Raw genomic sequence first — 56,256 nt, 5'->3', positions numbered from 1 at the left:
TGCGCAACAGTGTGGGGCAAAGGTCACCACTGGTGTTCACCGATGTCCTGGACATCACCGCGCGGGTGGAGAACCTTCGCGGCCACCGTGCGGGGACACAAGTGGACGTCGTGGCGGAAGTGCGGCGTGCAGGCTCCGGCGATGTGCACTGGTGCGGGGTGTCCACATACTTGGCCAAGGGAGTGTTCCTGCCGGGGATCGACAAGCCCTCAGTTTTTCCGCCGAGGGCTGACTTTACTGCACCTGATCCAACAGCCCTGTGGCACCTGGGGGTGGATACCGGCCGCGCTTACGCAGCAGTCTCGGGGGACTTCAACCCCATCCACCTCAGCGTGCTTTCGGCGAAGGCCCTGGGCATGCGCCGATCGATAGCCCACGGAATGTACCTGGCGTCCCGCGCGCTCGCTGATGTGGGCCCGGCCCGGGGTGACTCCTTCAGGTGGGATGTGGAGTTCGAGGCCCCTGTCTTCCTGCCCTCCCGGGTTGCCTTGGAGATCGGGACTGAGCAGAGCGGTTCGGGGGCCTGGAAGCACTCCAGTTTTGTTGCCTGGTCCCCGCGCTCCGGGCGGCGCCATTTCAGTGGAACCGTCTCGGCCCTGTAGCTCCGGGCCAGTAAATTCCATCCAGGGGGTCAGCCTAGTCCGACGGACGGACTGCCCGCAGGATCCGGTGAAGGCTGAGGAGGACCGATTCCGACGCAGGAACTGTTCCCTGATCTGCCGGCCTGGCGGCGGTGGCAGCCAGGCAGGCTTCTACCGCCGCCTTGGCGGCGTCATAACGGTCCTTCCGGTCCTGATCGTCGCCGTCGGTGCCCGCGGACACCAGTTCTCCGGTAGCGGTAATGGCGTCTGCCAGGGGCTCGCTGTCCTGCAACGGAATGGCATACGGCACGTCGTCTTCCCAGATCACATCGGACAGCACATCCGTCATGTCCTGGATATGGAACGTGACGCGCTCCAGGTCCTGCAGGTCGCGAAAGTCCTGGTCCATGTCACGCGGGTGCAACTTCCGGCGGGGGTTGGCCCGGCGGCTCGCATCGGCCTCTTTAACCAAATGGCGTACTGATCGTGCGGCCGCGGCGAGTTCGTCCGACCTGCGCGACCAGTCTTCGTGCTCAGGGGGCCACTTTTCCTTCAAGGCGGCGCCCATATCCAGCAACTGCTTGCCCAGCGCAACCCTGAGGTCGGCCAGGCTGGACGCCGCAGCGTTGAGGTGCAGGGGTGGAAAGATCAGGAAATTCACTGCGATGCCCACCGCCACTCCTGCTGCCATCTGCACAAGGTAGCCGTAGGAGAAATCTTCGGCGTTACTGCCGCCGACCAGCAGAACCAGCAGGGCCGCCGTCGGAATCCAATCACTGCCTGAACCGATGCCCGGCAAGCCGCCCAGCAGGACGCCCACCCCCATAAACAGGGCGACTGTCAGGGGTGAGGGCTCGCTGATGCTTACCAGGACGAAGGCGAGGCCGATTCCCATCGCCAGCCCTGCCAGGGCCTGCGCCCCCTGCTTCATGGACCCGGCGACATTGTGATACATGGCCACCAGGGCGCCCAGCGGCGCGTAGTACGCGTAGTGGGAGGCGGCGCCGGGCATGAGGGGTGCGATGGCGAAGGCCAGCCCCGCGGCTATGGCCGCTTTCCCTGCCAGTTGCAACCGCTGCGCCGCGAAGGCAGCAGAAAGTCCCGCCACTGATTGTCTAAGAAGTTGGGTCCCCCGAGCCCACCGTGCATCCGGCCGTGCCTGAGTATTGCCCATCCGGACAACAGTAGGGCCGGGGGTGCGTCAGGACAAACCAGCTGCTGCATGCCGCACGGCAGCGGCCAGGCGGTGGGCCCGTCCCGGAGTGCGCCCCTCTTCCGCCCGCCGGGGGATGTAGCCGAAGCCCAGGCCATAGGACGGGTCGGCAAAACCGAGGGCCGCGTTGGCCCCCTCATGGCCAAAGGCGCGGTGGCTGCCGAAGTTCCGCGATGGGTGGGGCTTCATGAAGACGACGGCGAAGGCGTTGTCCAGGCCGGAGGACCGGTCCAGGCCCCACACCTGCTCCCGGGTCATTGCCGTGAGGGTCCCTGCTGTGAGGAAGGGGTCACTGCCTTCGACGCCGGTGGTAGCTGCCGCGTACAGCCGGGCCAGCCCATCGGCGGACCCCACACCGGCGGCGGCGGACATGCCCGCGGCACGCACGGAGCGGATGTTGGGCAGTTCCATGATGGTGCTGACGGGGGCGTTGCTGTTCATGCCATCGAGGCTGAGGGGGTCGATCCACGCCTGATCTGGGTCTGTCTCGTAGAGGACATCCCGGTACCTGCCTTCCAGGTCCTCCGGCAGCCCCAGGAAGAAGTCCACATCCTGCGGCTTCCGGATCCTCTGGTCGTAGGTGTCCTGCAAGGCCCCACCCGTGGTCCGTCGGCACAGTTCCTCCATGAGGATTCCAATGGTGAGCGCGTGATATCCGAACTGGCGGCCGGGCTCCCAGGAGGGTGGGGAAGCGGCAAGTCTGGCAGCGGCCTGGGGGGTGGTGAACTCGTCCAGGGCAAAGCCGCCCTCAACCCCCATCAGCCCCGCCTGGTGCGACAGTGCCTCCCTGACCAGGAGTCTGTCCTTTCCGTGCACGGCAAACTCAGGCCAGTAGTGCGCCACAGTCTTGTCCAGGTCAAGAACGCCGTCCTGGACCAGCAGGGCGATGACCATGGCGGCAACGCCTTTGGAGCAGGAATAGGCGCCGGTCAGCGTATCCGGAGCCACGTCCGGGCCACCCGTCAGGCGGATCACCGGTTGCCCGGAGTGGTAGACGGCCAGCTGTGCGCTGTAAAGGGAGTCCTCCGCGAGGAAGGACTCAAACAGTGCCAGGACGTTTTCGTACCCCGGCGCCACGGAACCCAGAGGAGTCTGCATGCCCTCCAGTGTAGAAGGAAAGCGGTTTCCTCGGGGGATTCAGGTTAGAGAGCTGCTCCGTGTCCCGGCGTAACTTCCTCGCCCGGCCGGACCGGCCCCGGCGGCGTGCCCTCTCCGAATGGGCGCCCGCCCAGCGACTCCCGGCCGTGGTCCGTCAACCATCCGGCCAGGTCCGGGCCGGCAGGAACGATGCCGGTGGGGTTGATGTCCTCATGCACGATGTAGTAGTGCTGCTTGATCTGCACGAAGTCGATGGTGTCTCCGAAGCCCGGAGTCTGGAACAGGTCCCGTGCGTATCCCCACAGGTTGGGCATTTCGCTGAGCTTTTGCCGGTTGCACTTGAAGTGTCCGTGGTAGACGGGATCGAACCGGGCAAGGGTGGTGAAGAGCCGTACGTCTGCTTCGGTAATGGTGTCGCCCACCAGGTAGCGCTGCTGCGAGAGGCGGTCCTCAAGCCAGTCCAGCGCGGTCCACAACCGTTCGTAGGCTGAATCATAGGCCTCCTGCGACCCGGCGAAGCCGCAGCGGTAGACGCCGTTGTTGACCTCGGTGAAAACCCGCTTGTTCACTTGGTCGATTTCGGCGCGGAGGTGCGCGGGGTAGAGCTGGGGGGCATCCGGCCGGTGGAACTCTGTCCACTCCGTCGAGAAGTCAAGGGTGATCTGCGGGAAGTTGTTGGTCACCACTTCGCCGCTGCGAACGTCGATGATGGCGGGCACGGTGATTCCCCTCGGGTACCCCGGGAAACGTTTGAAGTAGGCATCCTGCAGGCGCTCTATGCCCAGGACCGGGTCCACTCCGCCCGGATCCAGGTCGAAGGTCCAGGAACGCGCGTCGTGGGTCGGGCCGGGCTGGCCGAGCGAAATTGCGTCTTCAAGACCCAGCAGCCGGCGGACAATGACCGTCCGGTTTGCCCACGGGCAGGCCCTCGCGGCAATCAGGCGGTAGCGCCCTGCTTCCACCGGCCACCCCGGCTCGCCGTTGCTGCCGGGAGCGGCATCCCTGGTGATGCGGTCCTCTATGTAGTTGGTGTCCCGGGTGAATTCGGAGCCGCCTGTCACGTAGGCACCGCGGGTGCTGTGTTCTTTGGTGGGGCCGGTCGCTGCGGGGGTGCTGTCCGTTTCCTGGGTCATGCCACAAGCCTATGCGCCACCGCGACGCTCTAAGAGCCCTGCTGCAGGATTATCGAGACGGGCTGCCAGGCAACCAGCCATGCCGCGGCCACCAGGAGCGTGAACAAGGCAATCCAGATTCCGGATGGAACCGAGGTGGCCCGGAACAGGAGGTATGCGTCGGAGCTGCTGAGTCGGTCCCGACGGCGGAGGTGCACGTGGGTGAGTTTGAGGAGGTCCCGGACAGCGGCGACGAGGAGTGCAAGGCCGAAGATGACGGCGACGTGGCCCACGATGGAAGACGGTGCAAGGAAGATAAGTGCGGCTGCACCGCCGATTGCGGCACCGGTGATCACGAATGCGGCCAGGTTGCGGAGGAAGAGGAGCGAAGCGGCCAGCACCAGCACACTGACGGCCATGGCTGCCGATGCCCACCCGTTCAGCCCGCACCAGACAAACGCGGCACCTGCCAAGGCGGGAACCGGATATCCCCAGAAGCAGGACCACGCCGCGGCAAGCCTGCTCCTGCCGTAGGTTGTGGTGGTTCCTGAATGGTCAAGGCGCAGGCGGATGCCGGACAGCCGCTGCCCGGAGGTCAGGGCAGCGAACGCGTGGCCGAGTTCGTGCGTCGCCGTGGCGAGGAGGCCGAAGTAGCGCCAGCTGCGCCGGGGGATGGACAGCCCGACGGCGGCCGCCAGGGACAGCATCATCTCAACCCAGCTGATGGTGGGTACGTCTGTTTGGGTGAACGCCGAGGTGAAGGTTTCCCATAAGCTGGCAGGGCTGTCCAATGTGCCTCCTGGCTGCCGTGTCGCCGTCGTAAGTGTCGCCGTCGTAAGTCCTGCACCCAACGCTACGCAGGTGAGCTGGATGAAGGCATAAAACAAAATCCAAGAATGAAGCGGGTCAATGGCTTAAAGCCGAAAGGCACGCCTGGTGCGGCGTGCCTTTCGGGCGGGACCGTGCGTACCTGCCCCTCGGAAAGCTTCTTGACTAGCCTTCGCACTCGGTGCAGTAGCTGTGGCCGTCTTTTTGCCGGGCGATCTGGGACCGGTGGCGGACCAGGAAGCAGGAGTAGCAGGTGAATTCGTCCTCGGCCTGCGGGATGACCTGGACTACGAGCTCCTCAGCGACGAATTCGCCGCCAGGGACCCCGGCGCCGTCCAGCCCGTCAGCCTCGTCCAACTCCTGCACAACACTGCGGGCGTCGGGAGCATTCGCTGACTGGAGCTGCTCGAGTGAGTTGTCCTGCGATTCCTTGACGTCGGAACGCAGTTCATCGTAATCGGTTGCCACTTTGGGTGCTTCTCTTTTCTTTGATTGGCTGTCGGGTATGAAACGTACAGCATCAAGCCGGTATTCCCCAACAGGGAGCGTAGATCCGGCGCCGGTTGGGTAATGGTTCAGAGGAGCGGCCGCAGGTTTTGAACCGCAGTGCGGCCGCGTGGGCAGTGGAGGGACGGCCGGTGCCGTGCCCACCACGCGACGGAAGGGGCAGTTTATGGAGCAACTCACGGCAGAGTTTGGCGGCGCCGAACAGGTGGGTATGGGCGTCGGCCCCGTGCTGGAGAAGTTTGATGCTGTGTCCAGGGTCGTCGTCCTGCGCGGGGGCGGACTGGGGGACCTCGTCTTCGCGGTACCGGCAATGGCTGCGTTAAAGGCGGCCTATCCCGCAGCGACCATCACCCTGTTGGGCACGCCGATCCACAAGGCGCTGCTCGGAGCGGTGGAAGGCCCGGTGGATGAGGTGGTTGTCCTGCCGTTCGCGGAAGGCGTACGGCCTGGGGAAGAAGATGCCGGCGAACTGGAGGGTTTCTTTGCTGACATGCGCGGGCGCCACTTCGATGTGGCCGTCCAGCTCCACGGCGGCGGACGATACTCGAACCCCTTCCTGCTGCGCCTGGGCGCGCGCCACACAGTAGGGACCCGGACGGCCGACGCCGCAAGCCTTGAGCGTACTGTTCCTTACCTCTACTACCAGCACGAACCCCTCCGGGCTTTGGAGGTGGCCGGGTTCGCGGGCGCTTTCCCCATAGACCTTGAGGCACGGCTTGCACCCGCCCGTGCGGAAGCAACCTCCGAAGCCGGCAGCGGCGATGGCGCCCAGCCGCTCGTGGTGATCCATCCCGGCGCCACCGACCCCCGCCGTCGTTGGCCCGCAGCCAAGTTCGCGGAACTTGCTGCTGCCTGCGCGGCTGATGGCTCGCGGGTGGTGATTATCGGGGATGCCAGTGAACAGGATCTGGCCGAGGGGATTGCCGCCCGCGCAGCCTCGACAGCAGTTCAGTCCGCGGCCGGTGCCCTTGATATGGCAGGCCTCGTGTCGCTGCTGGCGGCGGCTGGCGTTGTGGTGGCGAATGACAGCGGACCGAGGCATCTGGCGCAGGCGCTCGGTGTGCCGACGGTCGGCATCTTCTGGGCAGGCAACGTGATCAACGCCGGGGCGCTCGGGCGGAGCCTTCACCGCGTCCACGCCTCGTGGGTCACGGCCTGCCCCACCTGCGGCATCGACGTCACCCAGGTTGGCTGGACAGCTCCGCGCTGCGTCCATGACGACTCGGTGGTGGCTGATATCGGCGTCAACGAAGTCTACGAGGACGTCCGCAGCCTGACAGCCACCACGTTCGCGAAGCAGGACGCATGACCGGCACGGTAACCGGAGTAGAGGCAGGTACCGCGATACCGGCGGACGATAAACCTGAGCTCCTGGTACTGCGCGCCTTGAAGCTGGGGGACCTGCTGGTGGCCGTACCGGCCTTGAAAGGGATCCAGCGTGCGTTCCCCGGGCACCGGCTGCGTTACGCCGCCCAGGGATGGCTGTCGGAGGCCCTGGGGCTGGTGGGCGGTTATGAGCTGCTGCCCACGCACGGCCTTGACGAGCCGCTGGCGTTGGACCCGGGTGTGGTGGACGTGGCCGTCAACCTGCACGGAAGCGGACCGGAGAGCCAGGGACGGATCGAGGCGCTGAAGGCCCGCCAGACCCTGGGGCACCGAAGCGCGCACCGGGACGGGCCGCCGTGGCGTCCGGAACTGCATGAGCGCGAGCGCTGGGTGAGGCTCCTTGAATGGCATGGAATAGAAGCAGATCCGCTTGACGTGCAGTTGAACACGCCCCACGTCCCCAGCCCCGTCCCCGGCGCAACAGTCCTGCATGTGGGTGCCGCCTACGGCAGCAGGCTGTGGCCCGCGGAACGGTTTGCGGCGGTGGCAGGGGCACTGACGGATGCCGGTCACCAGGTGGTGTTCACCGGGGGTAAGTCCGAAAGGGACCGGGCGGAGGAAGTGTGCCGCCTTGCAGGGCTCCCTGGCACCACGGTGCTGGCCGGCGTGCTGGGGCTGGGGGAGTTTGCTGCCACGATTGCCGCTGCGCGGCTGGTGGTCTCGGCAGATACCGGGGCTGCCCACCTGGCATCCGCGTACGGCACTCCCTCCGTGGTGCTTTTTGGCCCGGCCCCACCCGAGATCTGGGGTCCCCCGCCCGGACCCCACGTTGTCCTGACGCGGGCCGAACTGCGGCGCGGGGACACCTTCGCGACCCAGCCGGATCCTGCCCTGCTCGCCGTCGGGGTTGCCGATGTCATGGCAGCTGTCAGGGGACTGGGGCTGCTCTGAACACATTGGGCCAGCGACTGATTGCTGTGGGTTCCCACAGGGGTCGGATCCTGCTCCCCGGGACTAAAATTGGGTCCATGAGCACTGAGCTGGAGATCGCTTTGGTGTTGGGGACGGCGTTCCTGTGGGTTACCGTGACGCTGACCATCCTGTCCGCCATCGACCGGCCGGAAAGGAAGGCGCGGCGGCAGGAACGGCGCGACATCCGAACGGAAAAGCGGCGGATTGAGTACCGTCCGGTGGCTGCGGGTTCCCATGCCCAGGGACGGAACCACCCGCGGGGCCGGACGCTGCACCCGCACTGACGACGGCGGGACTTTCGCGGGTGCCTCGGTGTGGGGCACACGCCCAAGCCAGTTGCGCGAGGCGGGCGCTCGCCCTCGTGCGCCCATGGCAGGCGGCGCTGCACGCCCTGGTTCCCCGTTAGTCAAGTCTTGACGGTGTCACCCTCGTCCCCGATGCTTCTCCGATGGGAGTAAGCGAAGAGTTGCGGGCGCTGGGCGACGTGGTGGACCGGCTTGCGGCGAAGTTTCCCGCCCTGTCCAGGGAGCACATCGAAGCCGTGGTACAGCAGGAACACAGCCTCCTGGATGCGGGCAGGGTCCGCGCGTTCATACCGGTCCTGGTGGAACATGCAGCCAGGGACCGCCTTTCACGGTAACGGGGTTAGGGTGCCGGCGCGACGTCGATGAGCACCTTTCCGACTGTCTCCTGTTCCACAGCATCATGGGCTGCGGCGGCCTGTTCCAGGGCGAATCGTGTCAGTGGCAGTCCATGTTCTTCGCCTACGCGGACCGCGCCCGCGGCCAGTGCTTCAGCGACGGCGGCCACGGCATGCTGCTTCTGCGCGTTCGTGACCGTGTAGGTCAGGATGAACTGGTAGCGGACGTTCTTGCTCATGCTGTCGCGGATGGGAACAGTGAGCGGCTCTCCGGGGTTCGCCGCGTAAATGGATATGGTTCCCCCGGGCTTGAGGATGTCCAGGTCCGTTTCGATGTTCGCCGGCGCGTTGACGTCCACAATGATGTCGACGCCGTCTGCGGCGACCTGGTGGACGGCACTCACAACGTCGTCCGTCCGGTAGTTGATGACCGTGCCGGCGCCGGCACGGCGGGAGAGTTCAGCTTTGCGGTCCCCACTGACAGTTGTGATGACGGCAGCCCCGGCCCATCGTGCGAGCTGGATAGCGGCATGGCCTACGGCTCCGGCACCTCCGGTGACCAGGACGCTGCGACCCGCCAGGGCACCGGGGGAGAGCCGGGCCGGCCCGTCCTCGTTCGAGGTCAGGGCCCGGTGCGCCGTGAGGGCCGGGATCCCCAACGAGGCGCCGGTGTCGAAGGACTCGGCGTCGGGAAGGGCCACGGCTTTGTGGCTGGGCACCACCACGTATTCCTGCGCCGTACCTTCGGTGCCGCCCCAGGCGACGTCCCACAGCCAGACGCGGTCGCCCACGGTGAAACCGGTGACCCCGGAGCCGAGGTGGTCGATGACTCCGGCTCCGTCCTGGTCTGGAACCTTGGGTGCGTCCAGCTGCTTGCTTCCGCCTCCGGAACGTGACTTCCAGTCGGTGGGGTTGACCCCGGACACCACCATCCGGACGCGGACCTCGCCCGGCCCCGGCTCCGCCAATGGCCGGTCCTGGAGCTTCAGCACGGATGAGGGCCCTGTTGCTTCGTACACGATTGCTTTCATGTCTTCTCCATGTCCGGTTGCTGATGCCCTTACCTTTCCAACCTACCGAACGCACCGAGGGGCGGTTTTCCCCCCCTGGTCTCAGACCACCACGCTCCGGACGGGTTTCCGAACGGCGTTCCACATGGCGGCGGCCAGGTCCACCGGCTGGAAGTCGCTGCTCCGCACTCCGGCAGAGGGCACGAAAAAAGCGCACCCCGTTCGCTGGGTGCGCTTCTTCCGTGACTGACTGTCAGTGCTTGAAGGCGTCCTTGACCTTTTCGCCGGCCTGCTTCAGGTCGCCTTTTGCCTGGTCCGCCTGGCCTTCGGCCCGCAGGCTCTCATCGCCGCTGGCTGCGCCGGCAGCTTCCTTGGCCTTGCCGCCCGCCTTCTCGGCAGCGTTGTCAATCTTGTCGCCCAGTCCCATGGTGTTTCCTCCTCTGGTTCAGCAGCCGTTCGCATCGGCTGCTTCCATCATAAGCATGCTTATGATTAAGTTTTCAAGTCCGGATTTGCGCGACCGCCTAGAACCGGGATGTCCCACGAAGGGGGCGCGGCCGGCCATCCGGGTCCACAATGAACCGGTAGATGGGATCGGCCCACAGGCGGTGGAACGGTGGCAGGGGTTGGGGTATATGGTGACGCACCTGCCCAGCCGGGCGGGGTGTGGAACTGCCGGTTCTGTGCCATTCGTCCAGGGCATCCGCCGCGCTGTTCCACAGCTCCAGTTCGCCGCCGTCGGCATGGAGCCGGGGGTCTTCCTGGTCCAGGCCCAGATGCTCGGCCCAGAGCTGGAGCCGGAGCTTCCTCGCAAGGGGGCGGGGCCGGCCCGGGTTATCACCGGGCGATGTATCGATCACTGCACAGGTGAGCTCGCTGTCGGTTGTCCAGGACCGGCGGTTGAAGTTGTCTGATCCACAGGTGAACCAGGTGTCGTCGATGATGCAGATCTTGGCGTGGACGTAGATCGGCGTCCCCTCGCTGTTCTCCAGATCGAACACCCCCACCCGGTCGGGTGCGGCCCGCCGGAGCATGCTGATGGCACGTAGCTGGCCCAAGCGCCTGGGCGGTCCACCAAGGAAGCCGTCAGAGTCCGGGTACCTGGGCACCACGATGACCACGTTCAGCCTGGGGTTGCCTTTTAGTGCGTCTGCAATGCCGGCGGCGACTTCTGTTGACCACAGGTACTGGTCCTCGATGTAGATGAGCGAGCGGGCGTGGGCGAAGGCCTTTGCGTACGCCCTGGCTATGCTTCGTTCTCCGTTGGGGGCGAACGGGAATGGCGGATGCTTCACGCCATAGGTGCGCAACAGCTGGACGGCGTGCGGGCCGGCCGGTGGCGGGGGCGGAGCGGCCTCCGGCAAGGGTTTGGGGTGCCGGGGCATGCGGGCCAGGCGCTGCAACAACATCCGGTAGGGAGTCCGCCGGTCCAGCGGGTGGCGGTCGTTCCATCGTTCCGCGAACACGGCCAGCACATCTGCCACCACCGGTCCGCGGAGTTCGAGGGCAGCATCGTGCCACGGCGGCCGCTGCCCGTAGCGCGAATCCATCTTCACTGCTTGCGGGTCTCCTGCGTGGCCGGCGTTATCCCGGCGGCTGTGCGAGAGGTCGATTCCTCCCACGAAGGCGACGTCCAGGGACGGGTCGTCGCGACGACGGATGACCACCAGTTTCTGGTGGTGGGAACCGAAGATACGGACCCGCTGGTCCAGCAGCGCCTCGCCGCCCGCGTCGTTGATCTGGCGGCTGAGGAGCTCATTGGAGCGTCCGCTGATGGGGGCCGAGATCCGTTCACCGTGGGACCTCCAGACAAGGCCCCGCACTTCCACGCCAGATCGGGCAAGTTCCGCCAGCAATCCGCCAATCGTCGTACCGCCGGCCTCCAACTGCTCATCACCGTCGCCGCGCCAGTCGGTGAACCACACCCGGTCTCCGGCCTTCAGGGCCGAGAGTTCGGCATGCAGTCTGGAAAAGTAGGCCTCCCCATGAATCAGGGGCTTCACCAGGTTGCCTTCCGACCATGACGGAGAACCTGGACCGCCCGCGTGGATGTCGGTGGCGGGGTTTCCCCGTTCAGCCCGACTCAGGAACCACTTGCCAACCGTGCTGTCCACTCGGTGCTCCTTTCGGGGCCCGGGGGACCAGGCCGCTGCGGATTCCAAACTAGCCTACGGCCGGGCACAGCTGTCTTTTTCCAAAGGAAGGGGGCTGAAGGCCAAGAGGCGGCAGCGGTCGTCGCGGCTGCGCAATAGGCTTGGTCTCAAGCCGCTTCCAACCCATGAAGAATTGAGGCAGAACATGTCATTGAAGGAAAAGTTGAAGGGCGACGTCGTCCCCCACATGAAGGCCGGCAACAAGGTTGCCCTCACCACGGTACGCAACGTCCTCGGTGAAATCGAAACGCGGGAGAAATCAGGAAAGACCCCGGTTGAGCTCGATGACCTCCAGGTCACGGCGTTGCTGCAGAAAGAGGCCGCCAAGCGCCGTGACACCGCCGCCACCTATTCCGCCGCCGGGCACGACGACCGGGCACAGGCCGAGATTGCCGAAGCTGAGGTCATTGAGGCCTATCTGCCGAAGGCCCTGACGCGGGCAGAAGCTGAAGCAATCGTCGACGGGGTCATCGCGGAAATGGGAGCCGAGGGCACCGCGCTGACCATGCGTTCCATGGGCGCTGTCATGAAATCCGTCACCCCTAAGATCGGCGGCCGCTTCGACGGCAAAACGGTCAGCGAGATCGTGAAGGCACGCCTGGCCTGACGATAGGGCGACGACGCAGTCCGGGCACGATGTATTTCCCGCGACCCTGCGCATACTTAGGTCATGGGGTTCCGGGCTCACCGAGCCGATAAGTCGCGGAAAAGCGTGGCAGTGATGGCCACGGCCCTTGTGCTTGTGTCGTGTCTTTCGTCCGCCTGCAACGGCTCGCGGCAAGGTGAGCCGCCCTGTTTCCCGCCAAATTACGCCGTGAACCCGACCGTCGCGAAGCCGGGTGACGCCATCACAGTGCACGCGGCCGACGCTGGCTGCAACCCCCGCTACGGACAGAACGCCCGGATTCAGATCATCGTCACCGACGCCGCCGGCCACGTCGCCATCAGCACGACTGCACCGATGAACGATGCCGGCGGGTTTTCGTACCAGTTTGACGTGCCGCTGCAGACAGCGCCGGGGGAGGCCAGCGTTGAGGCCTACCCTTTCGGCGTGGATTGGTGTGACGATACCGGGACGAACAACCGCGTTCCCCATGCTGAAGGTTTCAGCCGGGCCTCGTGCGCAGCCAGGACAAAGCCGCTGGCCATCAGCCCGTAGGTCACCCAATCCGCGCCTACGATGCCCTCACCGCGAGTCTTCCCAAGGTTCAGCTTCTGGGACGGACGATCAGGGTGACGAGCTGGGGCTCCCGCGGGTCGGGGCTCGTGACAGTGACGAGGTAGTCGTACTCACCGTCCGTGCCGCTGGAGCTGCAAATTGTGATGGTGCCGCTGCCATTCGTCGGTCGCCTGCAACGTTGATCCGCCGCCATCGTAAGCACCGTCAGTGCTTGCACCGATCTCCGGCCAGTATCCAAAGATTTCCCCAAGGTTCAGTGGACTGGCTCAACCGCAAGGACCACGCGCTCAGGCGCTCCCGGGGCAGGACTGAAGACGGTGAACAGATACTCGAACTCGCCGTCAGCCCCTCGTGAGATGCAGATGGGGGAGTCGCCGATGATGTTGGATGATCGGTTGCACGGTCCATCCGCCTTCATCTCGAAGCCAAGCCCCGAGAATACTGCGGCCACGTGGTCGTCCGTCAGTTCTTTTCCGGTGTCCCAGCGGCGGGTGAGACTGGGACATGGGTTCGTGCTGATACACATGAACCGCTCGGGCCGGACGGTTTCGTCGGTCATCTTCCAGTCGGCGGGAATAGAGAGCCGGCCGGCGCGGGAAAGCATGTCAGCAGTCACCATGTCCTCGGCGGAGCGAACAACAAGGAATGCACCAAGACCTACAACAAATACCGCTGCAAGGACGATCAGGACGATCCGCTTCACTGTGTTCCCCCAAAGCCATCAGTGCGCACTGATTCCAAGAAGGCCACCCTCAGTGCTGAATCGCATCGTACCTGCATGGGACACCCGTGTCAGCGCCGACCTGAAACAGGCAGTCCCCCTCTCCAGATTGAGCGGGGTCACCCGGCGCCAGCGCGCTTTGTGCGAGGTCGGAACCATTGACTCTCACCGCTGACAGTGCATCTTGGCGTGGTCGGCGACACAAAAAAGCCCCGGAACATCGTTGACGTTCCGGGGCTTCCTCTTGTGCGCGGAGGGGGACTTGAACCCCCACCCCCTTTCGAGGACTAGCACCTCAAGCTAGCGCGTCTGCCATTCCGCCACCCGCGCAGGTGGTATTCGCAGAAGCCGTCCCGCCTTTCAGCGTTTCGCGTCTCTCCGAAGCAGCGAGAAAAACTCTAACACGACTTTTCGTAGAACAACGAATCGGGCCGAGTAGGTAGGCTGAGGGCAGCGATTCAGCTCGTGCCACCCAGTCATTCCCTATCAAGGAGCCACCAATGCCTGACGTCCTGCCCGAGGATGAAGTTGTCCGGATCTGCCAGGAACTCATCCGGATCGACACCTCCAACTATGGGGACGGGTCGGGGCCGGGGGAGCGGGCGGCGGCAGAGTATGCCGCGGGCCTCATCGAGGAAGTGGGGCTGGACGCCGAGATCTTCGAGTCCGCACCGGGCCGCGCCAACGTTGTCACCAGGATGGCAGGGGAAGACCCCTCCGCCAGCGCCCTGGTGGTCCACGGGCACCTGGACGTGGTCCCCGCGCTGCGGGACCAGTGGTCCGTGGACCCGTTTGGCGCAGAACTGAAGGACGGGCTCATCTGGGGACGCGGCGCCGTCGACATGAAGGACATGGACGCCATGATCCTTTCGGTCCTTCGGAGCTTCGCCAGGGAGGGAAGGAAGCCCAAGCGGGACATCATCTTTGCGTTCTTTGCGGACGAGGAGGCCGGCGGCGTTTACGGCGCGCGCTACGCCGTGGACAACCGGCCCGAACTCTTCGAGGGCGCCACCGAGGCCATTTCCGAGGTGGGGGGCTTTTCTGCCACCATTGGCGGGCAGCGGACTTACCTGCTGCAGACGGCGGAGAAGGGCATCTCCTGGCTCCGCCTGGTAGCGCATGGAAGGGCCGGCCACGGTTCGCAGATCAACACCGATAATGCAGTGACCCGGCTCGCTGCTGCCGTGACGAGGATCGGCGAATACAAGTGGCCCATCGAGCTCACCCCCACCACCCGGCAGTTCCTTGACGGGGTAACGGAACTCACCGGCGTGGAGTTCGACGCCGACAATCCGGACCTCCTGCTCAACCAGCTTGGTACCGTGGCCAGGTTCGTCGGCGCCACCTTGCAGAACACCACGAACCCCACCCTCCTCAAGGGCGGCTACAAGCACAACGTCATCCCCGAGTCCGCCGAAGCCCTGATTGACTGCCGCACCCTCCCGGGCCAGGAGCAGCAGGTCCTTGAGACTGTGCGCGAACTCGCCGGCAACGGCGTGGACGTCAGCTACGTCCACAACGATGTCTCACTCGAGGTCCCGTTCGCCGGCAACCTGGTGGACTCCATGATCGATGCCCTCCACAAGGAGGACCCCGGTGCCAAGGTGCTGCCCTACACGCTCTCGGGCGGCACGGACAACAAGTCGCTCAGCCGGCTGGGCATCACCGGCTACGGGTTCGCGCCCCTGATGCTTCCTGATGAGCTGGACTTCACCGGCATGTTCCACGGCGTGGACGAGCGCGTGCCTGCGGACTCCCTCAAATTCGGCGCCCGCGTTCTGAACACGCTGCTCACCAACTACTGACGGGAGCTGGCCGTGAGCCCAGAGGAACTGCTGCCCGACGAACTCCTGGAGCGCATCCGTGGCCGCGCAGCCGCGTATGACCGTGACAACGCCTTCTTCCACGAGGACCTGAAGGAGTTGGCGGCAGCGGGGTACCTGAAGCTTTTCGTACCAACGTCCGACGGCGGCGCGGGGCTTGGGCTCGAAGCTGCGGCGCAGTGCCAGCGCAGGCTGGCAACAGCTGCACCGGCCACCGCACTGGCTATCAACATGCACCTGGTCTGGACCGGCGTCGCCCACGTCCTGGCGGCCCGGGGCGACCATTCGCTGGCGTTCGTCCTCGAGGAAGCCGCGCAGGGAGAAGTCTTCGCGTTCGGCAACTCGGAAGCCGGGAACGACTCCGTCCTCTTCGACTCACGGACCACTGCCGTGCCGGAACAGGACGGGGGCTATACGTTCAGCGGTACCAAGATCTTCACCAGCCTCTCGCCGGCCTGGACCCGCCTGGGCATCTTCGGCAAGGACCCGGACGCCCGGGCCGGTGCCGGGGAACTCGTCCACGGGTTTATTGCGCGGGATACTCCCGGCTACCGGATCCTGGACGACTGGGACACCCTGGGCATGCGCGCCAGCCAGTCTGCCACCACGGTCCTGGAAGGCGTGAAGGCTCCTGCCGGACGCATCTTCCGCAAGCTGCCGGTCGGCCCCAACGCCGACCCCCTGATCTTCGCAATCTTCGCCTGCTTCGAAAGCCTCCTGGCCGCCGTTTACACGGGTATCGGCGAACGCGCCCTGGCCGTCGGCGTGGAGACCGTGAAGCGGCGCACCTCATTCAAGAACGGCGAACGCAGCTACGCGCAGGACCCGGACATCCGCTGGAAGGTGGCCGATGCGGCGATGGCCATGGACAACCTGTACCCCCAGCTCAGGTCGGTGACCGCCGACGTCGACGCCCTGGCCGACCACGGAACCCAGTGGTTCCCCAAACTGGTGGGACTGAAAGTGAATGCCACCGAAACTGCGCGCCGGGTTGTCGACCTGGCCATCCGCGTCAGCGGGGGATCGAGCTATTTCCGGGGCTCAGAACTGGAACGGCTCTACCGGGACGTGCTGGCCGGGATGTTCCACCCTTCCGACGACGAATCAGCCCACAACACCGTAGCCAACGCGTGGCTGGGGCCGCTGGAGGACTAGACGGTCCTCTGGACCCCACACTCCTAAACGGTCCTCTGGACCTGCATCACCCGGCGCCGCAGCCAGAAGCGCCTGCCGCCGCCCATGTAGAGCTTGCTGCGTTCCAGCTCCCACTTGCCGTATTCAGAGTGTTCCACGAGGCGGCGCCGCGCCTCCGGCAAGGAGTCAACAGGGCTCACGGTCAGTACAAGGTACTCGTACTGCCGCAAATAATCCCGCTCCCGCTGGACCGAGCTGGTGAGAAATTGTTCCTTCATTTGCTCTCCATTTTCGTCCTTTTCCGGCTAACGTGAAGTCATGAGCATCGATCCGCGTGTCGCGCTTTCGTCCCTGACCACCGCTTTGGAAGAACACCTTATAGCAGCATCGAACCGCCGCGGGGACGGTGACCCCTCAGTTGAAGCAGCGTTTTTCGCAGTTGCCGATGCCTTCGAAGTTTACGAGGACGCCCTTTACGAGGCCTACAACGAAGTAACGCCCCTGCAGGTTTTCGATGACGAGGACGAGGAAGACGAAGAAGCCGACGTGGACGAGGACGAGGACCTGGAAATCGTCGAGGAATAACAGCAACCCAACCGCTCCGGCGACGCGGAGGCCCGGAATAAAAAACCGCCGGAAACAGAACCTAAGAGCCGGCGGAAACATCTTCCAGCGCGCGGGCAATCTGCGGCGGGAGGGGTGCCAGCTGGGCGTCGAGGATTTCCTTCAACTGCACCGGTGTCCGGGGGCCCACAATTGCCGTGGCGACTCCCTGCTGTGCCAGCAACCATGACAGCGATACGTCCTGGGGTGTCCGGCCCAGCCCATTGGCCGCCATGCATACCGCATCCACGATGCGCGACGGCTTCTCCTCCAAATACGGCTCCACATAGGCCGCTTCGCTGACCGAGGCCCCACGTGAGCCGGCGGGGATGCTGCCGCGGTACTTTCCGGTGAGCACCCCGCGGCCCAGCGGAGCCCATGCCATCAGGCCCATCCCTGCATCCTCGACAGCCGGTATCAGTTCAGCCTCTGCCGACCGCCTAAGAAACGAGTATTCGGCCTGGACAGCCACCAGCGGGACGCTGCTGATGGCGGCGGCCTTCGCAGCCTGCCAGCCCCTGAAGTTCGAGATTCCCGCGTAACGGGCCCGGCCGGTGCGAACGGCGAACTCGAGCGCCGCCAGGGTTTCGTCCAGCGGAACGTTGCGGTCCCATGCTTCGGCAAACCACAGGTCTATATAGTCGGTGCCCAGCCTGGCCAGGCTGGCGTCCAGGCCGGTGAGCATCGCGTTGCGTGACGTGTCCACCGCATACCGGCCATCCGGCGTCGTCATCCCCGCTTTCGTGGAGATCGAAATCTCCGTGCGGGACACCACGTCGCCCAGGAGCGAGCCAAGGATCGCTTCTGAACCGCCGCCCGCATATGAAGCCGACGTATCCACGTGCCGGCCGCCGGCATCCAGGAAAGTACGCAGCAACTCCGACGCGTCCTGTTCGTCAGTGTCGCCACCCCAGGACCGGGTGCCAAGGGAGAGGGCTGAAACTCGCAATCCACTGTTGCCGACGTAACGCTGCTGCATAGCAGCAAGCTTACGGGCAGGAGCGGCCCTGCCATGCCGTAGGGTCTTAGCGTGAACTGGTTTGAAGCGGCCCTGCTGGGCCTAGTGCAGGGACTGACCGAATTTCTACCGATTTCATCGAGCGCGCACCTGCGGATCGTGGGGGAATTCCTCCCCAACGCAGAGGACCCGGGAGCCGCTTTTACCGCCATCACCCAGCTCGGCACGGAGACCGCCGTGCTGATCTTTTTCTGGCGTGACATCGTCCGGATCGTCAAAGCGTGGGCGGGTTCCCTCGCCGGCAGGGTTCCCCGGCAGGACCCGGACGCCCGGATGGGCTGGCTGGTGATTCTCGGGAGCCTCCCCATCATCGTGCTGGGGCTGCTCTTCCAGGACCAGATCGAGTCCGTGCTCCGCAGCATGTGGATCGTGGCCACCATGCTCATCGTGTTCGGCCTCATCCTCGCCGTGGCGGACGCTATTGGCGCCCAAAAGCGGGACCTTGCCCACCTCACCTACAAACACGGCATCCTTTACGGCCTGGCGCAGGCCCTAGCCCTTATTCCCGGCGTCTCCCGCTCCGGCGGCACCATCACCGCCGGCCTGTTCATGGGCTACACGCGCGAAGCTGCGGCACGGTACTCGTTCCTGCTGGCCATCCCTGCCGTGTTTGGCAGCGGGCTCTACCAGCTTTACAAGGTAGTCACCAAGGAAGGTATCTCAGGACCGTTCGGCCTTCCCGAGACCGCGCTTGCCACGGTGATTGCCCTGGTGGTGGGCTACGTCATCATAGGGTGGTTCCTGAAGTTCGTCTCGACGCGCAGCTACCGGGTCTTCGTCTGGTACCGGATCTTCCTGGGCCTGGCCCTGTACCTCCTTCTCGGTTTCGGCGTCATCAGCGCCTAGGACTAGGCTTGGCATGTGAAATCCTGGACTTCCCGCCCTGTGCCTGCCCTGCCCGGAAACATGCCCGCCATCCGGCTGTTCGATACTGCGGCGGCCCGCGACGTGGCGCTGGAACCCGAGGCCCGGCCTTCCATGTACGTCTGCGGCATCACCCCCTACGACGCAACCCACATGGGGCACGCCGCCAGCTATGTGGCCTTTGACCTGCTGAACCGTGCCTGGCGCGACGCCGGCAGCGAGGTCTCCTATGTGCAGAACGTCACCGACGTGGATGACCCCCTGCTCGAACGAGCCACCGCTACCGGCGTGGACTGGCGCGCCCTGGCCGCGGAGCAGGTGGAACTCTTCCAGACGGACATGGAGGCGCTGAACGTCCTGGCCCCGGACCACTACGTCGGCGCCGTGGAATCCATCGGCCTGATCGTGCCCGAGGTGGAAAGGCTGGTCAGCATGGGGCTGGCGTACCGGGTGGCCGGCGCCAACGGCGAACCTGACGGAGACGTCTATTACGACGTCGAAGCGGCGGGCAAGCAGTCCACGGCACCTGATGCCTGGTCCTTGGGCTGCATATCCCACCTTGGCGAAAGTGCCATGCTGGAGCTCTTCGCCGAGCGCGGCGGCGATCCGGGCCGTGCAGGAAAGCGGCAGGCGCTTGACCCGCTGCTCTGGCGGGTGGGACGGGAAGGTGAGCCGAGCTGGCCCGGCGGCAGCCTGGGCGCTGGAAGGCCCGGCTGGCACATTGAGTGCACCGTAATCGCACAGAAGTACCTGCCGTCGCCCTTCACCGTGCAGGGCGGCGGATCGGACCTGATCTTCCCGCACCACGAAATGGGCGCCGGCCACGCCTACTCGCTGGCTGGCGTGCCGCTGGCCAAGCACTATGCCCACGCGGGCATGGTGGGCCTTGACGGCGAAAAGATGAGCAAATCCAAGGGCAACCTGGTGCTGGTTTCCAGGCTCCGCGCAGCCGGCGAAGACCCGGCAGCAATCCGGCTGGCGATCCTGGCCCACCACTACCGCTCCGATTGGTCGTGGACGGACCAAGGCTTCACGGCTGCCAAGGCAGACCTGGCGGCATGGCGGAAAGCACTCGACCACGCTCCGGAGGGCTCGGGCCCGGCGCTGCTCGCCGAGATGCGGGAAGCCCTGGCAGCAGACCTGAATGCGCCCGCAGCGGTTGCGGCAGTCTCACGCTGGGCACGGAGCGCGAACGACGGCGGTGCTGCCGCCAGCCCCGCGGACGGCGCCTTGGTGAAGGACGCGGTGGACGCGCTCCTGGGCATCCAGCTCTAAGGCGTCAGGGCCGGTCCTGGCCCCGACGCTTCAGGTACCGCTCAAATTCACGGGCGATGGACTCACCACTGGCCTCCGGGAGGTCGGCCGTGTCCTTGGCTTCCTCCAGCTGCCGCACGTACGCAGCAATCTCCGGGTCCTCGGTGGCAAGTTCGTCCACGCCGCGTTCCCAGGCGTCGGCTTCCTCTGCCAGCTCGTGGGTGTCCAGCGGCACCTGCAGCAACTCCTCGATGCGGTGCAGGAGGGCAAGCTGGGCCTTGGGGGAGGGTGCCTGGGCCACATAGTGCGGCACTGCGGCCCACAGCGACACGGCAGGGATTCCCGCCAGAAGGGCCACCTCCGACAGGACGCCGACGATGCCGACGGGGCCTTCGTACTGTGATGCCTCCAGGTTCATGCGCTCCCGCAGTGGAGCGTCATCCGAGGACGTGCTCACCGGGATGGGGCGGCTGTGCGGAACATCCGCCAGCAGTGCGCCCACCAGCACCACGTAGTCGACGTTCAGCGCTTCCGCGTGGACCAGCAGCTCCGCGGTGTAGGCCCGCCATTTATAGGACGGCTCCGTCCCCTGAACGAAGATGACGTCGACGTTGGAGTTGGGCGCACTGGCCTTGTAGATCCGGGTGGAAGGCCACTTGATCTTGCGCTCACCGGCAGCATTCCTGCGCACCGTGGGGCGCGTGAACTGGAAGTCGTAGTACTCGTCCGCATCGATGGAAGCGACTTTCTTGCCACCCCACAATTTGTTCAGGTAGCGCAGCGAATCGCTGGCTGCTTCTCCGGCGTCGTTCCACCCTTCAAAGGCGGCAAGCATCACAGTTATCCGCTGTCCGTCAGCCACTGGCTGCAGGAACCGTTCCCGCTCGGGTCCGGCACCCTGTTCGGCGGTGTCTCCCTCGAAGCTATTCATTTCTTCACCCTACGTCCAAGGTGCTGGCCCGCGCATGGAATGAAGCGCCGCAAATCCCCCGAAACCGGTCCAAAGTGCGCCCGGTCCACGACATATTCGCCAAGGGCGTAGCCCACAGCCTCCGTCCAGCCATGCCCCGTAGACTGGCGTTATGCCGATTCCTGCCGCCAGTTCCCCGCTCAAAGCCGTCCTCTGGGACATGGACGGGACCATCGTGGACACGGAGCCATATTGGATCGCTGCGGAGCATGCGCTGGTGGAGGCACACGGGGGAACCTGGAGCCACGACCAGGCAATGCAGCTGGTTGGCCAGTCCCTGACGTTCTCTGCGGGCCTGCTGCAACAGGCAGGCGTTGAACTGGAAATCCGGGAGATCATCGATACCCTGACTGCCCAGGTCGTCAGCAGCGTCCAGCAGCAGGTGCCGTGGCGGCCCGGTGCCCGCGAACTCCTCGAAGAACTGCATCTGGCCGGCGTACGCTGTGCCCTGGTCACCATGTCCGAGGGCCCGTTGGCCCGCGAAGTGGTGGCCAGCCTTCCCCGGCCGTACTTCGAAGTACTGGTTACCGGGGACACCGTCAGCCAGGGAAAGCCGCACCCGGAAGCGTACCTGACCGCCGTCGAGCTCCTGCAGGAAAGGGATCCCGAACTCGGCATCCACCACTGCGTAGCCCTTGAGGACTCCGTACCCGGTGTGGCTGCGGCTGTGGCCTCCGGCGTCGCCACGGTTGCCGTGCCTCATATTGTTCCGCTGCCTGAGCACCACAGCTACGAGCTCTGGGACACCCTCTCGGGGCGGAGCCTGGTGGAGCTGGAAGCCCTGCTCCTGCGGACCGGGTCCACCAACTCCGTCGCCACCTCCCCGGGTGGTTCCCGTGGCTGAGCCCGGCGCCGGACAAGGCCCTGCATCGGACGTCCCTGCGCGGCGGGAGGGCATCCCCCTGGGCCGCATCGCCGGCGTGCCCGTGGTCCTTGCCTACTCGTGGTTCGTGATCGCGGCCTTCACGGTGATCGTCTACGGGCCGGTATTGGCCAGAAACAACCCCATGCTGGGCGTAAGCGCCTACGTCGTGGCCTTTGCCTACGCCGTCCTGCTCCTCATTTCGGTCCTTGTCCACGAGCTCGCCCACGCGCTGACGGCGAAGATCTACGGCTGGCCCACCCAAAAAATCGTCCTCAACCTTTGGGGCGGGCACACCCAGTTTGAAAGCTTCACCGCTTCCCCCGGCCGGTCTGTGCTCGTTGCGCTGGCTGGCCCGGCCGCCAACTTCGTCCTGGCCGGCGGAGCCTGGCTGCTGCTCGGAACCAGCAGCCTGGGCAGCGTTGCCGAAATCCTGACGAACATCTTCATGTGGGCCAACTTCCTCATCGGTGTCTTCAATGTGCTGCCGGGCCTGCCGCTTGATGGCGGCCGCCTGGTCGAATCGATCGTCTGGAAGGCCACCGGCAGCCAGGCGAAAGGCACCGTAGCTGCCGGCTGGGGCGGCCGGATCATCGTCCTCGCCATTGCCTACTGGTTCCTCCTGCGTCCGTTCCTCGCCGGAGACCAGCCGGACTTCAGCCTCCTGATGATCACCATCCTGGTGGGCGGGTTCCTCTGGATGGGCGCATCCGCGTCCATCCAGCAGGGGACGCTGCGGGGACGGCTCCCGCTGGTCAGCGCCGCATCGTTGGCGACGCCGGCTGCCGGTGTCCCTGCCACAGGCACGGTCCGGGACGCCCTCCGCCTGGGCGCGGCAGGAACAAAATCGGTGGTGGTCTACGGACCGGACGGCCGGCCACAGGGCGTGGTGGACCCTGGCGCCCTTGCAGCGGTGCCGGGCGCTGCGGCGGACACGACGCCCGTCACCGCCATTTCGTTCCCCCTGGCCGCCGGCGCCTATGTTCCCGAGTGGTCCAAGGGGCAGGAGCTGATCCAGTTCCTCTCCCAGCTTGAAGGACGCCACTACGCTGTTGTGGACCACAACGGAACAGTCACCGGACTGCTGACGCAGGAGGCTGTCCTCGCAGCCATCACCGGGAAGCGCCAGCGCAACGATAGGCACCCGCAGGGCCAGAACCGGTAGAGTTACCTGCCGGTCGTGCATTGCCGCGAAGCCACAGCCTCCCCAGGGACCAGCAGGCCGCGGCACAACAGGTTTACAGGAGCGAGGAAGAATCATGAGCAGCGAAACTGCCGTCAACGACGCCAAGGGAGCAGCGCAAGCCGGTGCTGCCGCCAGCGGCTCGCAGCCGGTGGGCGCCGCCCGTCGCCGAGGCCCTTTCCGGGAGGGCGAACGCGTCCAGCTGACCGACGAACGCGGCCGCATGAACACCATCACGCTGGAACGCGGCGGCGCCTTCCACACCCACCGCGGTTTCCTGAACCACGACGAAATCATCGGCAAGGTTGACGGCTCGGTGGTGGTGAACAACGTGGGCCAGCAGTACCAGACCCTCCGCCCCCTGCTGTCCGACTTCGTGCTCTCCATGCCGCGGGGCGCCGCCGTCGTCTATCCCAAGGACGCCGGCCAGATCGTCACCATGGCGGACATCTTCCCCGGCGCACGCGTCGTTGAGGCCGGGGTCGGTTCAGGTGCCCTGTCCATCTCCCTCCTCCGTGCTGTAGGCGACAACGGCTACCTGCACTCCTTCGAACGGCGCGAGGAGTTCGCGGACATCGCCCGCGGCAACGTGGAGACCATCTTTGGGGGCCCGCACCCGGCCTGGCAGATCTCCCTTGGCGACTTCCAGGAGGAAGTGGTCAAGGCCGAGGAGCCCGGCTCCGTTGACCGCGTGGTCCTCGACATGCTGGCACCCTGGGAATGCCTCGACGCCGTCGCCACCGTGCTTGCCCCCGGCGGTGTCTGGATCAACTATGTCGCCACGGTCACCCAGCTCTCCCGCACCGCGGAAGCCATCCGGGCGGATGGCCGCTTCACCGAACCTGATGCGTGGGAGTCGATGGTCCGCGGCTGGCACCTCGAAGGCCTCGCCGTGCGCCCGGACCACCGGATGGTGGCCCACACGGGATTCCTGCTGGTCACCCGGCGGCTCGCAGACGGCGTCACCGGCATTTCGGTCAAGCGCCGCCCGTCCAAGACCGAGTTCAACGAAGAGGACGTAAACGCCTGGACGCCCGGAGCAGTAGGGGAGCGGGCTGTGTCGGACAAGAAACTCCGGCGCGCCGCCCGTGACGCGATCGCGGGGACCAACGTCGTGGACAACCCCGAGATCACGAACTAGTCCACATTTCGGGAGTCTCCACCCCTACCCTTCATCTTGGGACTAATGTCTTAAGAGAAGCGCAGGAAGGGGCTGATACATCATGGAGACACCAAACCAGGACTCCGGACGTACACCGGCAGAGCAGTCTGCCGCCAACGACCTCTCGGTTGCTGACCGCCAGGTCAACATACTTCGGGACAAGCTCAGGCACATCGACCGCCAGTTGGCAGCGGCAACGCAGAACAACTCCAAGCTGGTCAGCATGCTCGAGACCGCGAAGGCAGAGATCCTCCGGCTGAAAAATGCCCTGGACCAGGAAGGGCAGCCGCCCTACAGCTTCGGCACCATCCTCCAGATCAACCCGAAGCGGCAGCCGGCTCCAAGCAACAGCGGCCAGGCCGCCACCGAGGAGTCGGTGGATATCTTTAACGCGGGCCGGAAAATGCGTGTGGGTATCAGCCCGCTGGTGAACATCAACCAGCTGGCTGTGGGCCAGGAAGTGCTGCTGAACGAGGCACTCCTGATCGTGGCAGGCCTGGGGTACGAGCGCGCCGGTGAGCTTGCCACCCTGAAAGAGATGCTGGGACGCGACCGTGCCCTGGTGGTGGGCCGTGCCGACGAAGAGCGCGTGGTGCGGCTTTCAGGTGCCCTCCTGTCCGAGAAGCTCCGGGTTGGCGATGCCCTGTCCGTCGATTCGCGGACCGGATATGCGCTGGAGAAAGTGCCGCGTTCCGAGGTGGAGAACCTGGTCCTCGAGGAAGTTCCGGACATCACGTATGAGGACATCGGTGGCCTTGGCCCGCAGATCGAGCAGATCCGGGACGCTGTCGAACTGCCCTTCCTGCACCCTGACCTCTACCGCGAGCATGGCCTCAAGGCCCCGAAGGGCATCCTTTTGTACGGCCCTCCAGGCTGCGGCAAGACGCTGATTGCCAAGGCCGTTGCCAACTCCCTCGCTGCCCGCGCCGCGGAGCGGTCCGGAAACGTGGACCTGAAGAGCTATTTCCTGAACATCAAGGGACCGGAACTCCTTGACAAGTACGTGGGTGAAACGGAGCGGCACATCCGCCTGATCTTCTCCCGCGCCCGCGAAAAGGCATCCGACGGCAGCCCCGTCGTAGTGTTCTTCGACGAAATGGACTCGCTGTTCCGCACCCGCGGCACCGGTATTTCGTCCGACGTCGAAACCACCATCGTGCCCCAGCTCCTCAGCGAGATTGACGGCGTGGAACGGCTGGACAATGTGATCGTCATCGGCGCTTCCAACCGCGAGGACATGATCGACCCCGCCATCCTCCGGCCCGGCCGGCTGGACGTCAAGGTCAAGATCCAGCGGCCGGACGCGGAAGCCGCGGCCGACATTTTCAACAAATACATCACACCGGACCTGCCGTTCCACGAATCGGACCTGGCCGAACACAACGGTGACGTCCAGGCCACCGTTGACGCGATGGTCCAGCGGACCGTCGAAGCCATGTACTCCACGGACAAATCCAATGAGTTCCTGGAGGTCACCTATGCCAACGGTGACACCGAGATGTTGTACTTCAAGGACTTCAACTCCGGCGCCGTAGTGCAGAACGTGGTGGACCGGGCCAAGAAGTACGCCATCAAGGACCTGCTGACCTCGCACCAGAAGGGGCTCCGGATTGAGCACCTGCTGCGCGCCGTGGTGGACGAGTTCCGTGAGCACGAAGACATGCCCAACACCACCAACCCGGACGACTGGGCACGCATCTCCGGCAAGAAGGGTGAACGGATCACCTATATCCGCACCATCGTCCAGGGCAAAGCCGGCCAGGAGCCCGGCAAGTCCATCGAAACCATGCCCACCACAGGACAGTATCTGTGACCGGTGCACAGGGACCCGCCAGCGGGGAGGCACTCCCCGCCGGCGGGGCCATGCGGGTCATGGGGGCCGAAACCGAATACGGCATCCACGCTCCGTCCGCCCCTTCCGCCAACGCCACGATGATGAGTGCCCGCGTGGTGCAGGCCTATGCCCAGGTCACGCGGCAGCGGGCTGCCGGCGGAGCCGAGACCCGCTGGGATTACACGGATGAGGAGCCGCTGCACGACGCCCGGGGCTGGACCATGGACCGGGGGGCTGCTCACCCCAGCCAGCTGACCGACCAGCCGCCGGTGCTCGACGCTGAGGCGGTGGCCCTGGCCTATGGCCGCGAGGAACTGGAGCTTGACGGGCAGGACGAGTCGGGGACCCTCCTGATGAACATGGTCCTCGGCAATGGCGCGCGGCTGTATGTCGACCATGCCCACCCCGAATACTCAAGCCCGGAGGTCACCAATCCGCGGGACGCGGTGGTCTGGGATGCTGCCGGGGACCTGGTGGGTCTGGCGGCCGTGCGCCGCCTGGCCGCGGACCCCGCCCTGCCGCCGGTCAACCTCTACAAGAACAACACGGACAACAAGTCCGTGTCGTACGGTTCGCACGAGAATTACCTCATGCCCAGGTCCGTGCCGTTCGGGGACATCGTGCGCGGGCTGACACCGTTTTTCGTCAGCCGCCAGGTGGTGTGCGGAGCGGGCCGGCTGGGAATAGGGCAGGACAGTTCCACCCCGGGCTTCCAGGTCAGCCAGCGCGCGGACTTCTTCGAAGCCGAGGTGGGCCTGGAAACCACCATCCGCAGGCCCATCATCAACACCAGGGACGAGCCCCACGCCACAGCCGACAAGTACCGGCGCCTGCACGTGATCATCGGGGACGCAAACCTCAGCCAGGTGTCCAACTACCTGAAATTCGGCACCACCGCCCTGGTCCTCAGCCTCATCGAGGCCGGACTGGCACCGAAAATCGAGGTCTACGAACCCGTCGCCGCACTGAAGACGGTGAGCCACGACACCTCGCTGACCGCCAAGCTGCGTCTGCTGGACGGCAGGCGCGTCACGGCCCTGGACCTTCAGTGGATGTACCACGAGGCCGCGGCCAAGCTCGCCCAGGACACTGGCGTGGGGGACGCGTTGGACGGCGACGGGCATACCTACGACGTCCTGGAACGGTGGGCGTCCGTTCTCACCCAGCTCGACAGCGACAGGGCCGCTGCCGCCACGTCAGTTGAGTGGCTGGCCAAGCTTTCCCTGTTGGACGGCTACCGCCAGCGCGACGGCCTGGGCTGGAATGATGCCCGCCTGGGCCTGGTGGACCTCCAGTGGGCGGACATCAGGCCCGAGAAAGGCCTCTACTACCGGCTCCTGTCCAGGAACCGGATGCAGCGCGTGGTCGAGGACTCCGCCATCGCTGCTGCTGTAGCAGAGCCGCCGGCCGATACCCGGGCGTTCTTCCGCGGGAAGTGCATCAGCAGCTTCGGCAAGGATGTCGTGGGCGCAAGCTGGGATTCGGTCATCTTCGACGTGCCCGGCTACGGGAGGCTGCAGCGGGTGCCCACCAGGGAGCCGCTGAGGGGAACCAAAGCCCTGACCGGAGCGTTGTTCGAGCGCTACCGGGAAGCGGGTCCGTTCCTCGGCGAACTGCTCGGACACAACAGCACTCCGCCTGCGGCGTAAACCGCGCCGGAACGCCCATCCCGTGGCAGGATGGGCTTATCGGAGGATCCGCCGGATCCACCGACGGAAAAAGGAGGGAAACCAATGGCAGGCCAGGAGCAGCAGCAGCCGCAGTCACGTGACAGCCAGGTCGACGAAGACATCCCCGAGGCACCCCCGGCACCGCCCGAGGCGCAGGCATCGGCATCGACCGAAGGCGTGGACGACCTTCTCGACGAGATCGACGGTGTCCTGGAATCCAACGCCGAGGAGTTCGTCCGGGCATTCGTCCAAAAGGGCGGCCAATAACCCGGACGGCTGGGTGGCGGAAGCCGCGGACGGCCGGGATCTGTACCGACGTTGAAGTACCACGTTCAAGGAGTGATGAGTGCAGGAATCAACCGCCAACCAGGTAGCCGCCAACGCCACCTCGTCCTTTACCGAGCACCTGCAGCGGGACCGGCCAGAGCTACTGCCCTTCAGCCGGTCCCTCCAGGGTGGCGCGTCGGTGGCTGCCCCGGTCCAGGTTCCCCATGCCACCACCATCGTTGCCATGAGCTACGGCGGCGGCGTCCTGATGGCGGGCGACCGGCGGGCAACCATGGGGAACGTCATTGCGAGCAGGCACATCGAGAAGGTCTTCCCGGCTGACCACTTCTCCGTCCTCGGCATTGCAGGAACAGCCGGCATAGCAATTGACCTGACCCGGCTTTTCCAGGTTGAACTTGAGCACTACGAAAAGATAGAAGGAACCCAGCTCAGCCTTGAAGGCAAGGCAAACCGGCTGGGTGCCATGATCAGGGGCAACCTTCCCTTGGCCCTGCAGGGCCTTGCAGTGGTGCCCCTGTTCGCCGGTTTCGACACCAGCGCAGGCGTCGGCCGGCTGTTTTCCTATGACGTCACCGGCGGCAGGTACGAGGAACACGAACACCACACCGTCGGCTCCGGCTCCGTCTTCGCGCGCGGTGCGCTGAAGAAGCTTTGGCGGCCCAATCTCACGGCCGAGCAGGCCCTTTCCGTTGCGGTCGAATCGCTGTATGACGCTGCCGACGACGATTCCGCAACGGGCGGCCCGGACACGGTCCGGCAGTTGTGGCCGGTGGTCTATACGGTGGACAGGACAGGTGCCCGGCGGGTGCCCGAGCCGGAACTCGCGGCTGCGTCGCGCAGCGTGATCGAAGCGCGCACCATCGCCGGACGGGAGGCCTGAGATGACCCAGCAGTTCTATGTCTCACCAGAACAACTGATGAAGGACCGCGCGGATTTCGCGCGGAAAGGCATCGCCCGCGGCCGCTCAGTGGTTGTCATCAGCTGCGCCGACGGGATCGCCCTCGTAGCCGAGAACCCTTCGCCGTCCCTGCACAAGATCGGCGAGATCTACGACAAAATCGCGTTCGCCGCCGTCGGCAAGTACAACGAATTCGAAAGCCTCCGCCAGGCCGGCGTCCGCTACGCCGACGTCCGCGGATACTCGTACGACCGCGAGGACGTCACCGCCCGCGGCCTGGCCAGTGTGTACGCCCAAAGCCTGGGCGCTGTCTTCACCGCCGAGCAAAAGCCCTTCGAGGTGGAACTCGCCGTTGCCGAAGTAGGGTCCTCGCAGGCCGAGGACCACCTCTACCGGCTGACGTTCGACGGCTCGATTGCCGACGAGCACAGCTTTGTCGTCATGGGTGGACAGGCTGAGAAAGTGTCATCGGCCATCGATGCAGGATGGCAGGCCTCGCTGGGCTTCGCCGACGCCGTCCGGCTGGCCATCAAGGGACTTACGCCCGTCCAGGAAGGTGAGCAGCCCGCGGCGCCGTTGCCGCCAAGTGCATTGGAAGTGGCCGTCCTGGACCGGCTGTCCGAAAGCTCCCGCGGCACCCGGCGTGCCTTCCGCAGGCTGAACGACGCGGACATCACAGCACTGCTGGCCTAGGAGGACCACATGGACAAGAGAATCTTCGGCATCGAAACCGAGTTTGGGATCTCCTACTCGAGCCCCGACTCGAGGCCTCTTGCCCCGGAGGAGGTGGCGCGGTACCTGTTCCGGAAGGTGGTCAGCTGGGGGCGTTCCTCCAATGTGTTCCTCACCAACGGTTCCCGGCTGTACCTCGACGTCGGATCCCACCCCGAGTACGCGACGGCCGAGTGCGATGACCTTGCACAGCTGATCGCCCACGACCGTGCCGGCGAACTCATCCTTGACGACCTGGTGGATGAGGCCCAGGCGCGCCTTGCCGCTGAGGGCTTCAACGGCACCGTGTACCTGTTCAAGAACAACACCGATTCCGCAGGGAACTCGTACGGCAGCCATGAGAATTACCTGATTCCACGCCGGGGGGAATTTTCCCGCCTGGCTGAAATCCTGATTCCGTTCCTGGTCACCCGCCAGCTCATCGCCGGCGCAGGGAAGGTCCTGAAGACGCCCCACGGGGCCACCTATGCCTTCTCCCAGCGGGCCGACCACATCTGGGAAGGCGTCTCCTCCGCCACCACCCGTTCCCGGCCCATCATCAACACCCGGGACGAGCCGCATGCCGACGCCGAGTTCTACCGGCGGCTGCACGTCATCGTGGGGGACTCGAACATGTCCGAGGCGACGGCGCTGATGAAGGTCGGCACCGTGGACCTGGTCCTCCGGATGATTGAGGCCGGCGTGATCATGAGGGACATGCGGATGGAAAACCCCATCCGCAGCATCCGCGAAATTTCGCATGACCTCAGCGGGCGCGCGCTGGTCCGCCTGGCCAACGGACGGCAGCTCACCGCCCTTGAAATCCAGCAGGAGTACCTGTCCAAGGTGACAGCCTTCGTCAACGAGCATGGCGCCCACAACCCGCACGTTCCCGTGATCCTGGACCTGTGGGAGCGAACGCTGCATGCGATCGAGGCCGGCGATTCCAGGGGGATCGACACCGAAATCGACTGGGCCATCAAGAAGAAACTGATGGACAACTACCGCGAACGCCACGGCCTGGGCCTGGAGGCACCGCGCATCGCCCAGCTCGATCTGACCTACCATGATATTTCGCGCAGCCGCGGGCTGTTCTATCTCCTGCAGTCCCGGGGCGCGGTGCGCCGCATTGTTGATGACACGGTCATCAAGGGTGCCGTGGACGCGCCGCCACAGACCACCCGCGCCAAGCTGCGCGGCGACTTTGTCCGGCGGGCGCAGGAACTGGGGCGCGACTACACCGTGGACTGGGTGCACCTGAAACTCAACGACCGTGCCCACCAGACGATTCTGTGCAAGGATCCCTTCCGCAGCGTGGACGAACGCGTGGATGCGCTGTTGGACTCTATGGGCTGACGTCCAGTTTCAGGGTCTATTCTGGATAAGGTCCCTTTTAAGGGGGCCTTCCACGGCATTGTCCGCCGCCAGGCGGAATAGCCGTATCCACCCTGCCCCGACGAAAGTTTTACTACGTGCGCCGACTACTAGCAATCCTCCTTCCCGGCCTGTTGCTCCTGACTGCCTGCGGAGGTACAGCGTCCCAGCCCGAGCCCAGCAGCCAGTCCGCCGGGGAGACTGCAAAGCTCGACTCCCTCAAGCTGACCGACAACGGGGACAAAAAGGCCCCGGGTGTGGACTTCGACAAGCCCCTGGCCGTCACCCAGCCGACCATCAAGGTGGTTTCCGAAGGCAGCGGCGACACCGTCAAGGCAAACCAGGTAGCCAAGATCTCCATCCTGGCCCTGAATGGCACGGATGGATCCCAGCTGGAGGATACGTTCCCCAACGAGCCTGAAAGCCTGGAGCTGAACGATGAGCTCAAAACAGGCAGCGCTGTCATCTACAACGCTTTCATAGGTGCCAAAGTGGGATCCAGCCTGGCCCTGGCCGTGCCCGGCCAGCAGAGTGCACCGTCGGCAAGCCCCAGCCCATCAGACGGCGCCAGCCCCAGCCCCAGCGCTGCAGCTGAACCCACCCAGCTGCTGATCATTAAAGTACTTTCGGCTTCGGACCCCACCCCCGTGCTGGACAAGCCGCAGGGTGAAACCGTGACGCCGCCGGCCGGCCTGCCGACGGTGACCGAAAAGGACGGTGTACCGGAAATCAACGTTGCAGGTGCGCCCGCCCCCACGGCACTCGTGTCGCAGGACCTGATCAAGGGCACCGGCGCCACCGTCAAGGAATCCGACACCCTGACCGTGAACTACGTTGGCGTCAACCTCTCCGACGGCACCAAGTTCGATTCCAGCTTCGACCGCGGCCAGCCTGCCACCTTCCCGCTCTCGGGCGTTATCAAGGGCTGGACCCAGGGCCTCGCGGGTAAGACCGTGGGCTCCCGCGTCCTGCTGGTCATCCCCAAGGACCTGGCCTACGGAGACGCCGGCCAGGGCCAGGCAAAGGGCGACCTGGTCTTCGTAGTGGACATCCTCGGGGTCAAGTAGCAAGACTTACAGGGACGCCGCGTCCTTCGCGGCACCCATCACCACTCACTCATAGGAGCAAGCATGTCGTTTGGACAGCGGGAATTCGACCGCCAGAAGCCCGAGATCGACTTCCCGGAAGGCGACGTCCCCACGGAACTCGTCATCACCGACCTCATCGAGGGTGACGGCGAGGAAGCCAAGGCAGGGGACACCGTCTCCACCCACTACGTCGGCGTTGCCTGGTCCACAGGCGAAGAATTCGACGCCTCCTGGGGCCGCGGCGCACCGCTGGACTTCCGCGTCGGCGTCGGCCAGGTCATCCAGGGTTGGGACCAGGGCCTCCTGGGCATGAAGGTCGGCGGCCGCCGCCGCCTGGAGATCCCGTCGGAGCTGGCCTACGGCTCGCGCGGCGCCGGCGGTGCCATTGCCCCCAACGAGGCACTGATCTTTGTCGTGGACCTCGTCGCCGTCCGCTGACGAAGTCCAGGGAGCGCGGCAGCACGGAGGATATCCCTCCCGTGCTGCCGCGCTTTCTGCTTTCCCCGGAGGAGTTTAGTAACGTAACCAAGGTGTCCGTATCCCGTACTGAACGACTCCTCAACCTGCTGATTGCGCTGCTCAACACCCGTTACGGGTTGCGACGCAACGAGTTGCGCGAGAAGGTCTACCACGACACCTCCGGCAATGACGTCGCCTTCGGGCGGATGTTCGAGCGGGACAAGAACGACCTGAGGTCCATGGGGTTCGAGGTGGAAACCCTGACGGACCTGGGCTGGAGCGAGGACGACCCCGCCACTACCAGGTACCGGATCGGCAAGGAGTCCAGCCGCCTCCCGGACGTCCAGCTGGGACCGGAGGAATGGACCGTCCTCCTGCTGGCTTCCCAGCTTTGGGAGCGCGCAGCTTTGGGGACGGCTGCCCAAAGCGCACTGCGTAAACTCCAGGCATCAGGAAGGCTGGCCGAGGTGGAACTGCCGGCAGGCGTCCAGCCACGGATCAAACCGGCCGGGCAGGCCTTCGACGACATCGTTGCCGCCATGCATGCCCGGCATGCCGTCAGCTTCACGTACCTTGCCGGGAGCACCGGCAAGGAGGAGGAACGGCTTGTCGAGCCCTGGGGCCTCGGCAGCCGCTTCGGCCAGTGGTACCTCATGGGCTACGACCGGGCCCGGAACGCGCCCCGGCATTTCCGGCTGTCCCGAATCACCAGCGCGGTGACCACCCTCACCAGGGAGCAGTACGTTCCGCCCTCCGGCTTCAGCATCCGTGACGAACTGGCCCGGCTGCCTGAACTACCGCTGCGCACCGCCGTCGTGGACGTCCGGCACGAGCGCCTGCTGTCGCTGCGCCGACGGGCCCTTGACGGCTCCCGGCACCACCAGGCTCCCGGCGCGCCTGCGGATGGCTACGACCGGATGGTCCTGGAGTACCGCGACCCGGAAATCCTTGCCGAAGAGCTTGCCTCCTACGGACCCGATGCCCTGGCAGTGGAGCCCGCCGGACTTGCAGGGGCGGTGCGGCGCCGGCTGCAGGCCGCGGCCGACTTCAGCGTTTCGCCCGTCCCCGCCTATGCGTTCCCGGATGCCCGCGCCCGGACCGCCCGGAAGGGGACCTCAGAAGACCAGCTCAAGCGCATGCTGCAGTTGGTCCCGTTCCTTGTCCACAACCAGGGCCTGCACATCCAGGACGTTGCAAATCACTTCGGCGTCACCCGGGAAGAGCTGGAGGCCGACCTCCGGATCCTCATCTGCTCCGGCTTGCCCGAGGGGTATCCGGACGACCTGCTCGACATCCAGTGGGAGGACGACCACGTCTTCATCACCCAGGACCTCGACCTGAAGAAGCCGGTCCGGTTCACCGTGGCGGAGGCTTGTGCCCTCCTGACCGGCCTTGAAACGCTCAACGGCCTGCCGGACCTGCCCGGCGGCGGCGCCCTGGAAACGGTCACGTTGAAGCTGCTGGCCGCGGCCGGGGAGGAAGGACTCCGCGCCGCCTCCATCGCCGGGCCACAGGTGGCTCCGGCGGACGCCTCGACCCATGCCACGGTGCGCCACGCCATCGAGTCCGGTTCCCAGCTCCACCTGACCTACCTTTCGCCGCAGCGCGACGCGGTCACCGAGCGCGATGTGGACCCCCTGCGGCTCTACTCCCTGGACAACATCTGGTATTTCGAAGCCTGGTGCCACTTGGTGGACGGGCTGCGGAACTTCCGGCTGGACCGCGTGCAGGACGTGCGGCCCAGCGGCCGTCCCGCCAGCATGCACGGGCCACCGGACGGAGGCGTTCCCGCCAAACTTTTCACAGCGAACGACGACGACACAACAGTCACCGTCCAGCTCACCCGGCAGGGGAGGGGACTGGCGGATGACTACTACGCAGAGCGCACCGCAGAGTTGCCCGACGGCGGGCTGGTGGCAGAGATCCGCTTCGGCAACACAGCGTGGCTTCCCATGTTCGTGGCCCAGCACGGCGGTTCGGCCCGCATCCTGGCTCCGGCCTCACTGGCTGACGCCGCGCGGGACTGGCTGGCGGCGTCGCTGGACAGGTACGCCGGATAGACTTCTCAGCATGCCTTGGTGGTCCTGGATTCTCATATGGGTGGCGCTCGTCGCCGTGTCCCTGCTGTTCTATGTCCTGCTGGGCATCCGTCTCTTCCGCCAATTCATGGCGACTATGAAGGACCTCAGCGCCGCCGGTGAAAAGCTGGGGCACCTGAACCCGGTCGACGTGCAGGAATCCACAGGCACGCGACAGCCGTTGCCGGGTTCTGCCGTTTTTGCCTCACCCGCCGCGATGCGACATGATTACGAGGCATCCAAATCGGCCCGGCGCGAAGACCGCCGCCGCCGGCGAGTGCAGCGCAAAAAGGACCGGGGCCAGCCGCAGGCGCTCGGAGATCTCGACTTCACATAGAAGTAGGATGTATTTAGAGGAAAGGATTTCCCGTGGGAAGACTCTTTGATGGCCCCTGGCCGATCGTAATCATCATCGTCGTTGCTTTGCTTCTCTTCGCCGCCCCCAAGCTTCCGGCCATGGCCCGCAGTCTTGGACAGTCCATGCGGATCATCAAGTCCGAGGTCAAGGAAATGAAGAACGACGGCAAAGCCGACTCCACCGCCGACGCATCCGGCCCGGTGGAAGGCACCATCGTGAACCACCCCAAGGCGAAGCCCGGTGAGCCGACAGACGGCACTGACGTTCCGCCGTCGACCCGCGCCTGACCTCCCGTGGCACTGTCGCGGGCCCGTAAAGCCAATCCCGAGGGACGGATGTCCCTTTGGGAGCACCTCAAGGAGCTGAAGAACCGGCTGATCAAGTCGGCCATCGGCGTCGTCATCGGCGGTATTGGGGGCTGGATACTTTACGATCCGCTGCTGAAGGCCCTGGCCGAACCGGTCAACCGGATCTCGAATGAGACCGGGGGCCTTGCGGCCATCAACTTCGGCACCATCGCGTCACCTTTTGACTTCAAGCTGCAGATGTCGCTCCTCATCGGGGCGGTCATCTCCAGTCCTGTCTGGATCTACCAGCTCTGGGCCTTCATCACCCCGGGGCTGACGTCCAAGGAACGGCGCTACACGCTTGGCTATATGGCGGCTGCCATTCCGCTGTTCCTTGCCGGAATCTGGGTGGGCTGGCTTGTGGTCCCGCAGGTGGTCCACGCGTTGACCCAGTTCACCCCTGAAGGCTCCTCAAGCGTCATTGACGCCAGGACCTATATCGAGTTCGTCACCCGCATGGTACTGATGCTGGGACTGGCCTTCCTGGTCCCTGTGGTGCTGGTCGGCGTGAACATGGCGGGAATTGTTTCCGGCCGCACCATCCTGAAGGCCTGGCGCATCACCGTGTTCCTGGTGTTCGTCCTGGCAGCCATCGCAGCACCGGGTGCGGATGCCATCTCCATGTTCATGCTGGCCGGCCCTTTGCTGGCGCTCTTCTTCGCAGCGATCGGCATTTGCATCATGAACGACAAGCGCCGCGAACGCCGTGAGGCCAAACACGTCGAGGAGACCGAGTCCACTGCTGACATCGCCACCCCCAGCAGTGAACTTAAGAAGCTCTAGCCTGCCGCTAGGCTTGGGGTATGTCCTCCACCACCGGACCCTTCTCCGCCGGCCCCGTCGATCCTGATGAACTTTCGCCAGCCGAGAGATACCGTGCCAGCGCCGAGCGCCGGGCAGAGGCGGCCACGTACCTTGGGTCGTTCATCCGGACCCTGGACTTCGAGCTTGACGACTTTCAACGGCAGGCCTGCCTTTCGCTCCAGGAAGGCAGGGGAGTCCTGGTGGCGGCCCCGACCGGAGCCGGTAAGACCATCGTGGGGGAGTTCGCCATCTACCTCGCCCTGCAGCGGGGCCTGAAGGCTTTTTACACCACACCCATCAAGGCCCTCAGCAACCAGAAGTTCTCTGAGCTCAGCGACAAATACGGTGCGGACAACGTGGGCCTCCTCACCGGTGACACCAGCATCAACGGTGAAGCGCGGGTAGTGGTCATGACCACCGAAGTCCTCCGGAACATGCTGTACGCGGATTCCGCCACCCTGGACGATCTCGGATATGTGGTCATGGACGAGGTCCACTACCTTGCCGACCGGTTCCGGGGAGCAGTCTGGGAAGAGGTCATCATCCACCTGCCCAGCGAGGTCCAGGTCGCATCGCTCAGTGCAACCGTCTCCAACGCCGAGGAATTCGGCGCCTGGCTGGATACCGTCCGGGGGGACACGGACATCATCGTCTCCGAACACCGGCCGGTGCCCCTATGGCAGCACGTCATGGTGGGCCGGCAGATCATGGACCTCTTCGCGGGAGAAACCACCTTCGACGAGATCGCTCCGCCCGTCGAGGAAGAGGGGCAGCAGGCATCCAAGCCCGCCGAAACCGCCAAGGGCCGCGGCTTCGACGTCAATCCCGACCTCCTGACAGTTGCCCGCAGCGAAAGCCAGCAAAGCTTCCGCATCCGCGCCGGCGCCGGCCGCCGCGGCCAGCGTGGCCGAGGCGGATACGACCGCCCGGCGAGGAGCGAGCCAACGGGGGTCCGCCCCGCCAGCCGTCCCCAGGTGATCGCCAGCCTGGACCGGATGTACCTGCTGCCCGCCATCACCTTCATCTTCTCCCGCGCCGGCTGTGAGGCGGCCGTAGCGCAGTGCGTTGGTTCGGGCCTGTGGCTCACCACAGAGAAGGAGCAGCAGATTATCGCCCAGCGGGTGGACGAGGCCGGGCAGGACATTCCGCCGGACGACCTGGACGTGCTGGGTTTTTGGACGTGGCGGGACGGCCTGCTCCGGGGCTTTGCAGCCCACCATGCCGGCATGCTGCCCACCTTCAAGGAGGTGGTTGAAAAACTCTTCGCCGACGGCCTGGTCAAGGCTGTCTTCGCCACCGAGACCCTCGCCCTGGGCGTCAACATGCCCGCGCGCTCAGTGGTACTGGAAAAGCTGGACAAGTTCAACGGCGAAGCCCACGTGGACATCACCGCCGGTGAATACACCCAGCTCACCGGCCGGGCCGGCCGGCGCGGCATCGACGTCGAGGGCCACGCCGTAGTGCTGTGGCAGCCAGGGACGGACCCGACGGCGGTGGCCGGCCTGGCGTCCCGGCGAACCTATCCGCTGAACTCGAGTTTCCGGCCCACCTACAACATGAGCATCAACCTCCTGGCACAATTTGGGCGTGCCAGGGCGCGCGAAATCCTGGAGTCCTCGTTTGCCCAGTTCCAGGCCGACCGCTCCGTGGTGGGACTGGCCAGGCAGGTGCGGAGCCGCGAGGAGTCGCTTGCCGGTTATGCCAAATCCATGACCTGCCACCTGGGTGACTTCACGGAGTATGCCCGGCTGCGCAGGGAACTCTCCGATGCCGAGAGCGCCACCTCCCGGACCAAGTCACGCGTCCAGAAATCGCTCAGCGGCGACTCCCTGGCCCGCCTCCTGCCCGGGGACGTGGTCAACGTTCCCGGCGGACGTGCCCCGGGGCCCGCCGTCGTCCTCAGTTCCGACCACGGAAGCCGCGAACCCCGGCCGGCCGTGCTCACACTGGACAACCAGCTGCGCCGGATCGGAACGGACGACCTGGAGGGCCCCATCGCGCCGGTTACACGGGTCCGGATCCCCAAGTCCTTCAATGCAAAGGTGCCAAAATCCCGCCGGGACCTGGCATCCTCCGTCCGCAACGCACTGCGCGAGAACCGTCCGCCTGCTCCCGGCCAGAACCGCAACCATGACTTCGGCCGTGGCGCCGCCCTCCCCAACCAGGAGCGGCGGATCGCCGATCTGCGCCGGGCCCTGAAAGCCCATCCCTGCCACGGGTGCAGCGAACGCGAAGACCATGCCCGGTGGTCGGAGCGCTGGTGGAAGCTGCGGCGCGAAACGGACGGCCTGGTCCGCCAGATCCAGGGCCGCACCAACACCATCGCCAAGACCTTTGACCGGGTCTGCGACGTCCTGTCCGCCTACGGCTACCTGGAAGACGCCGGAGAGGGCCGGCTGAACATCAGCCCCGACGGCCAGCGGCTGCGCCGGATCTACGGTGAAAAGGACCTGCTGATCTCCCAGTCCCTGCGGCTGGGCGCGTTCAATGACCTGGACGCGGCGGAAGTTGCTGCCCTGGCCAGCGTCCTGGTCTACCAGGCTAAACGCGAAGACCGGGGCCTGCGGCCGCGCATGCCCAGTGTCTCCCTGGAAACCTCGGTGGACATCGTGGTCAAGGAATGGTCCGTCCTCGAAGACGTGGAAGAGGAGAACAAGCTTCCGCTGACCGGCGAACCTGAACTGGGCCTCGTCTGGCCGCTGTACAAGTGGGCCCGCGGACGCCACCTGCAGGATGTCCTGAGCGGCACCGACCTTGCCGCCGGCGATTTTGTCCGCTGGGTCAAGCAGGTGGTGGACCTGTTGGACCAGCTCGCAAAGATCCCCGGCCTTGACCCGCGCCTGGCACGGCTCTGCGCCGAGGCGATCAACCTCATCCGCCGCGGCGTCGTGGCCTACTCTTCCGTCCTCTAAACCCTCAACCTTTGCCGGCTGCAACCGGCCTGCCCACCTCCCAGGAGTCCTGCCTTTATGCCCCGCCCTGATGCAACCCCCAGCAACAAAGCCCGTCCCGCCCCGGTGCTGTACCGCAATGGATCCGTGTACACGGCGGCGGACCCGTTCGCCACGGCCATGCTGGTGGATGGGGACACAGTTGCCTGGGTGGGATCGGAGCAGGCGGCGTCGTCCATTGCCGACGGCACCATGGACATTATCGACCTCCGCGGCGCCCTGGTTGCACCGGGCTTCGTGGACTCACACATGCACCTGACCGAAACCGGAATCGCCCTGGAGTCGCTCCAGCTGGGCGCACTCACCTCAGCCCGGGCAGTGCTGGATGCAGTCGCGGGGGCCGGCGGGGACGGGCCGGTGCTCGGCCATGGGTGGGACGAGAGCATGTGGGCGGACCCCACCCTGCCCAGCGCGGAAGAACTTGACCGGGCGGCCGGGGGCAGGCCCGTGTACCTTTCGCGGGTGGACGTGCACTCGGCGCTGGTGTCCACGTCCCTGGCACAGTCTGCGGAGCTTCAGGGCAAGGCCGGGTACGACGGCGGCGCCCGGGTGACGCGGGCGGCACACGAGGCTGCCCGGCTGGCAACGCGGCAGCTGCCGCAGGATGCGCTGAAGCGGCTCCAGGCCCGCGCCCTGGCGGAAGCAGCTGCCAACGGGTACGTTGCCCTCGCGGAAATGGGTGCGCCCCATATCGGCGGCGCCCATGACCTGCGGCTCGCTGCAGGATGGAACGCCGGCGAGGCCGGGCAGCCCCGCTATCCCGAAGTAATGCCGTACTGGGGCGGGCTGGTCTCGTCCGAGGAGCAGGCCCGCGCGCTGGTGACAGAGCTGGGGGCGGGAGTCCGCGGCCTTGCAGGCGACCTGAACATCGACGGGTCCTTGGGGTCCCGTACCGCCGCCCTCCGCACTGGATACAGCGATGCCGGCCAGGAGCGCGGCACCCTCTACCTGGGCGTCGAAGAGGCCGCAGCCCACCTGGCCGCCTGCTCCCTGGCCGGAATCCAGGGCGGGTTCCACGTGATTGGTGACGCCGGACTCGACGCTGCGCTGGAAGCGCTGGACCTGGCGGCCAAGGAAGTGGGGGAGCAGCGGGTGCGCGCCGCCGGCCACCGGTTCGAACATGTGGAGATGGCTGATGCGGCAGCCGTGGCAAAGCTGGCCCATTACTCCGTGACCGTCAGCGCGCAGCCATCCTTCGACGCGGCCTGGGGCGGCCCCGGAGGCGTGTATGAGCGGCGGCTGGGCGACCGAAGCCGGTCAATGAATCCGTTCGCCGCGTTCTACTCCGCCGGCGTTCCTGTCTGCTTCGGCAGCGACAGCCCCGTCACGCCCCTCCGTCCCTGGTCCAGCGTGCGCGCCTGCGTGGAACACCACAACCCGGACCAGCGTATTTCGGCGCGGGCAGCGTTCCTTGGCCACACCCGGGCCGGTTGGCGTGCCGCCCGGCACGCCAACCCCATGGCCGGGCAACTCGTTCCCGGCGCTCCGGCCAGCTTTGCCGTGTGGGAAGTGGAAGAACTGATGGTCCAGGTGGCTGACGGACGGGTGCAGTCCTGGAGCACGGACCCCCGGGCCAGGACACCGCTGCTGCCGGCCCTGGACACAGGCTCGGAGCCGGTCTGCCTTCAAACCGTGAAAGACGGCGCCGAACTGTTTGGCAGCCCGGCCCTGCGTTCCTGATCCCGCAAGCTGCCGCCCCTATAATGGGGAGTTGCGCCCGCCGCCGGCACGTCCGGCGTTCGGTGCACCGACCACTTCCACCCGGAAAGGCCCTCTGTGCGCGTCCTTACGATCATTCCCACCTACAACGAACTGGAATCGCTGCCCAAGACGCTCCAGCGCCTGCGGAAGGCCGTTCCGGCGTCGGACGTGCTGGTGGTCGATGACAACAGCCCCGACGGCACCGGCCAACTTGCCGACGGCTTCGCTGCCGAAGACTCCCAGGTCCATGTCCTGCACCGCAAGGGCAAGGAAGGGCTGGGCGCCGCCTACATCGCAGGGTTCAGGTGGGGCCTGGAGGCCGGCTACGACGTCTTGGTGGAAATGGACGCTGACGGCTCCCACCAGCCCGAGCAGCTTCCCCAGCTGCTGGAAGCCGTGGAACAAGGCGCCGACCTGGCCATGGGCTCGCGCTGGGTTCCGGGCGGAAGCGTGGTTAACTGGCCGCTGTACCGCCAGGCCATCTCACGCGTGGGCAGCACCTATGCACGCCTGATGCTCGCACTGCCCATCAAGGACGTCACCGGCGGCTACCGTGCGTTCCGCAGGACCACCCTGGAGAAACTCAACCTGGACCAGGTGGACTCGGTGGGCTACGGCTTCCAGGTGGACCTGGCCTGGCGGGTCGCCAAACTGGGCTTGCGCATCGAGGAACGCCCCATCACCTTTGTGGAGCGCGAACTGGGTGCCTCGAAGATGAGTGGCAACATCGTGGTCGAAGCCATGATCAATGTCACCAAATGGGGATTGGCCGCCCGCTGGAATACGCTGGCCGGCAAGCTGAAGAACAAGCAGGCGTAGGTTTTCCCCAGCCCGCGGATCCCGGCCTCCCGGAGGCACGAAAAAGGGGGTGTCCCCGCACGATGGTGCGGGGACACCCCCTTTTGCGTGGCTGGCCTTAGGCCGAGCGGCGCTCTCCGCGGCGTTCGCGCAGGATGGTCAGGCGGTCCTCGAGGATCTGTTCGAGTTCAGGCAGGGAGCGGCGTTCCAGCAGCATGTCCCAGTGGGTGCGGACTGCCTTGTCATTGCTGGTGTCCGGCTTTTCACCGTCAACCAGGAGCGCTTCCTTACCGGTCTTGGAGACCCACACCGGAGGAATTTCCGCCTCGGAGGAGAACGTGACGAAGACCTGCTCGCCATCTGCGCAACGGTATTCGACCCGCTGGCGCGGAGCCGGCTCAACTCCGGACTCGGTCTCCATGCTCTGCGCACCAAGGCGCATGCCCCGCAGGCTGCGATCGCTCATGATTTCTCCCTCTGGTCGGTTCGCGGATGAAATCTCCGCGCTAGCCGGTGGCACCGTGGCACCGCCGGACTACTTTGTGCACTGTGCTGCATCATAGGATTCAACGCATTACGAAGCTTGGTTGTTCCAGCTGATATTCTCCTGCCGGACAAATACCCAATTATACGTCGGTTATCCCTTACAGGACAAAACGGGGAGGGTTTGGGGCGTGCGCCGCCAGACCCTCCCCGTTTTCCCGTGATGCTTACGGCTGGGACTGCTCACCAGCGGGCAGGTCCTGGAACAGCGGCCCGGCAGCGGACCCTTCCGCACCGGTGCCGCCGAGTGCGTTGCCAATTCCCTTCAGGGCTTCCCCGACTTCGCTGGGGATGATCCAGAGCTTGTTCGCCGAGCCTTCGGCGAGCTTGGGCAGCGTCTGAAGGTATTGGTAGGCCAGCAGTTTCTGGTCCGGGTTTCCCTTGTGGATGGCGTCGAAGACCTTCTGGATGGCCTGCGATTCGCCGTCCGCACGAAGGATGGCGGCCTTGGCTTCGCCCTCTGCGGCCAGGATGGACGCCTGCCGTTGGCCCTCCGCGGTGAGGATGGCCGACTGTTTGGTTCCCTCAGCTGTCAGGATGGCGGCACGGCGGTCGCGTTCGGCACGCATCTGCTTCTCCATGGAGTCCTGGATGGAGTGGGGCGGATCGATGGCCTTCAGTTCCACCCGTGAAACCCTGATGCCCCAGCGGCCGGTGGCCTCGTCCAGGACGCCGCGGAGCTGTCCGTTGATCTGGTCACGGGACGTGAGGGCTTCCTCCAGGTTGAGGCCGCCCACCACGTTGCGCAGGGTGGTGGTGGTGAGCTGTTCCACTGCCTGGATGTAGTTGGCGATCTCGTAGGTGGCCGCGCGCGGGTCCGTTACCTGGAAGTAGACCACCGTATCGATGGAGACCACCAGGTTGTCTTCGGTAATAACGGGCTGCGGCGGAAAGGACACCACCTGCTCGCGCAGATCCAGGAGCGGCAGGAGCCGGTCCACAAAAGGAATCAGGATGGTCAGGCCAGGATTCAGTGTCCGCTGGTATTTGCCGAGCCGTTCAACGACGCCGGCGCGGGCTTGCGGAATGATCCGGACGGACCGGACCAAAACGATGATGACAAAGACGATCAGAACCACCAGCACAATGGCCAGTGCGGTTCCGCCTGCGTTTTCCATACAACTCCTTGTTCCCCAATTGTCAGGCTGTATCTGGACCGGTGCCCGCCGCCGGCGGTACCGAAACCACTGCTGTCGCGCCGTCGATGGCCGCTACGACCACCTTCTGGCCTGCGGGAAGCACTCCCGCGGCGGAGCGCGCACTCCATATGTCGCCGCCGATTTTCACCAGGCCGCCGTCGGACGTCACGGCTTCCATCACCACAGCCGGCTCACCGATCAGCCGGTCCACGTTGGTCCGCTGCTCGGAAGGTCCCTTCTTCAGGTGCGACAGTGCCACGGGCCTGACAAAGGCGACCATGAGCAGGGACACGATGCAGAAGATGACTACTTGGAGCCAGGGGTCCGCGCCGGCGAAATCGGCAACCAGTGCGGCGAGCGATCCACCGCCAAGCATGATGAAAAACAGGTCAAGGGTGATCATCTCGATCACTGCAAACGCCAGGAAAGCCGTGAGCCACAGCGCCCACCAGTTTTCCCCAAGCCATTCGAACACTCCTGCTTCCCCCTTCGTTACGGGGGAGCCGCATCCGCGGACCCGCCTGCAACTGTCTTTTCATCCTAGTCCGCGGACCTGTCCTGTGGGCCCGTTCACAGGGAGTGCAAGGGGATAGTGGCCAAGTCGTTACGGGGCGGCGTGGGTCCTGGACCGGAACACGGAAAGCCGGAATTTTGCATCGGCTTTCACCGGTTCCACGGAGTTCCCGAGCCGGGCAGCAATCTGGTCCCGGTCCAGGTGGTGGCCTGCCGGTCCCATGAAGGCCAGGTCCACGGCGGCCCCGCGGCCCAGTTCCAGCGGTATGTCCACGTCAAGGGTCTTTTCGGGCTCGAAGTGGCTGGCCATCGCCTCAGCCAGCCGCTCATCCTTGCCCTCCTCGATCCCGAGCATCCCGGTGATGGCCGCGATGCCCGCCAGATGTCCGGGCCGCGGTGTCACGACAGCCAGCATCCCCGAGGGGCGCAGGACACGGGCGAACTCTGGGGGGTTTCGTGGAGCGAAGACCACGGTGACCGCGTCCACCGAGTTGTCCGCCACAGGCAGCGGGCGCCAGATGTCCCAGACCAGGTTCGCTGCCTCCGGGTTGAGGCGGGCTGCCCGCCGAAGGGCGAATTTCGAGATGTCCAGGCCAATGGCGGACGCCTGCCGCCCTGCTGCAGCTGCAGCATCGAGGATCTCCCGCAGGTAGTGGCCGGTCCCTGTTCCGGAGTCCAGCACCACTGCCCCTTCCTCCCGCAGGCTTGGTACGACGGCGGACGCCAGGGCCTGCGCCAGCGGCCGGTAGTGCCCGTTCCCCAGGAAGGTGAACCGTGCGGCCACCATCGCGGCACTGTCCGGCTCGAAGGGCGTGCCTTTGCCAACGAGCAGGTTGAAGTAGCCCTGGCGGGCGGCATCGAAGCTGTGCCCATCCGGGCATACCAGGCGGGGTTGGCGTGTTGCCTTCGCCTCCAGGTACTCCAGCGGATGCGAGCAGACGGGGCACAGGAGGGGAAGGTGCGCGGAAGGCATGGGAACCAGTTTAGGCGGGCGGGGCTTTCAGCCCTGCCCGCCCTGTGCCTGTGGAGGGGGAGCGGAAACCGTCAGCCGAGGGAGATGCCGGCGGGCCCTTCGTCGAACCCCAGGCCGTCCTGTGCCTTGTTGATGCCCGCCTCCGCCCAGTGCGCTGCGTACTCGGCGTTGCTGCTCAACGACCGAAGCTGGGCGCGGTCCATGTACAGGATGCCGTCAAGGTGGTCCGTCTCGTGCTGCACGATGCGCGCCTGCCACCCGGAAAACTCCCGCCGCTCCACCGCGCCGTCCGGTGTTGCATACTCCAGCAATACGGCCTCCGGACGCGCCACCACCGCCTGCAACCCGTTGAGGGACAGGCAGCCTTCGTAGAACGACGCGTGTCCGGGCCCAAGCGGCGTGTAGCGGGGGTTGAGGATGGCCAGGAAGTCCAGGGGGCTCCGGTTCCGCAGGGCAGCGGCAGCGGGGTCGATGTCGTACTGGTCCTCCAGGACGGCCAGCCTTAGGGGGATGCCCAGCTGCGGCGCGGCCAGGCCCACGCCCGGCGCCTCGTGCATGATCTGCCGCATGACCCCGATCAGGCGGCCCAGCTGGTCGTCGGAAAGCTGGCCATCGTACTCCGCGGCACGCTGGCGCAGCGCCGGGTGTCCGGCCTGGACGATGGGCGGGAGCGAGCCTGCGGACAGGATCTGCTCAACAATGTCACGGATTTGGCCGGCGCCGGCGGTCGTCGGGGGAACAGTCTGGGTCATGGGAACAGCCTACTGGCGGAGGCGGTGCAGGGACGTTGGGCTAGGGTCTACTGCATGGCTGAAGATCCCTTCCCGGCAGCGACGCCACTGGAACGCGTCCTTGAATTCATCCGGGTCCTTGAACAGGGCGGCGGGGCGGCGGCCATCAGGCCGTTCCTCTCGGAACGGTTCGTGCTCACGGAGGCCCCGCACCTGTTGGCCCCGGAAGGCTCCAGGCGGACGCTGGCGGCAGTGCTTGCCGGCGCTGACCAAAGCCGCGACGTGGTGAAGGACCAGCAGTTCATTGTCCGGCGGACCACGTGTGAAGGCTGCCGGGTGGTGGTGGAAGCCGATTGGTCTGCCACGGTGCTGATGGATCTGCGGTATTGGGACAACGGTGAGACCATCCGGGCCAGGACGTCGTCCGTCTTTGAGGTCAGCGACGGTGTGATCGTAAGCCAGGACAGCTACGACTGCTACTTCCGCTAACCCGGCAAAGGATCTGTGGCCCCGCTGCTAGTGCATGGTGAAGCGCCGGGCGGCCCACTGGTTCACCGCCGGAATTGCGGCGGCCGCGGCAATGCCGGCGGCGCGGATCCGCAGCAGCAGTGGCGGCAGCGGCCTGCCCAGCATCATGTTGACTTCCGCCTGCCTGCGGGCCAGGACGGCGGCACGCCGGCGGTTCTGCTCGAACTTCCTGAACTGGGTGCCGGTGGGTATCCCGGACAGCGCCGCGCAGACCACCGGCACCAGTTCCTGCGCGCCCAGCCAGCCCAGGTTCATGCCCTGCCCACCAATGGGACTGATCTCATGCGCCGCATCACCCAGCAGCACCGACCGTCCGGCGACAGTCCTTTGCGCAATGCCGGAGCGGACGCTGAAGGCGCTCAGCATGGAGTTCGTGGCCGGATCAGGCCGGACACCGGTTCGCCGGCCCACCAGTTCCGCCAGATGGTCGGGCCCTGCTGCCGGTGCCGCCGGCGAGCCCAGCCGCACCACCCAGCGCCGGACACCGCCAGGCAGGGGAAAGGACTCAACGATTCCGTCCGGTTCGAGGAACAGGACGGCCTTGTCCCCGTACTCCGTGCCGTCGTCGAAATCACCCATGAGGTAGTGGTCGGGATAGGTCTTGCGGATCACCGGGACACCCAGCGAGGCCCGCAGCTGGGACCGGGCGCCGTCGGCTGCGACCAGCAACGCCGCGGTGGCACTGCGGCGGGGGTGGGCGGCACCTGCGCAAGCCTCCACGGCTACGGTGACCATCCCGCCGTCGTCCGCAACTCCGGTGACCCTTGAGCCCCTGACGATCGCCCCGGCGTCAAGGGCGAGGACGCGCTCTTCCAGGAGCTGCTCCGTCCTGTACTGCGGAAGGGCCAGCACGAACGGGAAGTCCTTGGATACGTCCTCGAACGTCATGGTTCCCACCGTTTTCCCGCGGCTGACGGCCGTGCCGGCGCGGATGCGTACGCCCTCCTGCACCATGCCGGACGCCACCTGCACCCCCGCCAGGGCCGCGAGTGCCGGAGGGTGGATGCCGATGGCCCGGGTATGCCGGTTCCGCGACTGCCGCTGCTCCAAGACCCTGACCGATACGCCTTCCTGCAGCAATGCCGCAGCCAGGTACAGGCCCACGGGACCGCCGCCGGCGATCAGGACATCGGCATCCATGTCAGTTCTTCCGGTAGGCCAGGACCTGGTGGAAGGCCGACGAGGGCTCCACGGACCAGCCCGGGGGAGCGGAGGCGGCCAGCTCCCCGGGCGTATAGCTGCGGCGGATGGAGGTGAGGCCGTCCGCCCGGATGTAGGACTTCGGGAATGGCAGCGCGGCCACGCCGAAGAGGGCAAAGGCAGCGGGGCTGCGGATGAGGTCGTTATGCAGTGCCTTTTTTGCGGCGAGGACTTCCGAGTCTGCCAGCAGTTGCCGGAGTTCTCGGGGCTCGAGATGGTGCAGGACGTGGTTGGAGATGACGACGTCGAACCTGGCACCTTCCCGGACCAGGTCGCCGCTGTGCGCCTGGCGGAATTCGACGCCCTGGGTGGGGATCCGCCGGGCGGCGAAGGCGGCAGCGCGGGGGTCTGGATCGATGCCGGTGACGTGCATTGGCTTGCCGTCCCGGTTTGCCCAGCGGGCCAGCATCACGGCGAGGTCGCCGCCGCCGGACCCGATGTCCAGCACCGTCACCGGGCGTTGGTCCGGCTTGACGATGGTGCGCAGCTCCCGGCCATACAGCCTCCGCCAGCCGGACAGGACGCGGTTGATGACCCAGAACTGCCGGTAGGTGTTGTCCAGGAGCCGCGCGTCGCAGTCCGCGCGGTCCATCTGCTCGCTCACCCCGGCGGCACGCGTGCGCAGCAGGATCCCCATTCCCTGGTATCCCTTTCAGGCCACCGGCGCTTCTTCGGGCGTCCGGTCCTGGTGCGCCCTCCGCCCATCCTCTGCGGCAATGTCCTGCGGGGTGGCGTCCTGTTCTCCGGCTGCAGACTGCCGGAGCTTGGTGAACAGTCCCGTCTCCACGGTCAGGCCGGGACCAAAGGCCATGGAACAAATGCGCTCGCCGCCGTTGGAATCCTCGTTCCGCAGCGGTTGTTCCAGGATGTACTTGAGGACGAAGAGCACGGTGGCGCTGCTCATGTTGCCGTAGTTCCGCAACGTCTCCCGGGAGGGAACCAGTTGAGCGTCGCTGAGGCCAAGCCGGGACTGGACCTTGTCCAGGATGCTGCGGCCACCTGGATGGATGGCCCAGTGGGGGATTGCGGTGTAGGGGAGTGCCGCCACTTCAGCGTCTTTCGCCAGAAGAGGCTCCAGCGCACCAACGATGTGGTCGTCAATGATGTGCGGCACGTAGTTGCCCAGGACCATTTCGAACCCATGGTCGCCGATGTTCCATGCCATGGAGTCCTCACCGACCGGGGTCAGGACCGTTTCGAAGTGGTCCAGCTTCAGCAGGGCAGTTTCCTCCATCCCAGGGCGGGCCGTCACGACGGCGGCAGCAGCACCATCGGCGAAGAGGGCCGAACCCATGATCGTGTCCGGATCATTGGACGTGCGCACGTGCAGGGAGCAGAGTTCGGCGCAGACCACCAGGACGACGGCGTTCGGGTCCGATTCACAGAACAGCTTGGCTGCGCGGAGTGCGGGAAACGCCGCGTAGCAGCCCATGAAGCCCAGGTGGTAGCGCTGTACCGAAGGGTTGAGGCCGAGTTCGCGGACAACCTTGTAGTCCGGACCGGGATTGAAGAAACCTGTGCAGGAAACCGTCACGAGATGAGTTATGTCAAGTAAATCCAGTTCCGGGGCGGCCCGCAGGGCAGCGCGGGCCGCCTCCACGAACAGCTTGGTGGCTTCCCGGGCGAAGATATCGTTGCGGACCTTGGTGCTGGGGTTCAGCAGGAGCCCGCTGTCCGGGTCATAGAACTGCGGGTCTTCCGAGCGCGATGAGTTGGTGAGTTCGTCGACGGCGGTGAACCTGGTCTCGATCGCTGCGCCGTCAAAGCACGTGTTGACCAGGCGTGAACCGAGACGCGACAGGCCCGGCTGCGCGGCAAAGACATCACGGGCTTCGGACTGGATCAGCTTTGTCGTCGGAACTGCAGTTTCAAGTGAACGCACGTAGACCGTCATCAAGTCATTCTTGACGTGCGCTTGGATAAAGACAATGGTCCGGCGGTTTGATCAGGGCTTTCGCCAGGCTGAGGCAGCGCTGGGGCAGATTTTTGGATGGTCTAATCGCGCTCGCTGCAGGGCGCGGATCGCTGGTGTCTTACCCCTTCCAGGCACCCTCACCGTTGCGCCGATAATGTACATTATGTCAAGTAAAGGCTTTGGATGTTATGTGGCTCGGTGACAGCCCTGGGATTGATCAGTGACGCTGCTGCAGCGAGGCCCCAACTACAGCTCCGGCTCCAAGCCCCAGCAGGCAGCCCCAGAATGGCGTGTGAAAGATCGCCAGGCCCAGGCTGATCCCCAAGGCGGCTCCCACCAGGCTGCAAATCCACAAGGCTTTGTTCACTGTGCCTCCAGTACGGCCGAACTGAATGCGAATCTTCTGCGACCCTACTGCATCCCCATCTCCATCCCTATCCCTATCCCCCACACTCCTAAACGGGGGGCCGCCAAGGGAAGTCGGGTAGCCTCACCCATATGCGCCTGCTGTCGGCCGTCCTAATCTTTTGGACATGGCGGCAGGCCGGCCAGGTCTGCTGCGGGCGCGTTGGAGGCGGTGCCTGCTGACCCCCTCCCGGTTCATGCAGACGGCGGGCTGCGCCCGGTTCTCCTGACACCCCCTAGGACGCCCCATGCGCGAACTCCTTCGCCCCCAAGCCTGCACACATGCTCCCGCGACCTGCCCTGGCTGCCGTTCGGAGATGCGCGAGGAAGCCCTCCGGCAGGCGCCCGGGAGGCCCGTCGTCCTGCTGCGGCCTGCACCGGTCAGAGTCCGGTCTTTGCAGGCCAACGCCGTGGCCTATACCGTCACGGACGTCCTCGTTGAATGGGACGGCGGCGCCGGCTACCACCTCCGCTGGGAGGCAAGCTGGCTTGTCCGCAAGTGCGAGCCCGAAACAACAACAGCCTCTTAGGTTCCCCCTCCGGGGCGATCGAGGGCGTTACGGGGGCTGTACGGGGCGGTTCCGCGAATGCCTTAGGTAGGTAACACCTACGTAACACCCAATAGCGCATTCGGGTATCCCTTACGCGTGTTTGGCCCGTAACCCCAAACCTATCCTCATGCCAGGACGAAGCCCACAACGCTGTCGTCGCTGGTCACTACGGGGTTAGGTCCTGCGCACGTTCAGGACCGTCCGGATCCTTGCTGCAGCTCGAGGAACAGTCGACCAGCCCCTTTCGAGGGCGATTTCGACGCTTTGCAGGTTTCCAGGCAGGGACTCCAATGACAAACCTCTCCCCCCACTTACCCACGGTCCAGCCACCGGTGTTTTTTGACGCCAGCGGAACCCGCTGGCACCGGATTTTAAATCTTCTTTTGGCAGCTGGGCTAACCATTGTCCTGATGATCGGTGCGGTGCTGCCCGCAGCTACGGCGCCCCTTCAACAGGCCCCCTTGAACCAGTCCCCTGACTATCCCCGCCAACTGCTTGCACAACAGGACCTGAAGAATATCCCGAGGGTCGGGTATGAACAGGGCAACGAGATCTTCCACCGCATTGTGCTCGTGGACCGACAGGACGGCATCGACTTGTTGAAGGATCCCTTCAGCAACCAAGTCTTGCGGGAAGCGACAGCGGATGAAGCCCAGGCCATAGGAAACAAACCCTACGCGGTCGAGGCCTATGGCCTGCCTCCGGACCACACCCTGATGCTGACCTTCGATGATGGACCAGATCCCCTCTTCACCCCGCAAATCCTGGACCTCCTGTCTCGCGAAGGCGTCCCCGCAACGTTTTTTGTCGTGGGTGAAAACGTTGTCGAGAATCCCGATATCCTTCGCCGGATGGTCCGGGAAGGGCACATGGTGGGCAACCACACCATGAGCCACATCGACTTTTGGGCCCATGATGATGCGTACAACCGGCAGGAGATCATTGGCGAAGACCGGGTTCTGCGCGCTGCTGACGGCTACGCTTCAAGGCTGTTCAGAATCCCCACGGGTAATCCGGAAAACAACACCCTTGCCCTGCTGCAGTCACAGCAGCTGGGATACCTTCACGTGAACATGGACCTCGACACCCGGGACTGGGAGTACAAGCCCGGGACTGCTGTCCCCACCCCGGACCTGGATGGGCTCGGACACGTCATGCTGGTGCACGACGGTGGTGGTGACAGGACGGCGACCATCGAGATGCTGAAGGACTTTATCCCCAAAGCGAAGGCACAGGGCTACCGCTTCACCACATTGGAGCCCATGCTGCCGGCCGGATTCGTCCCCCAGCACAGCATCAGCGCCGGCCTCCAGGACAACCTGACCTTTGGAGCCCTCACCGCTTACCTTGTGACGCCCAGCCTGGTCATGAACTGGCTCTTCTGGTTCGGTGTCGGGTCACTGACCATCCTGACATTCCTCTTCGTTGTACTTGCCCTTATCAACAATTCCAGGCAGAAAAAAAGGAAATGGGACCCAACCGACATCAAGGACTGGCCTTTTGTCAGTGTGGTCCTACCGGTCTTCAACGAGGAACTGGTGGTCACTAAGACACTCGATGCCCTCAAAGCCAGCGATTATCCGCACTTTGAAGTGGTAGCGGTCAACGACGGGTCGACCGACGCCACCCTGGAGGTCCTCAACAGCTACGCCGAAGGCTGGCCGCAGCTCCGCGTCCACACCCAGCCCAACAGGGGCAAGCCTGCGGCCAGCAATTATGGAATCTCCCAGTCACGGGGAGAAGTCATCGTGACGTTGGACGGTGACACATTGTTCGAACCCCAGACGATCAGGATGCTGGCCCGCCACTTCGTGGCTCCGTCGGGGAAGAAGGAAGTAGGCGCCGTCGCCGGGCACGTGAAGGTGGGTAACCGGCGGAATCTCGTAGCAGGCTGGCAAAGCCTTGAATACCTGTCCGGCATCTGCGTCACCCGAATGGCCGAGGGCCTGATGGGAGCCATCTCGATTGTCCCGGGTGCCTGCGCGGGGTGGCGCCGGGAGGCGCTGGTCAAAGCAGGCGGATACTCTGACGCAACGCTCGCGGAAGATGCCGATTTGACGCTGTCCCTCCAGCGGCTGGGCTACAGCATCGTCCAGGAGAACAATGCCGTGGCATGGACTGAGGCCCCGCTCACGCTCAGGGGGTTGTTCAAGCAGCGGCTGAGGTGGACCTACGGCAATATCCAGACTCTCTACAAGCACCGCTCGATGCTGTTCAACCCAAAGTACGGCCCGCTGGGCATGTTGACCATGCCCTATGCACTGGTCTCGGTCCTGGTCCCGCTGATTTTTATGCCGTTGGCTGTGGCGGTGGCAGTCCTTAGCCTTGCCCGTGGTGAATGGCAGGCCATCGCCCTGTTCTCTGCCTTTGTCACTACTACACACATGGTGGTCTCTCTCGTTGCGGTGATCATGGTGCATGAGAGCCCGCTCCATCTGCTGGTCGTGCCCATCTACCGGCTTATCTATGAACCCCTGCGTGCGTACGTCGTCTTTGGTGCAGCACTCCGGGCACTGCGTGGATCCGCCGTGGGATGGTATAGACCGCAGCGGACCAACAGCGCTACGCTGCCATCCTCCGCTACGGAAGCCCGGGCACTGTCCCGGACCTCCGCGTGAGCTGCCAAGGATGAAGGACTTGCTGCGCTTCTCTTCGTTGATTCCGGTCCTGCTCGGGGCGGCCCTTGCCCTGGCCGGCTGCAGCAGCACGCAGATGGAGGGCACGGGCCCCGGAAATGGAACCACCCCAGGCCAAGCAGCCCCGGGATGGTTTGGAGGGTACGTTGATGTCACCCTTCCCCCGGGCCCGAAACTGCAGAATACGGCTGCCGGACGCGCCACGATGGTACTCGCCTTTATTACTGAAGATCCGGGCCGGCGGTGCACGCCCTCCTGGGGAGGAACGTTGAGCCTTGATGATGCAGACAGCAAGCTGCAGCTCGACTCGAAGATCCGCCAGTTCCGCGCCGCAGGCAACGACATCGCAGTTTCCTTCGGTGGACAACGCGGGCAGGAGCTCGCCGCAGCCTGCCAGGACGCCGATGCTGTTGCGGACGCCTATCGAGCCGTCATCAACCGCTACGCACTGGACGTAGTGGATTTGGACATCGAAGGACAGGCCAGCGGGCCCGGCGCCGCCGACGTGCGCGCCAGGGCTATCGCCCGGCTCCAGGCAGAGCGGCCGGACGGACGTCCCCTCCGGGTCTGGTTAACGCTCCCCGTAGCAAGGGACGGGCTCAGCAGCGCCGGTAAGACCAGCGTGCAGACGATGCTCGACGCCGGCGTTGAGCTGACGGGGGTCAACATCATGACGATGAACTTCGGCCCCCTCCCGAACGGCGAGAACATGCTCAGCGCATCACGGCATGCAGCAGAAGCCACCTACAAGACGCTGGAGCAGCTGTACTCCGAGGCGGGCAAACCGGCGGAGGCCGGAAATGTGTGGAAGAGTATTGGACTCACTCCCATGATTGGAGACAACGATGTGGAGGGCAACTTGTTCTCCCTGCAGGACGCCGCGGGCCTGAACAGCTTCGCCAACGAACACCAAGTGGGCCGCCTGTCCCTTTGGTCAGTTAACAGGGACACGGCTTGCAGTGCATCCGGAAAGGAAGAACAGCAGAGACCGTCCGTTTACTGCAGTGGCACAAACCAGGAACCCGGCGACTTTGCCCGGGTGCTCAGTAACGGCTTTACAGGCAGCAGTTGATCACCGTGCCGCAAGAGACGTTTAATCCTCGCAGCGGGACATTCGGCGGAAGCGGGAGGTTGCGGATGGGCAGGCGTGCCTTGGCTGCGGCAGTTTCCTGCTGCGTTGCGCTCGCAGTTAACGCATGCACCGGTTCCCCAACGCATGGCGGCGGGGAGTCCGTTAGAACAGATGTCTTCGTCACGGCCTACACGTGGTTCGACAACACGCCCCCTAGCTCCACGGTGATCAGCCATCCTGTCCTGCACAAGGCAGCCGGCGGCACGGGGACTTACGCTGATCCGGTGACCATCGCCGTCGGGCATTCACGCAAAACCGGCCAGGACGTCCTTGACATCCCCCCGGGCACCCGGATCTACCTCCCGGACGTGCGCCGCTACTTCATCGTGGAAGACACCTGCGGGGACGGGCCAACCCCGGAGGAAGGCCCTTGCCATACGGGAGCCGGAAAATACGGCGACGCAACGCTCTGGATCGACATGTGGATTGGCGGCAAAGGCGAGTCCCAGTCCTTCGTGCGGAAGTGCGCCCGCAAGGCGACGGGAGTCACTACGGCCATTTTCAACCCTGAGGACCACTACCCCGTCGCTTCCGGCCACGGCGTGATCCATGACGGCAATTGCGATGCCGGCTACGGCAACACCGTGGAGTCCCGGTAGCTGCGCTGCACGCCGCCTCCTCAAGCACGGAGCGGGCGCTAAGCTCAAAACCATGAGTTCCTTGGAAACCAAGCCTGCACCGACATCACCCGTACGAGCAGCAATGGGGGCGGCAGCGGTTGATACGGTGCTGATCCTTGTTTTCGCCGCGATAGGCCGCGATGCACACCACCGCGAGGAGCCCATCCTCGGTGTGTTGCTGACTGCCTGGCCATTCCTCGCCGGGGCTGCTGCGGGCTGGATTATTGCCCGCGCGTGGCGGAGCCCCTTGTCAGTCCGCCGGGCAGGAGTTCCCGTCTGGGTGGCCAGCCTGGTGGGCGGCATGCTCCTGCGGGCCTTAACTGGCCAGACAGTGGTCCTTCCCTTCATCATCGTTGCCACGCTGGCCCTGGCCGTATTCCTGCTGGGCTACCGCCTATTGCTGGCAGCTGCGGCGCAGCTTCGGCGCAGGCAGGGCAAGTAGCGGGCGTCGTTTTGGGTTGCCGGGTGGCAACAGGGGAAACTGCCCCCGTGTAATAGGCTGGCTGCAGAGAAAGCCTGCCCTGCCTCACTGCGGCAGCACCGATTGAAGGGGTTCCAGCGTGGTTACCGCATTTGTTCTGATCAAGACAGACGCCGCCCGTATTCCGGAGACGGCGGAGGAGATTTCGGCCATCGAAGGCATCAGCGAAGTATATTCGGTCACCGGCGAATGGGACCTGATTGCGGTAGCCAGGGTCCGGCGGCACGAAGACCTGGCGGACGTCATCGCGGACCGGCTTTCAAAAGTTCCCGCGGTGGTCCACACCACTACCCACATCGCGTTCCGGGCGTACTCGCAGCACGACCTGGACGCCGCCTTCTCGCTGGGTTTCGAACAGTAGCCGGCGACCCGCCCTTAGGCGCGGGAGAGCGACACCCAGCGGTCCAGGACGGAGGCCGCAGCACCGGAGTCGATTGATTGCGCCGCCCGCGCAAATGCCTCCTGCATCCGCGTGAGGAACGGGCCCTCTGCTTCAGAGTCGAACGCAACCAGGCCGGCCGCGGCATTCACCAGGACTGCGTCCCGCGCCGGACCTTTGCTGCCGGCGAGGACGTCGCGGACAACGCCCGCGTTTGCGGCCGCATTACCGCCGCGAAGCTGTTCAACGGTAGCCAGGCTGATGCCAAGGTCCTGCGGCGAGAAGTGCAGTTCGTTGACGGCTCCGTTGCGGATTTCCCAGACGGTGGAGGGGCCGGTTGTGGTCAGCTCGTCGAGGCCGTCATTGCCTCGGAAAACCAGCCCCCTGCTCCCCCGGCGGGCCAGGACGCCGGCGACGAGCGGCGCCATGCGCGCGTTCGCTACACCCACAGCCGACGCCTGCACGTTGGCCGGATTAGTAAGCGGTCCGAGGAAATTGAACGCCGTCGGCACCGCCAGTTCCCGCCGTGGCACCGCGGTGTGCCGGAATGACGGATGGAACACTTGCGCAAAGCAGAACGTAATCCCTGCCTCTTCTGCGTTCCGCGCTACTCGATCGATAGGCAGGTCAAGGCGGACACCGAGCGCCTCGAGCACGTCAGCGGACCCGGACGACGACGACGCCGCGCGGTTGCCGTGCTTAACCACCTTCGCGCCGGCCCCGGCAGCCACCAAAGCGGCCATGGTGGAGATATTGATGGTGTTAAGTTGGTCACCACCGGTCCCGACGATATCCAGCTTTTCGCCGGTGATCGTCACAGGGTTCGCGTGGGCAAGCATTGCGTCAACCAGGCCTGAGAGCTCATCCACCGTCTCGCCTTTGGCGCTGAGGGCCACCAGGAACCCGGCAATCTGCGCCGGCGTCGCTTCACCGGAC

58 protein-coding genes and 1 tRNA gene (2 of these 59 only partly in view) are annotated in these 56,256 nt (G+C 65.2%); 37 read left to right on the top strand and 22 right to left on the bottom strand.

Annotated elements, in window-relative coordinates:
• A protein-coding gene (locus tag ACR65J_RS09015; protein ID WP_440167940.1) for a MaoC family dehydratase crosses the window boundary here: on the top strand, positions 1-602 show its 3' portion. The gene continues 310 nt to the left of window position 1, outside the view; 602 of the gene's 912 nt are visible here — the last part of the coding sequence; the start codon falls outside the window, past its left edge; the stop codon is at positions 600-602.
• A 34-nt stretch (positions 603-636) separates the two neighbouring features.
• Here ACR65J_RS09015 and ACR65J_RS09010 read toward each other — a convergent pair whose 3' ends face one another.
• The 5 genes from ACR65J_RS09010 to ACR65J_RS08990 form a co-directional block, all read right to left on the bottom strand.
• Positions 637-1,689, bottom strand: a complete 1,053-nt coding sequence (locus tag ACR65J_RS09010) for an FUSC family protein (RefSeq protein WP_440167939.1) — start codon at positions 1,687-1,689, stop codon at positions 637-639.
• 93 nt (positions 1,690-1,782) lie between these two features.
• Positions 1,783-2,892 carry a serine hydrolase domain-containing protein gene (locus ACR65J_RS09005; protein ID WP_440167937.1) on the bottom strand — a complete coding sequence of 370 codons (1,110 nt, stop codon included), beginning with the start codon at positions 2,890-2,892 and terminating at the stop codon, positions 1,783-1,785.
• A gap of 44 nt (positions 2,893-2,936) precedes the next feature.
• On the bottom strand, positions 2,937-4,025 hold the full coding sequence (locus tag ACR65J_RS09000) for a glutathione S-transferase family protein (RefSeq protein ID WP_440167936.1): 1,089 nt from the start codon (positions 4,023-4,025) through the stop codon (positions 2,937-2,939).
• Between the two features lie 29 nt (positions 4,026-4,054).
• The gene (locus ACR65J_RS08995; protein ID WP_440167934.1) at positions 4,055-4,795 is read right to left on the bottom strand and encodes a M50 family metallopeptidase; all 741 of its coding nucleotides are present in this window, start codon (positions 4,793-4,795) and stop codon (positions 4,055-4,057) included.
• Between the two features lie 202 nt (positions 4,796-4,997).
• Positions 4,998-5,300, bottom strand: coding sequence for a DUF4193 domain-containing protein (locus ACR65J_RS08990; protein WP_018761323.1), 303 nt, complete (start codon positions 5,298-5,300; stop codon positions 4,998-5,000).
• A 205-nt stretch (positions 5,301-5,505) separates the two neighbouring features.
• On the opposite strand from ACR65J_RS08990, the gene ACR65J_RS08985 reads away from it, so the two are divergent.
• From ACR65J_RS08985 to ACR65J_RS08970, 4 genes are all read left to right on the top strand, one after another.
• Complete coding sequence (locus tag ACR65J_RS08985; RefSeq protein ID WP_440167932.1) at positions 5,506-6,648, top strand: glycosyltransferase family 9 protein; 1,143 nt, start codon at positions 5,506-5,508, stop codon at positions 6,646-6,648.
• Complete coding sequence (locus ACR65J_RS08980) at positions 6,645-7,616, top strand: glycosyltransferase family 9 protein (protein WP_440167931.1); 972 nt, start codon at positions 6,645-6,647, stop codon at positions 7,614-7,616. Before ACR65J_RS08985 ends, ACR65J_RS08980 begins: the two co-directional genes overlap by 4 nt.
• Before the next feature lie 77 nt (positions 7,617-7,693).
• Positions 7,694-7,921, top strand: coding sequence for a hypothetical protein (locus ACR65J_RS08975; RefSeq protein WP_440167929.1), 228 nt, complete (start codon positions 7,694-7,696; stop codon positions 7,919-7,921).
• A gap of 164 nt (positions 7,922-8,085) precedes the next feature.
• Positions 8,086-8,277, top strand: a complete 192-nt coding sequence (locus tag ACR65J_RS08970) for a three-helix bundle dimerization domain-containing protein (protein ID WP_440167927.1) — start codon at positions 8,086-8,088, stop codon at positions 8,275-8,277.
• A 5-nt stretch (positions 8,278-8,282) separates the two neighbouring features.
• On the opposite strand, the gene ACR65J_RS08965 is transcribed toward ACR65J_RS08970, so the two are convergent.
• From ACR65J_RS08965 to ACR65J_RS08955, 3 genes are all read right to left on the bottom strand, one after another.
• Positions 8,283-9,308: an NADPH:quinone reductase gene (locus tag ACR65J_RS08965; protein ID WP_440167925.1), complete on the bottom strand. Its 1,026-nt coding sequence runs from the start codon at positions 9,306-9,308 to the stop codon at positions 8,283-8,285.
• A 232-nt stretch (positions 9,309-9,540) separates the two neighbouring features.
• Positions 9,541-9,714 (bottom strand): CsbD family protein, encoded by a 174-nt coding sequence (locus ACR65J_RS08960; protein ID WP_159633138.1) that lies wholly within the window; start codon positions 9,712-9,714, stop codon positions 9,541-9,543.
• A 97-nt stretch (positions 9,715-9,811) separates the two neighbouring features.
• Entirely contained in the window at positions 9,812-11,401 is a 1,590-nt protein-coding gene (locus ACR65J_RS08955; RefSeq protein ID WP_440167922.1) for a phospholipase D family protein, read from the bottom strand.
• 184 nt (positions 11,402-11,585) lie between these two features.
• On the opposite strand from ACR65J_RS08955, the gene ACR65J_RS08950 reads away from it, so the two are divergent.
• Positions 11,586-12,047, top strand: coding sequence for a GatB/YqeY domain-containing protein (locus ACR65J_RS08950; protein WP_440167921.1), 462 nt, complete (start codon positions 11,586-11,588; stop codon positions 12,045-12,047).
• Between the two features lie 207 nt (positions 12,048-12,254).
• Positions 12,255-12,599: a hypothetical protein gene (locus ACR65J_RS08945; protein WP_440167919.1), complete on the top strand. Its 345-nt coding sequence runs from the start codon at positions 12,255-12,257 to the stop codon at positions 12,597-12,599.
• A 274-nt stretch (positions 12,600-12,873) separates the two neighbouring features.
• On the opposite strand, the gene ACR65J_RS08940 is transcribed toward ACR65J_RS08945, so the two are convergent.
• Positions 12,874-13,323: a hypothetical protein gene (locus tag ACR65J_RS08940; protein WP_440167917.1), complete on the bottom strand. Its 450-nt coding sequence runs from the start codon at positions 13,321-13,323 to the stop codon at positions 12,874-12,876.
• Between the two features lie 265 nt (positions 13,324-13,588).
• Positions 13,589-13,671, bottom strand: a tRNA-Leu gene (locus ACR65J_RS08935).
• 170 nt (positions 13,672-13,841) lie between these two features.
• Here ACR65J_RS08935 and ACR65J_RS08930 point away from each other — a divergent pair.
• Together ACR65J_RS08930 and ACR65J_RS08925 are read left to right on the top strand one after the other, a co-directional pair.
• Positions 13,842-15,146: a M20/M25/M40 family metallo-hydrolase gene (locus ACR65J_RS08930; RefSeq protein WP_440167915.1), complete on the top strand. Its 1,305-nt coding sequence runs from the start codon at positions 13,842-13,844 to the stop codon at positions 15,144-15,146.
• A gap of 12 nt (positions 15,147-15,158) precedes the next feature.
• Complete coding sequence (locus tag ACR65J_RS08925) at positions 15,159-16,319, top strand: acyl-CoA dehydrogenase family protein (protein ID WP_440167913.1); 1,161 nt, start codon at positions 15,159-15,161, stop codon at positions 16,317-16,319.
• A 23-nt stretch (positions 16,320-16,342) separates the two neighbouring features.
• Here ACR65J_RS08925 and ACR65J_RS08920 read toward each other — a convergent pair whose 3' ends face one another.
• Positions 16,343-16,576 (bottom strand): DUF5703 family protein, encoded by a 234-nt coding sequence (locus ACR65J_RS08920; protein ID WP_440167911.1) that lies wholly within the window; start codon positions 16,574-16,576, stop codon positions 16,343-16,345.
• Between the two features lie 40 nt (positions 16,577-16,616).
• Between ACR65J_RS08920 and ACR65J_RS08915 the strand changes: the two genes are divergently transcribed.
• Positions 16,617-16,883 (top strand): hypothetical protein, encoded by a 267-nt coding sequence (locus ACR65J_RS08915; protein WP_018771129.1) that lies wholly within the window; start codon positions 16,617-16,619, stop codon positions 16,881-16,883.
• Between the two features lie 61 nt (positions 16,884-16,944).
• Here the strand turns inward: ACR65J_RS08915 and ACR65J_RS08910 are convergent, their stop codons facing one another.
• On the bottom strand, positions 16,945-17,880 hold the full coding sequence (locus ACR65J_RS08910; protein ID WP_440167909.1) for an aldo/keto reductase: 936 nt from the start codon (positions 17,878-17,880) through the stop codon (positions 16,945-16,947).
• A 51-nt stretch (positions 17,881-17,931) separates the two neighbouring features.
• On the opposite strand from ACR65J_RS08910, the gene ACR65J_RS08905 reads away from it, so the two are divergent.
• Together ACR65J_RS08905 and mshC are read left to right on the top strand one after the other, a co-directional pair.
• Positions 17,932-18,765, top strand: a complete 834-nt coding sequence (locus tag ACR65J_RS08905; RefSeq protein ID WP_440167907.1) for an undecaprenyl-diphosphate phosphatase — start codon at positions 17,932-17,934, stop codon at positions 18,763-18,765.
• Positions 18,766-18,780: 15 nt separating this feature from the next.
• A complete protein-coding gene (gene mshC / locus ACR65J_RS08900) occupies positions 18,781-20,058 on the top strand; it encodes a cysteine--1-D-myo-inosityl 2-amino-2-deoxy-alpha-D-glucopyranoside ligase (RefSeq protein WP_440167905.1) in 1,278 nt (425 codons plus the stop codon).
• A gap of 4 nt (positions 20,059-20,062) precedes the next feature.
• Here mshC and ACR65J_RS08895 read toward each other — a convergent pair whose 3' ends face one another.
• Positions 20,063-20,968, bottom strand: a complete 906-nt coding sequence (locus ACR65J_RS08895; RefSeq protein ID WP_440167903.1) for a PAC2 family protein — start codon at positions 20,966-20,968, stop codon at positions 20,063-20,065.
• 151 nt (positions 20,969-21,119) lie between these two features.
• Here ACR65J_RS08895 and ACR65J_RS08890 point away from each other — a divergent pair, with 151 nt between their 5' ends.
• From ACR65J_RS08890 to ACR65J_RS08805, 18 genes are all read left to right on the top strand, one after another.
• The gene (locus ACR65J_RS08890; protein ID WP_440167901.1) at positions 21,120-21,851 is read left to right on the top strand and encodes an HAD family hydrolase; all 732 of its coding nucleotides are present in this window, start codon (positions 21,120-21,122) and stop codon (positions 21,849-21,851) included.
• Positions 21,844-23,034 carry a site-2 protease family protein gene (locus ACR65J_RS08885; protein WP_440167899.1) on the top strand — a complete coding sequence of 397 codons (1,191 nt, stop codon included), beginning with the start codon at positions 21,844-21,846 and terminating at the stop codon, positions 23,032-23,034. The genes ACR65J_RS08890 and ACR65J_RS08885 overlap by 8 nt, the downstream gene beginning before the upstream one ends.
• A gap of 94 nt (positions 23,035-23,128) precedes the next feature.
• Positions 23,129-24,193, top strand: coding sequence for a tRNA (adenine-N1)-methyltransferase (locus ACR65J_RS08880; RefSeq protein ID WP_440167897.1), 1,065 nt, complete (start codon positions 23,129-23,131; stop codon positions 24,191-24,193).
• Between the two features lie 82 nt (positions 24,194-24,275).
• The gene (gene arc / locus ACR65J_RS08875; protein ID WP_440167896.1) at positions 24,276-26,027 is read left to right on the top strand and encodes a proteasome ATPase; all 1,752 of its coding nucleotides are present in this window, start codon (positions 24,276-24,278) and stop codon (positions 26,025-26,027) included.
• Between the two features lie 50 nt (positions 26,028-26,077).
• Positions 26,078-27,697, top strand: coding sequence for a depupylase/deamidase Dop (dop, locus tag ACR65J_RS08870; RefSeq protein ID WP_440168017.1), 1,620 nt, complete (start codon positions 26,078-26,080; stop codon positions 27,695-27,697).
• Between the two features lie 84 nt (positions 27,698-27,781).
• The gene (locus ACR65J_RS08865; protein WP_015937113.1) at positions 27,782-27,985 is read left to right on the top strand and encodes a ubiquitin-like protein Pup; all 204 of its coding nucleotides are present in this window, start codon (positions 27,782-27,784) and stop codon (positions 27,983-27,985) included.
• Positions 27,986-28,064: 79 nt separating this feature from the next.
• The gene (gene prcB, locus ACR65J_RS08860; protein WP_224026099.1) at positions 28,065-28,886 is read left to right on the top strand and encodes a proteasome subunit beta; all 822 of its coding nucleotides are present in this window, start codon (positions 28,065-28,067) and stop codon (positions 28,884-28,886) included.
• Between the two features lies 1 nt (position 28,887).
• Positions 28,888-29,598 (top strand): proteasome subunit alpha, encoded by a 711-nt coding sequence (gene prcA / locus ACR65J_RS08855; RefSeq protein ID WP_224026100.1) that lies wholly within the window; start codon positions 28,888-28,890, stop codon positions 29,596-29,598.
• A 9-nt stretch (positions 29,599-29,607) separates the two neighbouring features.
• A complete protein-coding gene (pafA, locus tag ACR65J_RS08850) occupies positions 29,608-30,972 on the top strand; it encodes a Pup--protein ligase (protein ID WP_440167893.1) in 1,365 nt (454 codons plus the stop codon).
• A 116-nt stretch (positions 30,973-31,088) separates the two neighbouring features.
• A complete protein-coding gene (locus tag ACR65J_RS08845) occupies positions 31,089-32,057 on the top strand; it encodes an FKBP-type peptidyl-prolyl cis-trans isomerase (protein WP_440167891.1) in 969 nt (322 codons plus the stop codon).
• Between the two features lie 63 nt (positions 32,058-32,120).
• Positions 32,121-32,516 (top strand): FKBP-type peptidyl-prolyl cis-trans isomerase, encoded by a 396-nt coding sequence (locus tag ACR65J_RS08840; RefSeq protein ID WP_440167889.1) that lies wholly within the window; start codon positions 32,121-32,123, stop codon positions 32,514-32,516.
• Between the two features lie 92 nt (positions 32,517-32,608).
• Complete coding sequence (locus ACR65J_RS08835) at positions 32,609-34,597, top strand: helix-turn-helix transcriptional regulator (protein WP_440167887.1); 1,989 nt, start codon at positions 32,609-32,611, stop codon at positions 34,595-34,597.
• Positions 34,598-34,607: 10 nt separating this feature from the next.
• Entirely contained in the window at positions 34,608-34,952 is a 345-nt protein-coding gene (locus ACR65J_RS08830) for a hypothetical protein (protein WP_440167885.1), read from the top strand.
• A 32-nt stretch (positions 34,953-34,984) separates the two neighbouring features.
• Entirely contained in the window at positions 34,985-35,260 is a 276-nt protein-coding gene (gene tatA / locus ACR65J_RS08825) for a Sec-independent protein translocase subunit TatA (protein ID WP_440167883.1), read from the top strand.
• Positions 35,261-35,308: 48 nt separating this feature from the next.
• The gene (gene tatC, locus ACR65J_RS08820; protein WP_440167881.1) at positions 35,309-36,103 is read left to right on the top strand and encodes a twin-arginine translocase subunit TatC; all 795 of its coding nucleotides are present in this window, start codon (positions 35,309-35,311) and stop codon (positions 36,101-36,103) included.
• 20 nt (positions 36,104-36,123) lie between these two features.
• Positions 36,124-39,036: a DEAD/DEAH box helicase gene (locus ACR65J_RS08815; protein ID WP_440167879.1), complete on the top strand. Its 2,913-nt coding sequence runs from the start codon at positions 36,124-36,126 to the stop codon at positions 39,034-39,036.
• 57 nt (positions 39,037-39,093) lie between these two features.
• The gene (locus ACR65J_RS08810) at positions 39,094-40,755 is read left to right on the top strand and encodes an amidohydrolase (RefSeq protein WP_440167877.1); all 1,662 of its coding nucleotides are present in this window, start codon (positions 39,094-39,096) and stop codon (positions 40,753-40,755) included.
• Positions 40,756-40,851: 96 nt separating this feature from the next.
• Complete coding sequence (locus ACR65J_RS08805) at positions 40,852-41,595, top strand: polyprenol monophosphomannose synthase (protein ID WP_440167875.1); 744 nt, start codon at positions 40,852-40,854, stop codon at positions 41,593-41,595.
• Positions 41,596-41,692: 97 nt separating this feature from the next.
• On the opposite strand, the gene ACR65J_RS08800 is transcribed toward ACR65J_RS08805, so the two are convergent.
• From ACR65J_RS08800 to ACR65J_RS08780, 5 genes are all read right to left on the bottom strand, one after another.
• Positions 41,693-42,040: an RNA polymerase-binding protein RbpA gene (locus tag ACR65J_RS08800; protein ID WP_026266052.1), complete on the bottom strand. Its 348-nt coding sequence runs from the start codon at positions 42,038-42,040 to the stop codon at positions 41,693-41,695.
• 244 nt (positions 42,041-42,284) lie between these two features.
• Entirely contained in the window at positions 42,285-43,235 is a 951-nt protein-coding gene (locus tag ACR65J_RS08795) for an SPFH domain-containing protein (protein ID WP_440167873.1), read from the bottom strand.
• Between the two features lie 22 nt (positions 43,236-43,257).
• Positions 43,258-43,731 carry an NfeD family protein gene (locus ACR65J_RS08790; protein ID WP_440167871.1) on the bottom strand — a complete coding sequence of 158 codons (474 nt, stop codon included), beginning with the start codon at positions 43,729-43,731 and terminating at the stop codon, positions 43,258-43,260.
• Between the two features lie 129 nt (positions 43,732-43,860).
• Positions 43,861-44,742 (bottom strand): putative RNA methyltransferase, encoded by an 882-nt coding sequence (locus ACR65J_RS08785; protein WP_440167869.1) that lies wholly within the window; start codon positions 44,740-44,742, stop codon positions 43,861-43,863.
• Positions 44,743-44,813: 71 nt separating this feature from the next.
• A complete protein-coding gene (locus ACR65J_RS08780; RefSeq protein WP_440167867.1) occupies positions 44,814-45,494 on the bottom strand; it encodes a peptide deformylase in 681 nt (226 codons plus the stop codon).
• 54 nt (positions 45,495-45,548) lie between these two features.
• Here ACR65J_RS08780 and ACR65J_RS08775 point away from each other — a divergent pair, with 54 nt between their 5' ends.
• Positions 45,549-45,962 (top strand): nuclear transport factor 2 family protein, encoded by a 414-nt coding sequence (locus ACR65J_RS08775; RefSeq protein WP_440167865.1) that lies wholly within the window; start codon positions 45,549-45,551, stop codon positions 45,960-45,962.
• 27 nt (positions 45,963-45,989) lie between these two features.
• Here ACR65J_RS08775 and ACR65J_RS08770 read toward each other — a convergent pair whose 3' ends face one another.
• From ACR65J_RS08770 to ACR65J_RS08760, 3 genes are read right to left on the bottom strand one after another with little or no spacing between them, the layout of a single operon-like run.
• A complete protein-coding gene (locus ACR65J_RS08770) occupies positions 45,990-47,141 on the bottom strand; it encodes an FAD-dependent oxidoreductase (protein ID WP_440167863.1) in 1,152 nt (383 codons plus the stop codon).
• Between the two features lies 1 nt (position 47,142).
• Complete coding sequence (locus tag ACR65J_RS08765) at positions 47,143-47,838, bottom strand: class I SAM-dependent methyltransferase (protein WP_440167861.1); 696 nt, start codon at positions 47,836-47,838, stop codon at positions 47,143-47,145.
• A gap of 15 nt (positions 47,839-47,853) precedes the next feature.
• Positions 47,854-49,095 (bottom strand): type III polyketide synthase, encoded by a 1,242-nt coding sequence (locus ACR65J_RS08760; protein WP_440167859.1) that lies wholly within the window; start codon positions 49,093-49,095, stop codon positions 47,854-47,856.
• Between the two features lie 743 nt (positions 49,096-49,838).
• Here ACR65J_RS08760 and ACR65J_RS08755 point away from each other — a divergent pair.
• The 6 genes from ACR65J_RS08755 (at position 49,839) to ACR65J_RS08730 (ending at position 55,302) form a co-directional block, all read left to right on the top strand.
• Complete coding sequence (locus ACR65J_RS08755) at positions 49,839-50,051, top strand: hypothetical protein (protein ID WP_440167857.1); 213 nt, start codon at positions 49,839-49,841, stop codon at positions 50,049-50,051.
• 404 nt (positions 50,052-50,455) lie between these two features.
• Entirely contained in the window at positions 50,456-52,690 is a 2,235-nt protein-coding gene (locus ACR65J_RS08750) for a bifunctional polysaccharide deacetylase/glycosyltransferase family 2 protein (protein WP_440167855.1), read from the top strand.
• A 286-nt stretch (positions 52,691-52,976) separates the two neighbouring features.
• The gene (locus ACR65J_RS08745) at positions 52,977-53,780 is read left to right on the top strand and encodes a glycoside hydrolase family 18 protein (protein WP_440167853.1); all 804 of its coding nucleotides are present in this window, start codon (positions 52,977-52,979) and stop codon (positions 53,778-53,780) included.
• 65 nt (positions 53,781-53,845) lie between these two features.
• On the top strand, positions 53,846-54,439 hold the full coding sequence (locus tag ACR65J_RS08740; protein WP_498794863.1) for a hypothetical protein: 594 nt from the start codon (positions 53,846-53,848) through the stop codon (positions 54,437-54,439).
• 52 nt (positions 54,440-54,491) lie between these two features.
• Complete coding sequence (locus tag ACR65J_RS08735) at positions 54,492-54,902, top strand: DUF3054 domain-containing protein (RefSeq protein WP_440167850.1); 411 nt, start codon at positions 54,492-54,494, stop codon at positions 54,900-54,902.
• Between the two features lie 118 nt (positions 54,903-55,020).
• On the top strand, positions 55,021-55,302 hold the full coding sequence (locus ACR65J_RS08730) for an Lrp/AsnC family transcriptional regulator (RefSeq protein ID WP_141160402.1): 282 nt from the start codon (positions 55,021-55,023) through the stop codon (positions 55,300-55,302).
• A 14-nt stretch (positions 55,303-55,316) separates the two neighbouring features.
• On the opposite strand, the gene trpD is transcribed toward ACR65J_RS08730, so the two are convergent.
• A protein-coding gene (gene trpD, locus ACR65J_RS08725) for an anthranilate phosphoribosyltransferase (protein ID WP_440167847.1) crosses the window boundary here: on the bottom strand, positions 55,317-56,256 show its 3' portion. The gene runs 116 nt beyond the window's last position; only the last 940 of its 1,056 coding nucleotides appear in the window; its start codon lies off the right edge, out of view — the gene reads right to left on this strand; the stop codon is at positions 55,317-55,319.

Source organism: Arthrobacter sp. SAFR-044 (assembly GCF_059414985.1).
The sequence above is the reverse complement of the archived record's forward strand: the minus strand, read 5'-3'. Positions and strand labels throughout refer to the sequence as shown.

What these genes read in the sequence shown, in the direction of transcription:
- ACR65J_RS09005 (WP_440167937.1), bottom strand. Translation starts at nt 2,892, where the DNA reads ATGCAGACTCCTCTGGGTTCCGTGGCGCCGGGGTACGAAAACGTCCTG.
- ACR65J_RS09000 (WP_440167936.1), bottom strand. Translation starts at nt 4,025, where the DNA reads ATGACCCAGGAAACGGACAGCACCCCCGCAGCGACCGGCCCCACCAAA.
- ACR65J_RS08985 (WP_440167932.1), top strand. Translation starts at nt 5,506, where the DNA reads ATGGAGCAACTCACGGCAGAGTTTGGCGGCGCCGAACAGGTGGGTATG.
- ACR65J_RS08980 (WP_440167931.1), top strand. Translation starts at nt 6,645, where the DNA reads ATGACCGGCACGGTAACCGGAGTAGAGGCAGGTACCGCGATACCGGCG.
- ACR65J_RS08975 (WP_440167929.1), top strand. Translation starts at nt 7,694, where the DNA reads ATGAGCACTGAGCTGGAGATCGCTTTGGTGTTGGGGACGGCGTTCCTG.
- ACR65J_RS08970 (WP_440167927.1), top strand. Translation starts at nt 8,086, where the DNA reads ATGGGAGTAAGCGAAGAGTTGCGGGCGCTGGGCGACGTGGTGGACCGG.
- ACR65J_RS08965 (WP_440167925.1), bottom strand. Translation starts at nt 9,308, where the DNA reads ATGAAAGCAATCGTGTACGAAGCAACAGGGCCCTCATCCGTGCTGAAG.
- ACR65J_RS08960 (WP_159633138.1), bottom strand. Translation starts at nt 9,714, where the DNA reads ATGGGACTGGGCGACAAGATTGACAACGCTGCCGAGAAGGCGGGCGGC.
- ACR65J_RS08950 (WP_440167921.1), top strand. Translation starts at nt 11,586, where the DNA reads ATGTCATTGAAGGAAAAGTTGAAGGGCGACGTCGTCCCCCACATGAAG.
- ACR65J_RS08930 (WP_440167915.1), top strand. Translation starts at nt 13,842, where the DNA reads ATGCCTGACGTCCTGCCCGAGGATGAAGTTGTCCGGATCTGCCAGGAA.
- ACR65J_RS08920 (WP_440167911.1), bottom strand. Translation starts at nt 16,576, where the DNA reads ATGAAGGAACAATTTCTCACCAGCTCGGTCCAGCGGGAGCGGGATTAT.
- ACR65J_RS08915 (WP_018771129.1), top strand. Translation starts at nt 16,617, where the DNA reads ATGAGCATCGATCCGCGTGTCGCGCTTTCGTCCCTGACCACCGCTTTG.
- ACR65J_RS08910 (WP_440167909.1), bottom strand. Translation starts at nt 17,880, where the DNA reads ATGCAGCAGCGTTACGTCGGCAACAGTGGATTGCGAGTTTCAGCCCTC.
- ACR65J_RS08895 (WP_440167903.1), bottom strand. Translation starts at nt 20,968, where the DNA reads ATGAATAGCTTCGAGGGAGACACCGCCGAACAGGGTGCCGGACCCGAG.
- ACR65J_RS08890 (WP_440167901.1), top strand. Translation starts at nt 21,120, where the DNA reads ATGCCGATTCCTGCCGCCAGTTCCCCGCTCAAAGCCGTCCTCTGGGAC.
- ACR65J_RS08880 (WP_440167897.1), top strand. Translation starts at nt 23,129, where the DNA reads ATGAGCAGCGAAACTGCCGTCAACGACGCCAAGGGAGCAGCGCAAGCC.
- arc (WP_440167896.1), top strand. Translation starts at nt 24,276, where the DNA reads ATGGAGACACCAAACCAGGACTCCGGACGTACACCGGCAGAGCAGTCT.
- dop (WP_440168017.1), top strand. Translation starts at nt 26,078, where the DNA reads ATGCGGGTCATGGGGGCCGAAACCGAATACGGCATCCACGCTCCGTCC.
- ACR65J_RS08865 (WP_015937113.1), top strand. Translation starts at nt 27,782, where the DNA reads ATGGCAGGCCAGGAGCAGCAGCAGCCGCAGTCACGTGACAGCCAGGTC.
- prcA (WP_224026100.1), top strand. Translation starts at nt 28,888, where the DNA reads ATGACCCAGCAGTTCTATGTCTCACCAGAACAACTGATGAAGGACCGC.
- pafA (WP_440167893.1), top strand. Translation starts at nt 29,608, where the DNA reads ATGGACAAGAGAATCTTCGGCATCGAAACCGAGTTTGGGATCTCCTAC.
- ACR65J_RS08840 (WP_440167889.1), top strand. Translation starts at nt 32,121, where the DNA reads ATGTCGTTTGGACAGCGGGAATTCGACCGCCAGAAGCCCGAGATCGAC.
- ACR65J_RS08830 (WP_440167885.1), top strand. Translation starts at nt 34,608, where the DNA reads ATGCCTTGGTGGTCCTGGATTCTCATATGGGTGGCGCTCGTCGCCGTG.
- tatC (WP_440167881.1), top strand. Translation starts at nt 35,309, where the DNA reads ATGTCCCTTTGGGAGCACCTCAAGGAGCTGAAGAACCGGCTGATCAAG.
- ACR65J_RS08815 (WP_440167879.1), top strand. Translation starts at nt 36,124, where the DNA reads ATGTCCTCCACCACCGGACCCTTCTCCGCCGGCCCCGTCGATCCTGAT.
- ACR65J_RS08810 (WP_440167877.1), top strand. Translation starts at nt 39,094, where the DNA reads ATGCCCCGCCCTGATGCAACCCCCAGCAACAAAGCCCGTCCCGCCCCG.
- ACR65J_RS08800 (WP_026266052.1), bottom strand. Translation starts at nt 42,040, where the DNA reads ATGAGCGATCGCAGCCTGCGGGGCATGCGCCTTGGTGCGCAGAGCATG.
- ACR65J_RS08795 (WP_440167873.1), bottom strand. Translation starts at nt 43,235, where the DNA reads ATGGAAAACGCAGGCGGAACCGCACTGGCCATTGTGCTGGTGGTTCTG.
- ACR65J_RS08785 (WP_440167869.1), bottom strand. Translation starts at nt 44,742, where the DNA reads ATGCCTTCCGCGCACCTTCCCCTCCTGTGCCCCGTCTGCTCGCATCCG.
- ACR65J_RS08780 (WP_440167867.1), bottom strand. Translation starts at nt 45,494, where the DNA reads ATGACCCAGACTGTTCCCCCGACGACCGCCGGCGCCGGCCAAATCCGT.
- ACR65J_RS08775 (WP_440167865.1), top strand. Translation starts at nt 45,549, where the DNA reads ATGGCTGAAGATCCCTTCCCGGCAGCGACGCCACTGGAACGCGTCCTT.
- ACR65J_RS08770 (WP_440167863.1), bottom strand. Translation starts at nt 47,141, where the DNA reads ATGGATGCCGATGTCCTGATCGCCGGCGGCGGTCCCGTGGGCCTGTAC.
- ACR65J_RS08765 (WP_440167861.1), bottom strand. Translation starts at nt 47,838, where the DNA reads ATGGGGATCCTGCTGCGCACGCGTGCCGCCGGGGTGAGCGAGCAGATG.
- ACR65J_RS08760 (WP_440167859.1), bottom strand. Translation starts at nt 49,095, where the DNA reads ATGACGGTCTACGTGCGTTCACTTGAAACTGCAGTTCCGACGACAAAG.
- ACR65J_RS08755 (WP_440167857.1), top strand. Translation starts at nt 49,839, where the DNA reads ATGCGCGAGGAAGCCCTCCGGCAGGCGCCCGGGAGGCCCGTCGTCCTG.
- ACR65J_RS08740 (WP_498794863.1), top strand. Translation starts at nt 53,846, where the DNA reads ATGGGCAGGCGTGCCTTGGCTGCGGCAGTTTCCTGCTGCGTTGCGCTC.
- ACR65J_RS08735 (WP_440167850.1), top strand. Translation starts at nt 54,492, where the DNA reads ATGAGTTCCTTGGAAACCAAGCCTGCACCGACATCACCCGTACGAGCA.